At 70.5% G+C, this 57671-nt stretch carries 46 protein-coding genes and 5 pseudogenes (1 of these 51 running past the window's edge); 23 read left to right on the top strand and 28 right to left on the bottom strand.

Translation table 11 applies throughout. From position 1 onward, the window contains the following. The 3 genes from ACFC1X_RS36980 to ACFC1X_RS36970 all read left to right on the top strand — a co-directional run. Nucleotides 1-1012 carry the 3' portion of a cytochrome P450 gene (locus ACFC1X_RS36980; protein WP_376362940.1) on the top strand. The gene continues 200 nt to the left of window position 1, outside the view, so the window shows 1012 of its 1212 coding nt (coding positions 201-1212); its start codon lies off the left edge, out of view; the stop codon is at nucleotides 1010-1012. Between the two features lie 80 nt (nucleotides 1013-1092). Next, the gene (locus ACFC1X_RS36975) at nucleotides 1093-1494 is read left to right on the top strand and encodes a carboxymuconolactone decarboxylase family protein (RefSeq protein ID WP_376362937.1); all 402 of its coding nucleotides are present in this window, start codon (nucleotides 1093-1095) and stop codon (nucleotides 1492-1494) included. Further along, nucleotides 1491-2294, top strand: a complete 804-nt coding sequence (locus tag ACFC1X_RS36970) for an SDR family NAD(P)-dependent oxidoreductase (protein ID WP_376362935.1) — start codon at nucleotides 1491-1493, stop codon at nucleotides 2292-2294. Before ACFC1X_RS36975 ends, ACFC1X_RS36970 begins: the two co-directional genes overlap by 4 nt. A gap of 248 nt (nucleotides 2295-2542) precedes the next feature. On the opposite strand, the pseudogene ACFC1X_RS36965 reads toward ACFC1X_RS36970, so the two are convergent. Next, nucleotides 2543-2910 (bottom strand): annotated as a pseudogene (locus ACFC1X_RS36965) (transposase family protein); the annotation flags it as partial. A gap of 91 nt (nucleotides 2911-3001) precedes the next feature. On the opposite strand from ACFC1X_RS36965, the gene ACFC1X_RS36960 reads away from it, so the two are divergent. Beyond that, nucleotides 3002-3226, top strand: a complete 225-nt coding sequence (locus tag ACFC1X_RS36960; RefSeq protein ID WP_376362932.1) for a hypothetical protein — start codon at nucleotides 3002-3004, stop codon at nucleotides 3224-3226. A 396-nt stretch (nucleotides 3227-3622) separates the two neighbouring features. Here ACFC1X_RS36960 and ACFC1X_RS36955 read toward each other — a convergent pair whose 3' ends face one another. The 5 genes and pseudogenes from ACFC1X_RS36955 to ACFC1X_RS36935 form a co-directional block, all read right to left on the bottom strand. Further along, nucleotides 3623-5032, bottom strand: coding sequence for an extracellular solute-binding protein (locus ACFC1X_RS36955; RefSeq protein WP_376362929.1), 1410 nt, complete (start codon nucleotides 5030-5032; stop codon nucleotides 3623-3625). After that, a complete protein-coding gene (locus ACFC1X_RS36950; protein ID WP_376362926.1) occupies nucleotides 5032-7824 on the bottom strand; it encodes a substrate-binding domain-containing protein in 2793 nt (930 codons plus the stop codon). Before ACFC1X_RS36950 ends, ACFC1X_RS36955 begins: the two co-directional genes overlap by 1 nt. A 7-nt stretch (nucleotides 7825-7831) precedes the next feature. Beyond that, nucleotides 7832-8194 (bottom strand): hypothetical protein, encoded by a 363-nt coding sequence (locus ACFC1X_RS36945; RefSeq protein WP_376362923.1) that lies wholly within the window; start codon nucleotides 8192-8194, stop codon nucleotides 7832-7834. 161 nt (nucleotides 8195-8355) lie between these two features. Continuing rightward, on the bottom strand, nucleotides 8356-9534 hold the full coding sequence (locus tag ACFC1X_RS36940) for an acyl-CoA thioesterase/BAAT N-terminal domain-containing protein (protein WP_376362920.1): 1179 nt from the start codon (nucleotides 9532-9534) through the stop codon (nucleotides 8356-8358). 426 nt (nucleotides 9535-9960) lie between these two features. Next, a pseudogene (locus ACFC1X_RS36935) lies at nucleotides 9961-10658 on the bottom strand (DUF4394 domain-containing protein). A 287-nt stretch (nucleotides 10659-10945) separates the two neighbouring features. On the opposite strand from ACFC1X_RS36935, the gene ACFC1X_RS36930 reads away from it, so the two are divergent. The 4 genes from ACFC1X_RS36930 to ACFC1X_RS36915 all read left to right on the top strand — a co-directional run bounded on the left by ACFC1X_RS36930 (nucleotide 10946) and on the right by ACFC1X_RS36915 (nucleotide 13989). Next, nucleotides 10946-11722, top strand: coding sequence for a hypothetical protein (locus tag ACFC1X_RS36930; protein WP_376362917.1), 777 nt, complete (start codon nucleotides 10946-10948; stop codon nucleotides 11720-11722). A gap of 12 nt (nucleotides 11723-11734) precedes the next feature. After that, entirely contained in the window at nucleotides 11735-12418 is a 684-nt protein-coding gene (locus ACFC1X_RS36925; protein WP_376362914.1) for a class F sortase, read from the top strand. Nucleotides 12419-12508: 90 nt separating this feature from the next. Further along, a complete protein-coding gene (locus tag ACFC1X_RS36920) occupies nucleotides 12509-12952 on the top strand; it encodes a glutaredoxin domain-containing protein (protein WP_376362912.1) in 444 nt (147 codons plus the stop codon). A 311-nt stretch (nucleotides 12953-13263) separates the two neighbouring features. Then, nucleotides 13264-13989, top strand: coding sequence for an MBL fold metallo-hydrolase (locus ACFC1X_RS36915; RefSeq protein WP_376362909.1), 726 nt, complete (start codon nucleotides 13264-13266; stop codon nucleotides 13987-13989). Between the two features lies 1 nt (nucleotide 13990). Here the strand turns inward: ACFC1X_RS36915 and ACFC1X_RS36910 are convergent, their stop codons facing one another. Beyond that, on the bottom strand, nucleotides 13991-14596 hold the full coding sequence (locus ACFC1X_RS36910; RefSeq protein ID WP_376362907.1) for a TetR/AcrR family transcriptional regulator: 606 nt from the start codon (nucleotides 14594-14596) through the stop codon (nucleotides 13991-13993). 298 nt (nucleotides 14597-14894) lie between these two features. Between ACFC1X_RS36910 and ACFC1X_RS36905 the strand changes: the two are divergent. The 4 genes and pseudogenes from ACFC1X_RS36905 to ACFC1X_RS36890 all read left to right on the top strand — a co-directional run. Next, a pseudogene (locus ACFC1X_RS36905) lies at nucleotides 14895-15005 on the top strand (P1 family peptidase); the annotation flags it as partial. 172 nt (nucleotides 15006-15177) lie between these two features. Further along, nucleotides 15178-15393 carry a hypothetical protein gene (locus ACFC1X_RS36900; protein ID WP_376362905.1) on the top strand — a complete coding sequence of 72 codons (216 nt, stop codon included), beginning with the start codon at nucleotides 15178-15180 and terminating at the stop codon, nucleotides 15391-15393. 103 nt (nucleotides 15394-15496) lie between these two features. Further along, a complete protein-coding gene (locus tag ACFC1X_RS36895; protein WP_376362902.1) occupies nucleotides 15497-15724 on the top strand; it encodes a DUF2945 domain-containing protein in 228 nt (75 codons plus the stop codon). A gap of 245 nt (nucleotides 15725-15969) precedes the next feature. After that, entirely contained in the window at nucleotides 15970-17010 is a 1041-nt protein-coding gene (locus ACFC1X_RS36890) for a fatty acid desaturase family protein (RefSeq protein WP_376362899.1), read from the top strand. Between the two features lie 21 nt (nucleotides 17011-17031). Here the strand turns inward: ACFC1X_RS36890 and ACFC1X_RS36885 are convergent, their stop codons facing one another. The 3 genes from ACFC1X_RS36885 to ACFC1X_RS36875 are packed head-to-tail and all read right to left on the bottom strand — an operon-like array spanning nucleotide 17032 to nucleotide 18844. Continuing rightward, nucleotides 17032-17790: a GAF and ANTAR domain-containing protein gene (locus ACFC1X_RS36885; protein ID WP_376362897.1), complete on the bottom strand. Its 759-nt coding sequence runs from the start codon at nucleotides 17788-17790 to the stop codon at nucleotides 17032-17034. 5 nt (nucleotides 17791-17795) lie between these two features. Further along, a complete protein-coding gene (locus ACFC1X_RS36880) occupies nucleotides 17796-18506 on the bottom strand; it encodes a GAF and ANTAR domain-containing protein (protein WP_376362894.1) in 711 nt (236 codons plus the stop codon). 11 nt (nucleotides 18507-18517) lie between these two features. After that, nucleotides 18518-18844: an STAS domain-containing protein gene (locus ACFC1X_RS36875; RefSeq protein WP_376362891.1), complete on the bottom strand. Its 327-nt coding sequence runs from the start codon at nucleotides 18842-18844 to the stop codon at nucleotides 18518-18520. 380 nt (nucleotides 18845-19224) lie between these two features. On the opposite strand from ACFC1X_RS36875, the pseudogene ACFC1X_RS36870 reads away from it, so the two are divergent. The 5 genes and pseudogenes from ACFC1X_RS36870 to ACFC1X_RS36850 form a co-directional block, all read left to right on the top strand. Beyond that, a pseudogene (locus ACFC1X_RS36870) lies at nucleotides 19225-20428 on the top strand (molybdopterin-dependent oxidoreductase); the annotation flags it as partial. A 54-nt stretch (nucleotides 20429-20482) separates the two neighbouring features. Further along, nucleotides 20483-20947, top strand: coding sequence for a hypothetical protein (locus tag ACFC1X_RS36865; RefSeq protein WP_376362982.1), 465 nt, complete (start codon nucleotides 20483-20485; stop codon nucleotides 20945-20947). Continuing rightward, nucleotides 20944-21468 carry a hypothetical protein gene (locus ACFC1X_RS36860; RefSeq protein ID WP_376362889.1) on the top strand — a complete coding sequence of 175 codons (525 nt, stop codon included), beginning with the start codon at nucleotides 20944-20946 and terminating at the stop codon, nucleotides 21466-21468. The genes ACFC1X_RS36865 and ACFC1X_RS36860 overlap by 4 nt, the downstream gene beginning before the upstream one ends. Continuing rightward, entirely contained in the window at nucleotides 21465-22157 is a 693-nt protein-coding gene (locus ACFC1X_RS36855; RefSeq protein ID WP_376362886.1) for a hypothetical protein, read from the top strand. The genes ACFC1X_RS36860 and ACFC1X_RS36855 overlap by 4 nt, the downstream gene beginning before the upstream one ends. Nucleotides 22158-22398: 241 nt before the next feature. Next, on the top strand, nucleotides 22399-24243 hold the full coding sequence (locus tag ACFC1X_RS36850) for a thiamine pyrophosphate-requiring protein (RefSeq protein ID WP_376362884.1): 1845 nt from the start codon (nucleotides 22399-22401) through the stop codon (nucleotides 24241-24243). Nucleotides 24244-24469: 226 nt separating this feature from the next. Here the strand turns inward: ACFC1X_RS36850 and ACFC1X_RS36845 are convergent, their stop codons facing one another. Beyond that, on the bottom strand, nucleotides 24470-24835 hold the full coding sequence (locus ACFC1X_RS36845; protein ID WP_376362881.1) for an FAD-linked oxidase C-terminal domain-containing protein: 366 nt from the start codon (nucleotides 24833-24835) through the stop codon (nucleotides 24470-24472). 223 nt (nucleotides 24836-25058) lie between these two features. Here ACFC1X_RS36845 and ACFC1X_RS36840 point away from each other — a divergent pair, with 223 nt between their 5' ends. After that, complete coding sequence (locus ACFC1X_RS36840; protein WP_376362878.1) at nucleotides 25059-27413, top strand: SpoIIE family protein phosphatase; 2355 nt, start codon at nucleotides 25059-25061, stop codon at nucleotides 27411-27413. Here the strand turns inward: ACFC1X_RS36840 and ACFC1X_RS36835 are convergent. The 8 genes from ACFC1X_RS36835 to ACFC1X_RS36800 all read right to left on the bottom strand — a co-directional run bounded on the left by ACFC1X_RS36835 (nucleotide 27410) and on the right by ACFC1X_RS36800 (nucleotide 42747). Next, nucleotides 27410-28399: an ABC transporter ATP-binding protein gene (locus tag ACFC1X_RS36835; protein WP_376362876.1), complete on the bottom strand. Its 990-nt coding sequence runs from the start codon at nucleotides 28397-28399 to the stop codon at nucleotides 27410-27412. The two genes, ACFC1X_RS36840 and ACFC1X_RS36835, sit on opposite strands and share 4 nt — an antisense overlap. Then, complete coding sequence (locus ACFC1X_RS36830; protein ID WP_376362873.1) at nucleotides 28396-30354, bottom strand: dipeptide/oligopeptide/nickel ABC transporter permease/ATP-binding protein; 1959 nt, start codon at nucleotides 30352-30354, stop codon at nucleotides 28396-28398. The genes ACFC1X_RS36835 and ACFC1X_RS36830 overlap by 4 nt, the downstream gene beginning before the upstream one ends. After that, nucleotides 30354-31397 carry an ABC transporter permease gene (locus tag ACFC1X_RS36825; protein ID WP_376362871.1) on the bottom strand — a complete coding sequence of 348 codons (1044 nt, stop codon included), beginning with the start codon at nucleotides 31395-31397 and terminating at the stop codon, nucleotides 30354-30356. The genes ACFC1X_RS36830 and ACFC1X_RS36825 overlap by 1 nt, the downstream gene beginning before the upstream one ends. Next, nucleotides 31394-32989 (bottom strand): ABC transporter substrate-binding protein, encoded by a 1596-nt coding sequence (locus tag ACFC1X_RS36820; RefSeq protein ID WP_376362869.1) that lies wholly within the window; start codon nucleotides 32987-32989, stop codon nucleotides 31394-31396. Before ACFC1X_RS36820 ends, ACFC1X_RS36825 begins: the two co-directional genes overlap by 4 nt. A 347-nt stretch (nucleotides 32990-33336) precedes the next feature. Continuing rightward, on the bottom strand, nucleotides 33337-34866 hold the full coding sequence (locus ACFC1X_RS36815; protein ID WP_376362866.1) for an alpha/beta hydrolase: 1530 nt from the start codon (nucleotides 34864-34866) through the stop codon (nucleotides 33337-33339). Nucleotides 34867-35159: 293 nt separating this feature from the next. After that, on the bottom strand, nucleotides 35160-37148 hold the full coding sequence (locus ACFC1X_RS36810; RefSeq protein ID WP_376362863.1) for a S9 family peptidase: 1989 nt from the start codon (nucleotides 37146-37148) through the stop codon (nucleotides 35160-35162). Between the two features lie 190 nt (nucleotides 37149-37338). After that, nucleotides 37339-40707 (bottom strand): serine hydrolase, encoded by a 3369-nt coding sequence (locus ACFC1X_RS36805; protein ID WP_376362861.1) that lies wholly within the window; start codon nucleotides 40705-40707, stop codon nucleotides 37339-37341. A gap of 210 nt (nucleotides 40708-40917) precedes the next feature. Continuing rightward, the gene (locus ACFC1X_RS36800) at nucleotides 40918-42747 is read right to left on the bottom strand and encodes a helix-turn-helix domain-containing protein (RefSeq protein WP_376362858.1); all 1830 of its coding nucleotides are present in this window, start codon (nucleotides 42745-42747) and stop codon (nucleotides 40918-40920) included. A gap of 210 nt (nucleotides 42748-42957) precedes the next feature. Between ACFC1X_RS36800 and ACFC1X_RS36795 the strand changes: the two genes are divergently transcribed. From ACFC1X_RS36795 to ACFC1X_RS36780, 4 genes are all read left to right on the top strand, one after another. After that, on the top strand, nucleotides 42958-44190 hold the full coding sequence (locus tag ACFC1X_RS36795) for an amidohydrolase family protein (protein WP_376362856.1): 1233 nt from the start codon (nucleotides 42958-42960) through the stop codon (nucleotides 44188-44190). A gap of 169 nt (nucleotides 44191-44359) precedes the next feature. Next, nucleotides 44360-45514 (top strand): alanine racemase, encoded by a 1155-nt coding sequence (alr, locus tag ACFC1X_RS36790; protein WP_376362853.1) that lies wholly within the window; start codon nucleotides 44360-44362, stop codon nucleotides 45512-45514. 346 nt (nucleotides 45515-45860) lie between these two features. Beyond that, complete coding sequence (locus ACFC1X_RS36785; protein WP_376362850.1) at nucleotides 45861-47249, top strand: FAD-binding oxidoreductase; 1389 nt, start codon at nucleotides 45861-45863, stop codon at nucleotides 47247-47249. A gap of 81 nt (nucleotides 47250-47330) precedes the next feature. Then, nucleotides 47331-48239, top strand: coding sequence for a hypothetical protein (locus ACFC1X_RS36780; RefSeq protein ID WP_376362847.1), 909 nt, complete (start codon nucleotides 47331-47333; stop codon nucleotides 48237-48239). A gap of 223 nt (nucleotides 48240-48462) precedes the next feature. Here ACFC1X_RS36780 and ACFC1X_RS36775 read toward each other — a convergent pair whose 3' ends face one another. The 7 genes and pseudogenes from ACFC1X_RS36775 to ACFC1X_RS36745 form a co-directional block, all read right to left on the bottom strand. Then, nucleotides 48463-48774 (bottom strand): DUF2316 family protein, encoded by a 312-nt coding sequence (locus ACFC1X_RS36775; protein ID WP_376362844.1) that lies wholly within the window; start codon nucleotides 48772-48774, stop codon nucleotides 48463-48465. A gap of 28 nt (nucleotides 48775-48802) precedes the next feature. After that, nucleotides 48803-49399: a TetR family transcriptional regulator gene (locus ACFC1X_RS36770; protein ID WP_376362841.1), complete on the bottom strand. Its 597-nt coding sequence runs from the start codon at nucleotides 49397-49399 to the stop codon at nucleotides 48803-48805. Further along, nucleotides 49399-50397 (bottom strand): aldo/keto reductase, encoded by a 999-nt coding sequence (locus ACFC1X_RS36765; protein ID WP_376362839.1) that lies wholly within the window; start codon nucleotides 50395-50397, stop codon nucleotides 49399-49401. The genes ACFC1X_RS36770 and ACFC1X_RS36765 overlap by 1 nt, the downstream gene beginning before the upstream one ends. Before the next feature lie 22 nt (nucleotides 50398-50419). Next, nucleotides 50420-50702: pseudogene (locus ACFC1X_RS36760) on the bottom strand (3-hydroxyacyl-CoA dehydrogenase family protein). Nucleotides 50703-51111: 409 nt separating this feature from the next. Beyond that, nucleotides 51112-52275 (bottom strand): zinc-binding dehydrogenase, encoded by a 1164-nt coding sequence (locus ACFC1X_RS36755; RefSeq protein WP_376362836.1) that lies wholly within the window; start codon nucleotides 52273-52275, stop codon nucleotides 51112-51114. A 5-nt stretch (nucleotides 52276-52280) separates the two neighbouring features. Next, nucleotides 52281-53813 carry a flavin-containing monooxygenase gene (locus ACFC1X_RS36750; RefSeq protein WP_376362834.1) on the bottom strand — a complete coding sequence of 511 codons (1533 nt, stop codon included), beginning with the start codon at nucleotides 53811-53813 and terminating at the stop codon, nucleotides 52281-52283. A gap of 17 nt (nucleotides 53814-53830) precedes the next feature. Beyond that, on the bottom strand, nucleotides 53831-55171 hold the full coding sequence (locus ACFC1X_RS36745) for a spinster family MFS transporter (RefSeq protein WP_376362832.1): 1341 nt from the start codon (nucleotides 55169-55171) through the stop codon (nucleotides 53831-53833). Nucleotides 55172-55341: 170 nt separating this feature from the next. On the opposite strand from ACFC1X_RS36745, the gene ACFC1X_RS36740 reads away from it, so the two are divergent. After that, nucleotides 55342-56568 (top strand): PucR family transcriptional regulator, encoded by a 1227-nt coding sequence (locus ACFC1X_RS36740; protein WP_376362829.1) that lies wholly within the window; start codon nucleotides 55342-55344, stop codon nucleotides 56566-56568. 19 nt (nucleotides 56569-56587) lie between these two features. On the opposite strand, the gene ACFC1X_RS36735 is transcribed toward ACFC1X_RS36740, so the two are convergent. After that, a complete protein-coding gene (locus ACFC1X_RS36735; RefSeq protein WP_376362979.1) occupies nucleotides 56588-57115 on the bottom strand; it encodes a transposase in 528 nt (175 codons plus the stop codon). Beyond that, a complete protein-coding gene (locus ACFC1X_RS36730) occupies nucleotides 57112-57621 on the bottom strand; it encodes a winged helix-turn-helix domain-containing protein (RefSeq protein ID WP_376362826.1) in 510 nt (169 codons plus the stop codon). The genes ACFC1X_RS36735 and ACFC1X_RS36730 overlap by 4 nt, the downstream gene beginning before the upstream one ends. Nucleotides 57622-57671 lie beyond the last annotated feature (50 nt).

The raw sequence follows: 57671 nt of genomic DNA, 5'->3' as shown, positions 1-57671 counted from the left end.
CGACGTCACCGACCCCGGTTTCCCCAACACCTCCAGCGCCCAGCCCGCCGTCGAAGGCAACGTCTTCTTCCGCAAGGACGGCGACGAGCACCTGCCGATCCGCCGCATCCTCAATCCCGACTTCACGGCCAAGCGTTCCGAGGCGCTGCGCCCGCGCGTCGCCGAGCTGACCGAGCGGCTTCTGGACGAGCTGCCCGCCAAGGGCAAGCCGCTCGACCTCGTCGAGGAATACGCCCTCGCGCTGCCCACCGTCGTCATCTGCGAAATTCTCGGCGTCCCCTACGAGGAACGCCACGCCGTGCACGAATCGTCAAAGACCATGGTGCAGTTGAGCCGCCCGAAGGAGGAGAAGGTCGCTGCGCACCAGGCGTTGCACGAGAACCTCAGTTCCCACATGGCCAAGAAGCGCACCGAGCCCGACGACGGACTGCTCTCCCGGCTGGTCAACACCTGGGTCGACGACAAGGGAGTTCTCTCCTTCGAGGAAGCCGTCGGCCTCGGCACCCTTGTCATCGGCGCGGGGCACGAGACGACCGCCAACATGATCGGCCTGGGCATCCTCGCGCTCCTTCGTGAGCCGGAGCAGCGGAGCATCCTGCTCTCGGATCCGGGTAGGTACGCCGGCACCGCGACGGAGGAGATGATGCGCTACTGGAGCATGGTGCAGACAGAGCCGCGACGTGTCTGCCTGGAGGACACCGAGATCGGCGGTGTCCTGATCAAGGCCGGCGAGGGAGTCATCTGCAATCTGCCAGCCGCCAACCGGGACCCGGCGGTCTTCGTCGCCCCCGAGAAGCTCGACCTCGCCCGCGTCGAGCGCCGGCACATGGGCTTCGGCTTCGGCGTCCACCAGTGCCTGGGCCAGAATCTGTCCCGGGTGGAGATGCAGGAGGCCTGGCCACGCCTCTTCCAGCGCTACCCCACCCTGCGACTCGCGGTGACGGAAGGAGAGTTGCGCTTCCGCGACGACGCCCTCACCTACGGGCTCGAAGAACTGCCAGTGACATGGTGAGCGCCCGGGAGGGCACACGATCGCCAGGCGCCAGCGGCGAGGATACGCGGGCGGAATTGTCCGCGCGCGGACGGTCCGTCATGGCCGAAGTCATGCAGTGCCCGGTGCCGGAGTTCGTCGGCGAGCCGGGCTCGCTCGGTGACCTCGCCGCCCGCTACATCTTCGCCGACCTCTGGGGCCGCCCGGGGCTGTCACGGCGCGAGCGACGGCTGGTAACCCTGGCCGTGCTCGCCGTACTCGGCCAGGACCGCCTGCACGCCCCGCTGCACATCAAGGCCGCGCTGGACAGCGGCGACCTGACCGAGGCCGAACTGCGGGAAACCGCCATCCAGGTCGCCTATTACGCGGGCTGGCCGCTCGCCACATCCTTCGACGCCGCCGTGGACACGGTGACCGGCCGCAGCTCCGGCTACGACCAAGTGTCCGACCCGGCCTCAGGTCCAGGTCGGACGCCGGGTAGAGAAGAGGAGGAGCGGCGGTGACCGCACGTCTGCAGGGGAGGACCGCCGTCGTGGTTGGGGGTGGGCAGACTCCAGGCACGACGATGGGCAACGGTCGTGCCGCGGCGCTCACTTACGCTCGCGAGGGGGCCCGCGTCCTCGTCGTCGACCGGGACGAGAAGTCGGCGGAGGAGACCGCCGTACTGGTGCGGGAGAGCGGCGGCACAGCCGTGGCTCACCGCGCCGACATCACTGACGAGGAGGATTGCACCGGCCTGGCGGAGACAGCCCTCACGCTCTTCGGGCAGATCGACGTGCTCCACAACAACGTCGGTATCGTGCCTGGCGGACGTACCGAGGACCTCTCTTCGGCGGACTGGCGCCGGGGCTTCGAGGTCAACCTCACGGGAATGTGGCTGACGTGCAAATACGTGCTGCCCCACATGCGAACTCGGGGGCGGGGGGCGATCGTCAACGTCTCCTCGATGGCGGGACTGCTCGCGGGCGGTGAGACCATCGCCTACACCACCTCCAAGTCGGCCGTGCACGCGATGACCCGCAGCCTGGCGCTGGAGTACGCACCGCACGGCGTCCGTGTCAACGCCGTCGCTCCCGGGATGATGGACACCCCGATGGGCGTGGACTCCGTCGCCCGGTCGACCGGTGCCCCCCGGGACGATGTCGCCGCCCGGCGAGCAGCCCTCGTTCCCATGGGCCACCAGGGCACCGCACAGGACGTCGCTGACGCGGCCCTCTTCTTCGCCTCGGACGAATCCGCCTTCATCACGGGGATCGTCCTGCCCGTCGACGGCGGCTTCACCCTCAAAGCCGGCACGCACTGACACACCAACCGGCCGGGCAGAGCCGCACCGAGCACACCACGATGCGTCCTCCGCCTGGCCGACCCGGGACAGGTAGGACGCGGCTCCGCCACCCGGCCCTCCGCCAGTCTTCTCCCGCGCTGCCGACGCGCGCCGATCGCGGCCCCTCCCGATTCCTCGCCCGGCCCGCCATTCGTACCCGCCAACACCCAAGACTTCGAGGAGCCGACGAACCGCGCCCTTCAGTGCCCTAGACGTACTGACCTCTTTCAGCGCTGCCGCTCCAGAGTGAGAACGGCCGCGGCGATTGACAACATTCGATTCGGACTGCGACAGGATTTACGGAAGATCCGCCAAGCCTTCAGTCGCGCGACGCCGCGCCCGACTGGCGCCCGCCCTGTGAACAGCGCGCGATTGACGGATACCCGGGCCGGCGTGAGGTCTCGGCTCTGCGGGGTGTCTGGGGGCTGTCGTCACCCAGGGCCGGATCCCGTGTAGCCGCGGTCGGCGAGGACAGGAATGCTCTGGTGTGCGCAGATCCGGATGATCCGGTGGGTGCGGGCCGCACGGATATCGTGCGCACGGCCGACAGCGTCGGCAAGATCCACAGCAGATGCCTGACGGGGTCGGCCACCACTGCACGCTTTCGAGAAACAGCGACCAGGGCGTGGTCGCTGTAGGCGGGAGGGTAGCCGCTGAACTTCAAAGAGCTGCGGAGGAAGGCCGCCTTGATCGCCAGCATGGGTGAGCTGATGCAGGCGAGCGCGCCGCCGGACGTGGCCAAGCACTTCCGTACGGTGCTCAAAGCGATCGATACCTCGGCAAGCAATCTGAAGTCGGGCGCCACGGCGCGGGAAGTCGTGGGTCCCGTGTATGGCGAGCGCAACCGTCCCTCCTTCGACGGCGTGAACGACTACGACTGCGGCGCTGCGTTCTCGCAGGACAAGGCATGAAGACCGCCGGCAGAATCACCACCCAGTGGCTCGCCGGAGTCGGGTGACCTCTCCGGCCTGTCCGATCAGCTCCGGTTCCGGCAAGGCCTTGGGGAGGGATTGCGGAGCGTTTTTGATCTTTTCCCTGCGGTTCGCGGCGCCTTCGGTGGGTCGCGTAGATCGCGCGGCCATACTCACCACTATCTGGCCCGCATGCGCCCTGCCACCCGGACAACGGCTGCCGAGGACACACCTGTCGGGCGGTCAGACACAGGAACTCGGCCCCAAGTCTGCGACATGAGGGGCGGAAGACCGGGGCAGAGCGGCGAGGCCCGGACCTCTCATCCGCCGGCCCGGTGCTGCCGTCGGACCAGTGAGGAGCTCGCCCTTCAGAGGCCCCTCGTCCTGCCGGGGCCTTCAGCCCGGCAGGGCTCGTCTGAGGGCCTCGTCCAGTCGCCGCGCCAGTTCCGCGTCACTCGGCGGGTCGTTGGCGAAGAGGGCGCCCAGTTCGGTGGTGAAGGTCTGGGTGAGGGCGCCGTACAGCGGAGTGCGGGGGCGGTGTACCGCCTTCTGGAGGGCAGGGAGCAGGATGTCGTGGGCGTACTCCGGGCGGCCGGCCGCGTCGCGGGGTACGGTGTCGGCGCTCTCCCCGGTCGGTGCCGCCGAGGGCGTCGCGGCGCCCACCGCGCACGTCACCGCGTCGTCCGTGTAGGCGGAGGTGCGCGTCGCCGCGAAACCGGCGTCCAGCAGGCAGCGTTCGCTCTCCTTGCCCGTCAGGTACCTGATCAGGTCGGTCGCCTTGGCCCTGCGCTGGGACGCCGCGGTCACGGCGAGGTTCTGGCCGCCGAGCACGGCCCGCCCCGGCAACGCGGTCACACCGAGCCGGTCGTCGTCGGGGAACGACTGGTGCAGGGCGGGATACACGTACGGCCAGTGGCGCAGGAAGGTGGTGCGGCCCGCGGCGAAGTCACCGAGGGAAGCCGCCTCGTCGGAGTGGAAGGCGTCCGGGAGCACGTACGAGGCCTCGGTGCGGCGGCGCAGCTCGGTGATGCCCTCGGTCAGCTCCTCGACGGCGGCGTCGTAGTGACCGTCCTCGTCCGTGAGCGTGAGGTCCGGTACGGCCGACGCGAACGCCTCCACGGCGTTGACCGTCCGTCCCTCGTACGCGGCGAGCTGGGTCGTCCAGCCCTTGTCATAGCCGTCGGGCTTGTGGTCGCCGACGGCGTTGATCAGCGTCTTCAGTTCCGGCCAGTCCAGACCGCCCGTCAGGTCGGTCTGCTCGACGTCCGCCTGCCTCAGGTGGTCGCGACGGTAGTAGAGCAGGCCTACGTCGCTGTTGAACGGGGCGGCGTACACGTTGCCGTCCCAGCGGGCGGTGCTCGCGACGGGGGCGATGACGTCGTCGTCGAGCAGCGACTCGGGCAGCGTGCTGATCAGGTCCGCGGCGGCGAACTCCGGGACCCAGGTGACGTCGAGGTTGACCACGTCGTAGGCGGCGCTGCCGGACTGGAGCGCGCCGAGCAGTTGGCTGCGCTGTTCGTCGGCGTTGCCCGGGAGTTCGACCAGTCGGGCCCGGTAGCCGGTGCCGGCCTTCTCCTGCTCGGCGTTCCAGGCGTCGATGAGCCGCTGGCGGACGCCGTTCTTGCCGGTGACGTCCCGGCCGCTGGCGACCACGATGTCGCCGGGCACGTCGGCGGAGGGCGACGCCGCGGGCCCGCTTCCGCCGTCGCCGCCACCACTGCACGCGGTCGGCAGGAGCAGGCACAGCGGTGCCAGCAGCACCGCCAGCCGTCGCCGGGACTGTCGTCGGAGCGGTACTCCGCGCATCAGGTCTCCCCCGTTCCGGTGCGCGCGACCTCGTCGTGCAGGGCGGCGCCGAGATCGTCGTCGGCGTCCAGGCAGCGGCCGCCGCTGGCCTCCGAGATCCGGGCGTCCGGCTTCCCCGCGTCGCAGCCGCCGCCCTTCAGGGAGACCATCGCGACCGGTAGCCCCCTTGCTCGCGCGATGTCCAGGAGGTTGCCGAAGCCGTCGTCGGCGAGCCGGTCCGCGTCCTCGTCGTCGGTGACGAAGACGATCAGGCCGGGGCGTTCGTCGTCGGCGTCCCGCACCTCCATGGCGTCGAGCGCGGCCCGCAACGCCCCGAGCGGGTCCGCCTCGGCGTCCCGGACCTCGGCCTCGCGGTCGATGGCGCGCTCGGCGTCCTTGCGGGTGTGCGGGCCGAAGGGCAGCAGAGTGTCGTACGTGTCCTCACCCGCGTCCGACACGGCCCACACGGCGTACTCGTCCCGGTCGCCGAGCCCGCCCAGCGACTGTTTCAGCAGGCCTGGCCCACCGCTGGGCCCCTCCCACTGGCCGGCCATCGAGCCGGAGCTGTCGAGCAGGAACAGCACGCGGCCGGGCCCGTTCGCGCCCCGGTAGTCCTCCAACGACGCCTCCATCGCGTCCCGTCCGGCGGACTCGGTCAGCGGCGACGGCGCCCTCAGCACCCCTTCGGCGACCTCGGTGGGGTCCAGCAGGGCCCGGTTGCCGGTGGCCGAGCGGAAGCCGTTCCGGGCGAAGGCCACCCGGCCGCCCTCGCCGGTGAGCCACGTCCGGAAGGCCTCCGCCTCACGGTCCCGGTCGGCCTCGTCGCGGTCGGCGCCCTGCCAGCGGACGCGGACGAAGACCGGCTCCAGACCCGGAACGTCACCCGGGTACTGGGCCATGCGCGGGGTGCGGCGCGCGCTGTCGCAGCCGACGCCGCTCTTCAGGAGGAACTCGGGGACCAGGGCCGCGGTGCGGTTGTCGACGGTGTCGTCGTCGGGCAGCGCGCACAGCAGCTCGGCGGCGGTCGGAGCGGGTGGCCCGGGCTGCGCGACCCGGTCCTCGGCGCGGCGGGGGTCACTGGTGCCGGCCGCGTCCGGGGTGCCGTACAGGGCGATCGTGGCCAGGAGTCCGGTGTCGGTGAACTCCGGGTCGGGGCGGCGTACCGCGGCGCCCGCGTGCCGGGCGCGCAGGTTGTCGATCATCCGGGTGAGCGGGGGGCCGGTACGGTCGTCGAGTTCGTCAGCGGCGATGCCCTGCGGGACGGCGAGCACGACTGGCGAGTACGCGAAGGGCTCCTGGTCGGCGTCCAGTTGGGCCACGGCGTCGGTGTCCTGCCCCGCGACGGCCCGGGCGGCGTCAGCGGGGGAACCGGGTATCCAGACGTCGGGCTGCGGGCCGACGTCGCGCTGCGGGTTGGTGTCGGCCTCGCGGGGTTCCTGCCAGGCGCCGGTCTGCTTGCGCAGGGCGGTGACCGCGTCGGCGGCGCCCGCGCTGTAGACGGTGATGCCGCTGCGGCGGCAGCGGTCGCCCGTGGTGTTCGCCTCCGACGTCAGATAAGCGTCGGCAGCGGCCCGGACCGTCGGCTCCAGGTCGGGGTCGGTGAGCACGCGCAGCTCCAGGGGTGGGGCGCAGGAGGAGGGGCCGCCGGTCAGAACGAGGTGACGGTAGACCCCGATACCGAGGGCGGTGACGACCAGGACGAGCATGACGACGCCACCGGCGACCAGCCGCCGCGTCCGCCGCCGGTCCTGCCTCGTTCCGCCCTGGTCCTCCCGGACCCAGGAGTCACGCCTGCGACGGATCAGCGCGCCCCAGGCTGCGCCCACCCCGCCCAGCCATCCGACCAGAACCGCCCCGACCCGGCGGACGAGCCCAGGGGCGGGGTCGGGACTCCGGGGCCCAGGCTCGGGGCCGGGGCCGGGGCCGGGGCCGGGGCCGGGGTCAGGGCCGGGGCCGGGGTCAGGGCCGGGGCCGGGGCCGGGGTCAGGGCCAGGGCCGGGGTCAGGGCCAGGGCCGGGGCCAGGGCCAGGGCCGGGGCCAGGGCCGGGGTCAAGCGCGGGCGGGCCTCCGGTCCCCCCTGCCCCGGCGGCGAGGAGCACGTCCATGCCGGGCTCGGCGCGGCTCTCCGGCTCCCAGGCGTCACCCCGCACCGTCCGGGCACCCGCGGCGGACATCTGATCCCGCAGGTCGTCCACGAGTGCGCGGAACGACACGTCGCCGCCCGCTTCCAACAGCTTCACCAGCTCGGCGGTGAACGGCGTCGGCGTGTCGGGATCGCCCGCGTCGATGCGGTGATTGGGCTGCACGCTCATCAGCAGCAGCCGCCGTTTGTCGGGGGTCTCCGGGCGGACCCAGGCGGCGTTGCCGGCGAAGCAGCAGTCGAGGACGACAACGATCCGTCGGGCCGAACTGGCGGTGAGCATCGCCTGCGCGAGGCTGAACAGCACCGCGCCCGGGAAGACAGCGTGCCCGCCGGCGACCACGCGTGCGTTGCGCATCTGCAGGAACAGCTCGTCGCCCGCGTTCGGTATCGCCCCGTGCCCGGCGAAGTACAGCAGCAGAACGCCTTCGGCCTCGTTGGCTGCCTTCCACAGCTCTTGGTCGAAGGTGCCCTGGTCGGGAGAGCGGCACACCGTGATCTCCCGCTCACCGAACACACCACCGTGCCGCAGCGCCTCCGACAGCCGGTTCAGGTTGTGTCTGACCGCGGGAAGGTCGCCGGGCACGCCGTCCGGCGGCACCGTGTTGTCGTATTCGGACACTCCGACCAACAGCGCCCGGTTCGCCTTCCCCCGCGGGTCGTAACCGGTCACCGGCCGCCTACCTGTCGTCGGGTTGCACCGGCTCGACGCGCACCTGGGGCGGATCGCCTTCCTCCACCGCACGGCGGTTGGCCTGCCATGCCTCCACGGATCGTCTGACCTGGTCCACCACGCCCTGGAACATCGCGCCCGCGGCGCCCCCGAGCACCGCCACGACGATGTCCATGCCGGTGCCCATAGGGGTGCCGGCCTCGTCGGTCCGGCTCTGTTCGGCGATGCGGAGCTGGTCGCTCCGGGCCAGGTCGGCGAGCGGTTTCTCCCGTTCCAACCATTTGTGCAGGGCGACGATGTCAGTCGCCCTCTCGGTCCCGTCCAGCCGGATGCGGATACCGCGCGTCACCACACTGTCCCCCTCAGCCATAACTCACCATCATGACACCGCTGCTGCGCACAGGCGAGGGTCCGTACGCCGCCACCGTGACACGCACGTGGGGAGCGCACGCCGACCTCGTTCAACATCAACGTGGTCACCCGCCCCTCCGCCCAGGGGTCAGCCGTCCACGTGATCTTGGTGGAGCGCGCTCAGCGGTCGAGCAGGTCCAGTACGCGCGGCCAGCTGTCGGCCTTCGCGTGGGCGTCGTCGGCCTGTGTCCCGCCCAGGTCTGTCCATTCCTTTGCCCCGGGGGCTTGGAGGTATCTGCCGGAGGCCAGGTAGGGGACGCCTGCGACGCCATGCCCCGCCCCGTCGTAGATCAGTGCTCGGTGGCGGCTGCCGGTGGCTTTGATGCGCTGGGCGATGCTCTCGGCCGCGTCGGCGGAGAGCCAGAGCCGGTCCTTGCGGCCGGCCACGGCCAACACCGTTCCGCGCACGCGGTCCAGCGGGATCCGCTCGAGCAGGACGAGCCGACCCGCACTCCTCCAACTCGCGGTGTCCGCCTCCGATCCCGCCTGCGGGAAGTGTGTGCGGGTGACGGGTGCCATCGCCACGGCATCCCGCACCAGAGTGGGGTGGTACTGGGCCAGCAGCTGAGCGGCCTCGCTGCCCCGCGAGGCGCCCAGTACGGCGAGCCGGTCCGGTGCCGCGCCGGTCTGGGAGGTGAGCAGGCGCGCGGCCCGCACGAAGTACTCCAGGTCGATGTCGCGCAGTCGATCCGGGCGTCCCGGGCAGCCGAAGTAGCGAACGGAGAGGGCAGGATGGCCGCGGGAGGCCAGCGGTGCGGCCTCGCGGTCGAGACTGCGGCCGCCCTCCGAGCCGCCTATCAGCAGAACCGGTGCCGCGCGGGGTGCGCCGGGCCGCGGGAGGAAGAGGACGGCGTCCAACCCGTCGTAGGCGACGGAGAGTTCGCGGTGGCGCACACCCTCGGCGCGCCACTGACGCACCACCGTCCGGTGGGCGATCTCACGATTCCCGGCGCGCACCGCAATCCGTACCTCGTGTGGGGGCTCGCGCACGGGAGTGTCCGGGAGGAACCAACTCTCGTCCGCCTCACCTTCGTGCGGCCGCATCGACCAGAACAAGCCCATTCCGTCGACCCGGTCGTATGTGCCCGAGACGGGTTTCTGCCGCGTGAGCTCGACCATGCCGTTCCCGTCGGCCGTGAACCGGGCCTGCGCCGACCAGCTCAAGCCCTCACGGTCGACGGCACGCGAGGTCACCGCCACCTGCTCGCCGGGGTGCAGTCCGCCCACCCGGATGCGCAGGGGTTCGTCCGCGAGGGCCGTCGGGCGGCCGACATCAATACTCGCGCTGACGCTCGGCACCGGGTCGGCCTGCGATGTGCACGCCGCACTCGACAACAGCGACACGACCGCGAGGCAGAGTGGCGCCCGCTTCCCCGTCGAGGGCAACGGTCCGGTCCGGCTGTGGCGGATCGGCCGACCAGACAACCGGGCCGACTTGCCTCGCACGACATTGCTCACGCGTGCTGCCCCACCACCCATGCCGTCCGCCGTCCGTCGAACGTTCCTGCCATCCGACGGCCGAGGCTGCCACAGCCGCGCCGGACGCGTAAACGCGGCTTCCGGCAATGGCCCCGGGGCAATCCTGCCGACCTCGTCCGACCCGTCGTGGCCGTCGGGTTCACGCAACGGGCGCAGGCCGGACGCCGCGGGCAGTGGGCGGCGCGCACGAAGGCTCGTCGCTTCGCTTCGCCCGTCCCTGCGGTGTCCGGCAACTCCGCAGTGGAGCTATCGCTGGTCGATGGGCAGCGCCAGGTCGGTCACCTGGTACTTCTTCGGGAAGGCGCCCATGTCGGTGGCCTTGCCGTTCAGGAGGTTCACCCCATACAGGTGGTAGGCCCCGGCGGAACCGATGGCGGCGAAGCCGTGGTTCATGCCGGTGGCCGGCTTGTAGTAGACGTCGAAGCCGGCGTCGAGACCCGCGTTGACGCCGAGTTGCCGGTGGGGGCGAGCGCGCCGGCGTCGGCCGGGGACTGCAGCGAGATCCGGTCGGCCATCGTGTCGAGGTCGAACAGGGTCGTCGATGTTGTGCCGCAGGTTCTGGCCCGTGTCGGAGATGACCCGCAGCCGGTTGGCGGCCGGGTTGAGGTCCACGCCGAACGCCGTGCCGGAGAGCGCGACTGTCAGCTGCGAGACCTTCCTCGCCTTCGTGTTCATCGTGTTGAGGGTATAGACGCCGCCCTTGTCTCCGACGCCGTACAGTCGCTCGTTCTGTACCCGGAAGTCGATGCCGACGAGCTTCTTTTCTCCCGACAGTCCTCCGGCTTGTCGGCGTCGAATTCGACGAGACGCTGCTCCTTGGTCAGACCGAATGCGGTCAGCCCCTTGTCGCCGGAGTCGGCGGGCGCGGTGGGGGCTGCGAGTGCCGGGGCGGCACACACAGCGGCGAGAACCACCCCGGCGACCGCGACCGTACATGTGCGCATCTACTTCTTCCCTTTCAGCAGTCCTCGGTCAGGAATGCCGAGGCTCTGCAACAGATCCGTCCCCGCACACCCGGCGGACTGGCCTCTACGGCAAATACCGCCCGTCCGGCCGAGTGCCAGGTCGTCGCACCGCGGCCGGGGTGGTTCCTTCGAGTGTCGTCCGAAACCAATCCGGCCCCCCTGCTCGCTCCGGATTCCCGTCAACAGCGTGCGCCCGGCGCCCGGTACCGGGCGCCGCTCCACAACCGTCCACCCTCATCGGTGGGCTGTGAGGAAGGAATCACCGTATGAGGAACCGACGGATCGCACGAATAGCCGCACTCACCGCACTGCCCGCGGCCGTAGCCCTCTCGGCCGCCACCCCGGCACTGGCCGCCGACAGCCAGGCGTACCAGATCAACCTCGAGCAGCTGAACGACTCGGGCGCCAGCGGCACCGCCATGGTCAGCCTGGAAGGCACCGAACTCACGGTGAAGATCCAGGCCGAGGGCCTGGTACCCGGAGCTCCGCACGCCCAGCACATCCACGGTTCCACCAAGGGCATGGACTTCCACTGCCCCGACGCGAGCGCCGACAAGAACGGCGACAAGATCGTCTCCACCGTGGAAGGCCTGCCTGCCTACGGCGACATCAACATCTCGCTGACCACCAGCGGGGACACCAGCAAGGACAGCGGCCTCGCGGTCGACCGCATGCCCACCGCGGACAAGGACGGCAAGCTCTCCTACGAGCGCACCCTCACCGTCTCGCAGGCCGTCGCCGACCACTTCAAGGACCTGCACATCGTCCAGCACGGCATCGACGCCAACGACAACGGGAAGTACGACGCGGACGCCGGCAAGAGCGAACTCGACCCGAAGCTCCCCCTGGAAGCCACCGCCCCCGCCAACTGCGGCATGGTGCACGGCGCCTCCATCGGCGAGATGCCCGAGGGCGGCGTCGAGACCGGAACCGCCGCGGCCGACGGTGGCGACAACGGGCAGCTGGTGGCCCTCGGTGGAGCCGGCCTGATGGCGGCCGCCGTGGGAGCGGTGGTCGTGTGGCGCCGCGCCGGTGAGCGCTGACCGGTACCTCCCATGAACCAACGGCTTTCCCGACGGAGCCTGCTGCTCGTCGCCGTCGCCGCGATCGCGGTACTTTCGTCCGCGGTCCTGGCCATCGGCCTCATGCGCGACGGCGACGAGTCCCGCACCACACCTGCGGCCCCGTCGGTCACCGCACCGGCCGGGCCGCGGGCTGGCTCGACCGGCAGCTCCGAGCCGGAACAGCACCGGCACGACCCGGGTCACGACCAGGCGGCCGCCGCCCTGGACCGGTCCACGCCCACGAAGGTGAGCATTCCCGCGATCGGCGTCTCCTCCACGCTGGAGGAGCTGGGCCTCGACCGGGACGGCGTGATGCAGACACCGCGCGATCCCGACCTGGCAGGCTGGTACGAACCGGGGCCCGCACCGGGCCAGCAAGGTCCCGCCGTCATCGCCGGACACGTCACCTGGGACGGCGAACGGTCGGTCTTCTACCGTCTCGCCGACCTCAAGCCCGGCGACACCGTCACCGTCGACCGGCAGGACGGCCGCACCGCGACCTTCACCGTGGACCGCGTCGAGCAGTACCCCAAGGACGAGTTCCCCACCGTCGACGTCTACGGCAACCTCGACCACGCGGGTCTGCGCCTCATCACCTGCGCCGGCGACTACTCCACCGCCGAACGCCGATACGCGGACAACATCGTCGTCTACGCCACCTACACCCGGCAATGAGCACTACCACTGTCAGGCGGACGGCACTTACCTCCTCAAGGTGAGTAGGTGGCTCCTGGACAGTCCGGCACAGCGATAGCCTGCGTCATCATGATGCGCGCTTGGATCCTGCCGATGGTGTTTGTGCTCTGCGGCTCAGCCGTCGCGACCCGACTGGCCGTCAAGGGAGGCCCCGCCCCCGGGACTGCCGCGACATTCCTGCTGGTGTTCTTGGCGCTCGCCGGCGTGCACTCGCCCCTGATCTTCCCGAGGTCGATCGGTGCGCGCGAGGCACAACGCCGCGCCGCGGTCGACGGCCGGCCGGTCGTCTACTGGCGGCCGGGCTGCAAGTACTGCATACGACTGCGCTTTCGGCTGGGCCGCAGCGGCCGCCGGTTGCACTGGGTCAACATCTGGCGCGACCCGGCGGCAGCCGCGGCGGTGCGGGATGCCAACGACGGCAACGAGACCGTGCCGACCGTCGTCGTGGCGGGCCGCCCGCACACCAACCCGGCTCCGGAGTGGGTGCGCGAGCAGCTCCCACCATCCGCGTGATCGGACATCCTGCTCGAGAGCAAGGAGAGCCCATGTGATCGTCATCGTCTTCCGGCGAATCAGCAGTAGGCTTCACCAGGCGTTCGTTCGCCCGGGTTGCCGCGGTCGGTCTGATTGCCGGTGCCGGTGCGCCCGGCGCTGCTTCGGCTGCCGCCACTGCCGAAGGGGGCGGGCAGGTCTACTACGACCGGGCTCGGGCGCTGGCCGGCAGCGACCCGGTCCTCCTCGCCCTCGCCCGGGCCCTGACGCCCGGTGTCGAACTTCCCCGACCGCCCTCACCGGCGCCGGTCAAACTCTTCGACAACCTGGTCATGCTGAGCGCGGGTTGGGTGTCGGCCACGGCCGTGCTCACCGTGGAGGGCATCGTCCTGATCGACGCGCTCACCTCCCCCGCGGAGGCCGAGGCCGTCGTCGTGGGCGGGCTGCGGGAGGTGGGGGCCGTTCCGGAGACCATCAGGTACGTCGTCGTCACCCATGGCCATGACGACCACTTCGGCGGCGCCCAGTACCTCGCCGACCGATACGGCGCACGCGTGCTGATGACGCCGGCCGACTGGGATCTCGTCGCCCGTGCCGACCCGGACCACGCTCCCGCGCGCGACTTGGAGATCGCGGACGGCCAGTGCCTCACACTCGGAGGCACCGGCATCCGGCTGCACCACACGCCGGGCCATACGGCAGGCACCGTCTCGCCGATCATCCCCTTGCGAGCGGGACGCATGCGTCATACGGCGATGCTGTGGGGCGGCACGAATCCGCCCGCGAGCCTCACCGAACTTCGGACCTACCGGTCGTCCATCCGATCCTTCCGGGCACGGATGCGCGCGGCGGGCGTGGACGTAGAACTCTCCAACCACCCCAACGACCACGGGCTCCAGCGTGCCGAGCAGCTGCGGCAGCAGCCGGACGTGGTCAACCCCTTCGTACTCGGCCGGCCGCGCGCCCAGCGCTACATGGCCGTGATGGACCTCATGCTCCGGGGCAGGATCGCCGACGTCGAAGCCATCGAGGCGCAGAATGAGCGGAACGCGCGATGAGTCAGAGCGCCATCGAGGGGTCCGCCACCGACAGCGAGGCGTAGCCGAACAGGTGCTTCTCCGCCTGGTCTCTGGTCATGAACATCTGAGCGATGACGTGATAGCCGTAGGCGTCCTCCAGAGCGACGAGGTTCGCGGCGATCTCGTCGGCCGGCCGTTGGAGGCGAAACCGTCCGGCTTCGGCCCCTGCCGTCAGCACTCGTACGTACAGAGCGACCTGGCGGCCGTAGAGTTCCCTGCGCAGCCGGGCGTCCGAGGGGCGCTGCCGCGCCTGGGGGGAGAACTCGTACAGCAAGCAGCACAACTCGTCCCCCGGTCCGGTCGGCAGCCCGGAGCGCAGTACGGCGGCAAGCTGGTCACGCGGATCGGACCGGGCGTCGGCATCCCGTTCGCGGGCCGTGCAGAATCGCTCGACGGCCTCGGCGAACACGAGGTCGAACAGCACGTCCAGCTCACGGAAGTAGTAAGTCACCGTGCCTGCGGCAACGCCCGCCTGGTCGGCGACGTCCCGTACACGGGTGGCCTGCAGGCCGCGCTGGAGAATCGCGGCACGGGCCGCGTGCAGCAAGTCCTCGCGCCTGGAGTCCTGTTGTTTCGGGCGGGCCACTGATCATCCTCATCCGCGCCACCGGGCTGGAACAGCACGATGCTACCCACCCCGACCCTTCTTGACGTGTACGCGACCCACCTCTACGTCCTTTGTCGTACCATCCGAAGAATCGCGGAACGCGGAACGCGGAACGCGGAACGCGGAACGCGGAACGGAGAGCGGGTGGACCAGTGCACGGTCAGAGCATGGGAGTTGAGCCTCCCGTGCGACGGGACACCGGGCGCTCTCAACGCCCTGCCCGACGTCCCCGGCGTCCTGCTCAGCAACGCCCACACCATCGGCACCTGCCACCGCCCGGCATGCCTTCGACGCCGCCAGGTCAGGTCCCTTCCTGCACGGCTCGACCGGCGGCGGAACCGGCATGTGCTGCTACGGCTTGAAGAGCGGCACGGGCACCGCTTCCCGCCTCGTCGGCATTCGAGGAAGCCGTCGCCGACGCGCTGATCTGCAACGCCTCCATGACCGGCCGGGACGGACAGCACGTACCGGCCCTGCCCCACCAGGAAGTCCTCGACGTACTGCGTCACAGACGCGGCAGGTACGGCTGGCCGAGCCAGCCCCGTCCCGAAGGAGAGCGCATGCCCACCTCCTCGCACCGCAGCCGGCTCACCGCCATCGCCACGGTCGCGGCCGCCGCCGCTCTCGCAGGCGTCCTCGGCGCTCCTGCCTCCGCGTCCGTCGCTCCTGACGGCAGGGCGAACCTGACCGCAAGCGTCAAGTACGACACCGTCACCCTCGGCGGCACCGAGCCCGACCCCATCTACGTCGACGTCCTCACGCCCAACGGCTACTGAAACACCTGCTGGCCTCTTCTTCGCTCGCCACCTCACAGGGTGCAGGCGCACGTCACATGTCGGATGCTGGGATACGGGGTCGCGCCGACGAGTGGAGAACGTTGTGTCGAAGAAGGACGACCTGGACAAGGGCGACAAGGTGTCGTGGAAGAGCCACGGCCACGACATTACCGGCAGGGTCAAGAAGAAGATCGCCAGTCGCACCCGTGCGGCCGGGCGCAGCGTGGACGCCTCCCGGGACGAACCGCAGTACGAAGTGGAAAGCGACAAGTCCGGTCGCTCCGCCGTACACAAGCCCGGCGCCCTGCGCAAGAAGGGCAAGAGCTCCTGACGAGCTCCTGACCTCACCGAAAGAGGATCCGTAGCGTCTGATCAGCCGGCGGGCGCGGCCGGAATTCGACGGTGGATGTGCCGGGGGCCCGATTGCGGGTACCCGATGGCGGCACCAACGTTCCCCGCAACCTTGAAGAGCGTCTTCCGCCGAAGGCGCCTCGGCCGTGACCCCGCCGTACGGCTGCGTGGAGTGAACCCCGGGGCGGAGCGCCCCGGGTGCCATCCACCGAAAGGGTCACATCCGTGACTGTGAAGACCTCTGATCGTCCTGCGCGGAGCACCGGCAGTGACTTCGCCCGATTGTCGAAGAAGATCGCCGACAGCGGCCTGATGCGCCGCCGACCCGGCTACTACACCGCCCGCATCATCGCCGTGGCCGCTCTGTACGCGGGCGCCTGGGTCCTCTTCGTCCTGGTCGGCTCCAGCTGGTGGACGCTGGCGATCGCGGCACTGCTCGCCGTGGCCTTCGGGCAGGTGGCGCTGCTGGCCCACGACATAGCCCACCGCCAGGTGTTCCGGCTGCGCCGGGCGAGCGAGCGGGCCGGGCGCGTGGCCGGGAACGCCGGAGTCGGCATGGGCTACGGCTGGTGGCAGGACAAGCACACCCGGCACCACGCCAATCCCAATCACGAGCAGCTCGATCCGGACATCGCGCCCGACATCCTCGTGTGGACGCAGGACCAGGCCGGCGCTGCCAAGGGGCTACCCCGGTTGATCGGCCGCGCGCAGGCCTACCTGTTCTTCCCCCTCCTCACGCTGGAGGGCTTCAACCTTCACGTGGCGGGCGTCAGGGCGCTGGCGGACCGCTCACTGAGGAACCGGGTCACGGAGGGCACCATGCTCCTCGGGCACTTCGGCGCCTACCTCGCCGCGTTGTTCCTGGTCCTGCCGCCCGGCATGGCGATCGCCTTCCTCGCCGTCCACCAGGGCCTGTTCGGGGTGTACCTGGGGTCGATCTTCGCCCCCAACCACAAGGGCATGCCGATCCTTTCCGGCGAGGACCGCCCCGACTTCCTGCGCCGCCAGGTCCTCACCTCCCGCAACGTACGCGGCGGCTGGTTCACCGACGTCGCGCTGGGCGGCCTGAACCACCAGATCGAGCACCACCTCTTCCCGAGCATGCCGAGCCCCAACCTGCGCAAGGCGCGGGTCATCGTCCGTCGCTACTGCGAGGAACTGGGCGTGGCCTACCTGGAGACCGGCTTGATCGCCTCCTACCGGCAGGCGCTGCGCAGTCTGCATCAGACCGGGGCGCCTCTGCGCCGCCCCGAGACCGCCGCGTAGGCGCGCGGCGCTCGCCAGAGGTCAGGTGCCTGTTCCTCGTGTCCGCGCGGCGAAGTCGCGGAGCGAGTCGGTGTCCTGTGTGCCCTCCGCGATGTCCCGGGCCAGGTCGGACAGCTTGCGGTTGTGAGCGCGTGCGTACGCGCGGAAGATTCCGAACGCCTCGTCGATGGAGATCTGCCAGCGTTCGGCGAGGACGCCCTTGACCTGTTCGATGACGATGCGGCTGTTGAGGGCATACTGCAGCTGGTCGCGCTCGGCTTCACTGTGTGCGAGCGTGCGCTGCTGGAGTATGGCGATGGTGGCCACGTCCGCCAGGGCCTGGGCGAGGGTGAGATCCTCGTCGGCCAGGGGCTCGCCCACGGTCTGGAAGAGGCTCAGCGCGCCGATGACCCGCCCGCGCAGCCGCATGGGCAGGGCATTGGTGACGAGGAACCCGGTGTCCTGGGTGGCGCGGGCGAACTGGGGCCACATGGTGTGGGCGGCCGGGGTGGTGAGGGCGATGTTGATGCGCGGCAGGCCGTCGTTGTAGCAGTCGACGCATGGGCCCTCGTCGTGCTGGAGGGCGAAGAGCTCCAGGAGCCGGGCGTCCTCGTCGGAGGCGGCCAGGACATGGAGTCCGCCGTTGTTGTCCGCGAGCAGGATGCCGACGGCGGCGGCGTCCAGCAACTCCATGCAGCGTACGGAGAGTTTCTGCAGGAAGTCGATGACGTCGAAGTCGTCGGTCAGGGAGTCGGCCACCTCGACGAAGACCTCGGTGAGCTGCGCTTCGCGGGTTGTCATGGAGATCAGTCCTCGTCTGGGTCGTCGCTGCGGTTCGTCGGGGGCGGCTCGGGGTCGAGCCGCAGTCGTCGGTCCACGATGTCCCGGGCTGTTTCGGTAAGGGTGCGACTGTTGCTGTAGGCGTGGGCGCGCAGCCGCAGCAGTGCTTCGGCCAGCGGTACGGCAAGCTGGACGCTGACCATGCCGGTCGCCTGGTGGACGACCGCCTGAGGGAGTACCTGGGCGGCCGATGCCTGGTTCTCCGGCGACGACAGCCGCGGATCGCCGAGTTCCAGAACCCGTTCGGTCAGGACGCCGGTCAGTACGGTGACGTCGTCGCCCTGCACCGGCGACATGCGCCCGGGAGTCGTCCTGACCAGTGTCAGTACACCCAGGGTGATGGCGCCGATGCGCAGGGGAAAGCAGAACACCGCCTTCACGTTCAGGGCGGAGGCCTCCATCAGGAGGGCGGGCCAGCGGTCCTCTCGTACCCGGGCCAGGTCCGGAACCCGCACCGGGATGCCGCCGGCCAGGCAGTCCGGCCCCGGGCCGAGCCCGAGCACGAGTTGCAGATCCTCGAAGCCGCGCGAGGCACCGTCCGAGGACCAGATGACCTCGGTTTCCCCCGACCCGCTGCCCGCGCTGACCGCGATCCCGTCCACGGCGAGCAGCGCGGCCGCACTGGCCGTCGCCTCCGCCCACGGGCCGGTCCGGAGCAGCGGCAGGATCTCAGCCATGCGGTCACTGATCATGCGGCTCCGCTGGAAGGCTGGGAGGAGTCGGGGTCCGGCGGCTCGACGCGCAGACGCCCGTCCGCCAGGAGGAACCCCGTGCCGGTGAGATCCAGGAGCCGCCGTACGGCCGGGGCGGGATGGTGCAGGCGCAGGCACCCCTTCGCCGCGGCCAGGCGCTCGGAGGCGGCGAGGAACGCGTGCAGCCCGCTGGCGTCGCAGAACCCGACCGCCGTGAGATCGACGTCGATGTCCGTCACCTCGCGGTCACGGCACCCGGCCAGCGCGGTGCGGACGGCGGGAGCGGTGGACAGGTCGATGTCTCCCTCCAGGGACACTGTCACCCGGCCATTGCACCGGTACATCCTTATCGTAAGCACATTCGGCACGGCGCCTCGGTTCCCGGACCCGTACCAGTGCGACCTCGAAGGGTGCACGGGTGCGGGCGCGCTCGAAGAAGTGAGCAGTGACCATGTCGAGGGACCGGCGTGGCCTGGCCGAAGATCGCCCTAGCCGCAAGGGAAGAGGCGGTCTGCCACCCGAGGCCGACGCCGCCGGTCGGCATGAGCGCCGGGGTCTGGGACGCGGCACCATCGTACGCGGCATGAACGGCGACGCACCACAGTACGCCGGCGCCGGCGCACCCCACCTTGGCCCCAGCGGCCCCGTTCGGCCGGCGTGGTCCGGCTCCGGACGGGGTACCCGGCGGCCGACACCGAGGCGGGTGGACGCCTTCCTCGCGGACGGGACGGACCCTGCGGCTGTGCGGCGGTGGGTGCAGTCGGCATCGATCCTGCACTCCGACGGCGACGCCATGGACATCGCGGTGGCCGACGGCCGGAGGGTGGGGGTGCGGGGCCGGGAGGTGGACCGGGTCAACCGGGGCCGGCCCGGCCCGAAGGACCTGTTCGGCTGGCAGGCGGGTGCCTTCGGGAACCGGCTGACCCGTCCCCTGGTCCGGCGGGACGAGCGGCTGGTGGAGACGGACTGGGACACCGCGATGGGCCTGGTGGCCACCCGCTCCCGTGAGCTGCTCGACGCACGGGGTCCGGGCTCGATCGGTTTCTACTCCTCGGGGCAGCTGTTCCTCGATGAGTACGACACCCTCGCCGTGCTCGCCCGGTGCGGCGTCGGCAGCAACCATCTCGATGGCAACACACGCATGTGCACGGCCACGGCCGGGGAGGCGCTGAAGGAGACGTTTCGGCTCCGACGGCCGGCCCGGCAGTTACGACGACATCGACCACGCCGACGTGATCGCGCTGTTCGGCCACAACATCGCCGAGACACAGCCCGTACAGTGGATGCGGGTGCTGGACCGTCTGGACGGGCCGATCCGCCGCGCCTGCTGTGCGTGGATCCACGGCCCACCCGGGTCGCCGAGCGCGCCGCCGTGCACCTCGCGCCGCGCGGCGGTACCAACGTCGCCCTGCTCCACGAGACGATCCGGCACGACCGGGTCGATCACGACTTCCTCGCCGCGCGCACCGTCGGCTTCGACGAGCCGGCCGCCCGGGTCGCCGACTGCACGCCCGAGTGGGCCGCGGACATCTGCGATCTTCCGACCACCCGGATCGAGTAGGCGGCCGAACTCGTCGGCCACGCCGACGCGTTGCTGTCCACCGTCCTCCAGGGTGTCTACCAGTCCCACCAGGCCACCGCCGCAGCCGTGCAGGTCAACAACCCGCACCTGCTGGGCTGCCCGGGGGCCGGCGTTCTCCAGATGAACGGCCAGCCCACCGCCCAGAACACGCGCGAGTGCGGCGCCGACGGCGACCTGCCCGGTTTTCGCAACTGCCAGAACGACGCGCATGCATGTCTCCGGCCTCGCGCGAGTGTGGAACGTGGAGCAGAAGACCATCCCGCACTACGCGCCGCCCACCCACACGATGCAGATCTTCCGGTACGCCGAGCAGGGCTTGATCCAGTTCACGCAGGTCTGTCCTGGTTTACGCATCACCGCTCATGGAACCCGGTCCCGCATGATCACAAGCATCGTGCGCGGCTGCGCCGCGGGGGCGGCTGGCACCACCGCGCTCAACGCCGTGACTTACGCGGACATGGCGCTGCGGGGCAGGCCGGCCAGCAGCGTTCCGGAAGCCGTGGTCGACCGGATCGCCACCCGCGTCGGGCACCCGGTTCCCCGGACCAGCGCCAGGGACAGCCGGCTCACCGGGCTGGGAGCGTTGTCGGGTATCGCCGTCGGTACCGGAACGGGCGCCGGCGTGTCGCTGCTGCGCCGGGTGGGCGTCCGGATGCCCGTGTGGCTGGGCGGACTGCTCACCGGGGCGTGGGCGATGGGGCTCACCGATGCGCCCATCGCCGGCCTCGGCGTGAGCGATCCCCGCACCTGGTCGGCTCGCGACTGGGCTTCCGACGCCGTCCCGCACCTCGTCTACGGCCTGGTCACCTACGGCGTCATCACTGCCGCGGAGCAGCGGCGGTGACGGCCTCCACGGGCGCCCTGGCCCGGGTCGGCTTGATCGGCGCGGCCACCGGGTTGCGCAGCACCTGGGGTCTGGCGGCGTTGTCGTGGGCGCCGCACTCACTGTCGGGCACCGCACCCCACCTCGCCCGGCCATGGGTAAGGGTCATCACACTGGCCGGCGCGGCGAGCGAGTTCGTGGCCGACAAGTCACCGAGCACCCCGAGCCGCCTCTCCCCCGCCGGCCTGGCGCCGCGTCTGCTCTTCGGTGCCCTGACGGGAGCGGTCCTGTCCGGAGACCGTGCTCGCAACGGTTTTCCGGTCGCCGACGTCGCGGCGGGTACGGCGGCATCACTGGTGGCGGCACTCGCCGGAGAGCGGTGGCGTACGGCGGGCCGGCGCGGGGTGGGTTCCGACCCGGCAGCTGCCGCGGCGGAGGACGCCGTCGCCGCCGCCCTGGCAGCGACGGCTTGTGCATGGGCGATCAGAGAACGGCGCCGGGCCGGCGAGGAGACAGCCCCTGACGAGGGAGCGGTTCTATGAGTGGAGAGACAGGCGAGGAGGAGGCGTTTGAGGCGGACTGGGAGGATGGGGAGGAAGTCACCGAGCCCCTTGCAGACGCGTCCGTCGACAGGACTGGTGACCCGGACGTGCTCCTCGACGTGACGCAGCTTCACGTCGAGGAACTCAACCTGCACGTCGAGGACCTGCAGGCCAGGGTTTCCCTGCGGGCAGAGGTGCTGGACCTCCTCAAGCTCAACGTCGGTGCCGACGTCTCACTCGGCCGCGTGGAACTCGACATCAAGGGCGTGGAGGCCCAGGCCCTGCTCAAAGTCCGGCTCGACAATGTCGCCGAGATCGTCGGCAGGGTTCTGTCCACCATCGACCACAACCCAGAGATCATGGAGCAGCTGACGTCCGGCCTCGATTCCGCGGCTGGAAGCCTGGGAAGTGGCGCGGCGAAGGCCGCCGGCGCATTGGGGGAAGGCGTCGGAGAAGCGGTCCGGGATGTGGGCGAAGGCACCGGTGAAGTCGTCGAAGAGACCAGGGGAGCCGCCGCCGAGGCCACGAAAGCAGTCTCGGGACGGGACTCGGGCGACGTTACGGAGTCCACCGGACGCGCTGCGAAGAAGGCCTCGTCGGAGCCCGGGCGCCGCAGCAGATCCGGGCGGACCGTGCAGCAGGGCAAAACCGCCCGCAGCCGCGAGCGCCAACAGAACCGGCCACCGTGAAAGGTCCTCGACATCGAGGCGACGTCCACCGTGGAGGCGGACCGCCCGCATGACCTCAGCACCCGGAGTCGGCCTCAGGCTTGAAACCAGCGCCGAACGCATGGTCGCGAGAACAACGTTTCCCGCTCACCCGCTCGGTTACCCATGAAACGGTCTGCCCCCGGGATCCCGGTGCATGGCGCGCACCGGGAGTCGGGGTGCTGTCGCACGTACCAGAGGGATCAGTGAGGGAGCGAGCCGCATGGCCAGCACGAAGGTGTCCGACTACGTCCTCCAGCGGCTGCGCGACTGGGATGTCGACCATGTCTTCGCCTATGCGGGTGACGGCATCAACGGCCTGCTGGCGGCTTGGGGACGGGCGGACAACAAGCCGAAGTTCGTGCAGGCCCGGCACGAGGAGATGGCGGCCTTCCAGGCCGTCGGCTACGCCAAGTTCTCCGGCAGGGTGGGGGTGTGCGCGGCCACCTCCGGTCCGGGCGCGATTCATCTGCTGAACGGGCTCTACGACGCGAAACTCGACCACGTGCCGGTAGTGGCGCTGGTGGGGCAGACCAACCGCAGCGCCATGGGCGGTTCGTATCAGCAGGAAGTGGACCTCGCGAGCCTGTACAAGGACGTCGCCTCCGACTTCTGTGAGACGGCGATGGTGCCCGAGCAGCTGCCGAACCTCATCGACCGGGCCTTTCGCACGGCGTACGCCAAGCGGACCGTCACCGCGATCATCCTTCCGGCCGATGTCCAGGAGCTGGACTACGACCCGCCCACCCACGACTTCAAGATGGTTCCCTCCAGCCTCGGCCTGGGCCGGTACGCCCCGGTCCCGGCCGACGAGGACCTCCGCAGGGCCGCGGACGTGCTGAACGCCGGTGAGAAGGTCGCGGTCCTGATCGGTCAGGGTGCCCGTGGAGCGCGCGCCGAGGTCGAGCAGCTGGCCGACGTGCTCGGCGCGGGGGTCGCCAAGGCGCTGCTGGGCAAGGACGCGCTCCCGGACGACCTGCCCTACGTCACCGGCTCCATCGGTCTACTGGGCACCCGTCCCTCGTACGAGCTGATGCAGGAGTGCGACACGCTGTTGATGATCGGCTCCAGCTTCCCGTACACGCAGTTCATGCCGGAGCTGGACCAGGCCCGGGCGGTGCAGATCGACATCGACCCGCACATGATCGGCCTGCGCTATCCCTTCGAGGTCAATCTCGTCGGCGACGCCCGCGAGACGCTGCAGCGGCTGCTTCCCCGGCTGCACCGCAAGGAGAACCGCGAGTGGCGTGACGGCATCGAGAAGAACGTCTCACGCTGGTGGGAGGTGATGCAGCGGCGGGCCTCCGTCAGCGCCGACCCCCTCAACCCCGAGTACGTCGTCCACGCCCTGGACGGCAAGCTGCCCGAGGACGTGATCCTCAGCGCCGACTCCGGCTCGGCCGCCAACTGGTATGCCCGGCACCTGCGTCTGCGCGGACGGATGCGGGGCTCCCTGTCCGGCACGCTGGCCACCATGGGCCCCGGTGTGCCGTACGCCATCGGCGCGAAGTTCGCTCACCCGGAGCGGCCGGCGATCGCCCTGGTCGGCGACGGGGCCATGCAGATGAACGGCATGATGGAGATGGTCACCGCCGCCAAGTACTACCGCGAGTGGTCCGACCCGAGGCTGATCGTGGCGGTGCTCAACAACGGCGACCTCAACCAGGTCACCTGGGAGATGCGCGCCATGTCCGGCGCTCCGCAGTTCGAGGAGTCCCAGCACCTGCCCGACCTGCCCTACGCGGAATTCGCCCAGCGCATGGGCCTGGACGGGGTCCGGGTGGAGAAGCCGAAGCACGTGGAGGCGGCCTGGGACCGGGCGCTCGCCGCGGACCGGCCCTTCGTCATCGACTTCCGTACCGACCCTGCCGTACCGCCCATCCCGCCGCACGCCTCCCTGGATCAGATCGAGGCCGCCGCCTCGGCGGTCCTGCACGGCGACAGCGACCGGGAGGGCATGATCCGGCAGGGCCTCAAGGCCAAGGTGCAGGAGATGCTGCCGGGCAGCCGGCACCGCGGCGACCGTCCCGGCGCAGGACCTCACGACAGCACCGAAGAGAACAGGTGAGGCGGGAGAGCGACCCCGCGGTCGACGGCGGGCCCGTCGTCGACCGTCTTTCCACTGTCGGTCCACACGGTGCCCACCGATCTGCCCGGCGGCGACGCCACCTTGACCTGGGACTCCACCACCATGGTCCTGGTCGAGGCCGCTGCGGCCGACAGGACCGGTATCGGCTGGACCTACGGATCACCCGCCACGTCACGCGTCGTGACGGACGAACTGGCCCGGCTCGTCACCGGGCACGACGCCTTCGCAGTGCCCGCCGCCACGGTCGCGCAGGTAGTCGGAGGCGGTGCACCGGCACGGCCGAGCCCTTCCAGCCCTCCCAGGTATCGGGCCTGCCGAGCACGTGCGCGGTGGCCCCGAGCTCGGACTCCCGCACCTGCCACAGCTCGCTCACGTGCTTCTGGTCGTCGTACCAGGTGTGGTCCACGCCGTCCGGCTTCGCCTCGATCAGGGCGCGTGCCCTGTCCTCGACCTCTTCCCGGGCGTCGCCGGTCAGCTGGACCATCAGGTAGGCGCGGCCCTCGGGCAGCTCCTTGAGCGCCTTGGCGCTGAGGTGCTTCTCCTGCTGGAAGTGGACCAGTTGACGGTCCACGTCCTCCAATGCGGCCGGTTCGTGTTCCAGGACGGCGCCGGTACGTGGTCGGCTGCCCGGCAGATGTCCCGGCGAGCGCCAGTGCCGCGACAGAATCGTTGCGCTTTCCTCAGGCTCGCGCGGCCCATCCGGACCGCCGAAGGGCCTGGAAAGCGGCGTATGCGTTGATTAAGTAGGCTGTAGCAGGGGTTATGAAATGCCGATCAGGTCGAGAGGACCCGGGATGGCACCCTTCTCCCCGCATCACCGTGCCGGCATCCCGGCAGACGTTTCCGCCGCAGTGATCGATACGGAGGGGACCGTGGTCGGCTGGTCTCAGGCCGCCTCTGAGCTGCTGGACCGCAAAGGAGCCGACGTCCTGGGCCGTCCCTTCGAGTCCCTCTTCGCCGCCCGTCCGACGGGGCAGATCTCGCGGGTTGGCGCCGCACGCATGTGGCACGGCTCGGGAGATCCTGTTGACGTCAGCTTCTCCGCCGTCCCACTACAGGGACTGCCGTACCGGCTCGTCCTCATCACCGCCAGCGAACTTGCGCACGAGGTGGAACTGGGCACTTCCCTCTACCGCGCTCTCCTGGCGCAGGACCAGATCGGATTCGTTGTACGAGACAACGACCTGCTCGTCGTACAGGCCAACGCCAACGCGTGGAATCACTTCCTGTCGGCCGGAAGCAGCCTCAAGGAGGCGATGAACCCGGAGGACGCCACCGCCGCGGAAGCGGCACTGCGGACGGTGCTGCGAACCGGCATACCCCAGGCAGCGCATGAACAGCACGTTCGCTCTCTCACTGAGCCGGACGCGGAGTGGTCACTTTCCGTGTCCGCCGTACGACTCACGGACAGTAAGAGCGATCCACTGGGCGTCGCCGTCCTTCTGACCGACGCGACAGCGCAGTGGCTCGCCAACCGGCGGCTTCGGCTCCACCACGCCGCCGCGGTCAACGTCGGGCATTCCCTGGACGTGACGCAGACCGCCGAGGATGTCGCCGGTCTACTCGTACCCGACTTCGGCGCCATGGCATCCGTCGATCTCGCCGAAGCAGTCCTCGAAGGCGACGAGCCGCCCAAGTCCCACAGCGGAGGAGGTGACCTTCACCTGCGGCGGGCAGCAGTGCGGTCGGCCGACGGCGTGTGGCCTTCCGCCCTCCTCCAGCCTGGAGACAGGATTCCGCGTCTCCCCACGACGCAGGGCATACGCCGGCTTCTGGAAGGGCGGACCGTCATCACCGACCGTGCCGCGCTGGAGCAAGCACTGGCCGACCCGTCCATCATCTCCCTGATCCTCCCGGACAGCGGCCATTCACTCGCCATAGCGCCGATGGTGGGACGCGGCATGGTGCTGGGCGTCATCGCTGTCTGGCGCACCGAAGGCGTGGCTCCCTTCACCGAAGAGGACGCGGGCCTGCTGTCGGAGATCGCCGCGCACGCCGCGCTCAGCGTGGACAACGCCCGACGCTACCTGCGCGAGCACCGCGCCTCAGTGGTACTCCAGCGACGCCTGCTCCCCAAGGGTTCCATCACGACTACCACCGTGGACACCGCCGGCGTCTACCAGCCCGCCGGTGGGGGAGCCGACATCGGCGGCGACTGGTTCGACGCGATTCCCCTGCCTTCCCTGCGGGTCGCGATGGTCGTCGGCGACGTGACGGGTCACGGCCTGCACTCCGCCGCCACGATGGGACGGCTGCGCACCGCAGTGCAGACGCTGGCAGATCTGGAACTGGCACCCGACGAGATTCTGACCCGCCTCGACGAACTCGTCACACGTCTCGCCGCCGAAGCCGACCCGGAGCACGGCGACATGATCGGCGCCACTTGCCTGCTCGCCCTGTACGACCCGATAACCGAGCAGTGCACCCTGGCCAGCGCCGGGCACCCGCCACCTCTCCTCGTGACTCCGAGTGGAGCCGCCTCTCCGATACGGCTGCGGCCCGGACCTCCCCTCGGCGTGGGCGGACTGCCGTTCGAAACGACCACCATCCATGTGGAGCCGGGCTCCATCCTGGCTCTGTACACGGACGGCCTGCTGCGGTACCGGGAGGCCGAGGTCGACGTCGACCAAGCCATCGCGTATCTGGGCGACCGGCTCGCGGAGTACCAGCGTTCGGACGCTCCCCTGGACGAAGCCGCCCGTGGCCTGATCAGCCGACAGAAGGCCGCCGCGGATGACACCGCTCTCTTGCTCACTCGCATCAAGGCCCTCGAACCGGATGCCGTCTCCCACTGGGAATTCCCGGCCGATCCCGCGGCCGTCGCCGAAGCGCGAGCGGCGGTCCAGCGCAAGCTGGAAGACTGGGGGCTGGACGACATCGCGTTCACCACCGAACTCGTCGTCAGCGAGTTGGTGACCAATGCCATGCGCTATGCCGGCGGCCCCGTCGGGCTGCGAATTATCCGTGACGCCGTACTGACCTGCGAGGTCAGCGACCCCAGCAACACCCAGCCGCGACTACGCCGCGCCCGGGACACCGATGAGGGTGGCAGAGGGCTCTTCCTCGTCGCTCAACTCAGCCAACGCTGGGGCAGCCGGTACGGAGCGACCGGCAAGACGATCTGGGCCGAGCAGTCACTCTCCCCTTAAGTCGGACCTCGCTGCCATCGGCGATCAGCGTCGGCCCCCGGAAAGTGACAGGCGACCTGGTGCACCCCTTCGTCGGCGGCGTAACCGGGATCGGTCGTGACGCAGATGGTGCGCCTGGGGTGGACCGCCGGCCCCAGCGGACAACGGGGGTGGTACCGGCAGCCGGCCGGGGGGTCGTGCGGATCGGCCGGCTGCTCGTCGCCCGTGGCCGCGGGGTCGTCAGCGAGCAGGTCACTGCCGTGCAGCGAGGGCGAGGCGGTCAGCAGATCCCGGGTGTACGGGTGCTGGGGATCGCCCAGAACCTGCGCCACCGGTCCGACCTCGACGATCCGGCCGAGGTACATGACCGCGACGACGTCACTTACATAGCGCACCACCGCGAGATTGTGCGAGATGAAGAGCATCGACAGGTTCAGCCGTCGCTGGAGATCTTTAACGAGGTTGAGCACCGTGCCCTGCACGGACACGTCGAGCGCCGACGTGATCTCGTCGGCGATGACCACGTCCGGCCGGCCCGCCAGGGCACGGGCCAGGCCGACCCGTTGACGTTGTCCTCCGGACATCCGGGACGGCCGCAGTCCGCCGAGGGCCGGATCCAGATTCACCAGGTCGAGCAGGCGGGCCACCTCCTCGCGTCGCTCCGACGCGAGCCGGTACGCGTCGCGTGGCATGGCCTCGGCGATCGACTCGCCGACGGTCATGCGCGGGTCGAGTGAGGAATAGGGGTCCTGGAAGACCATCTGCAACGGCGTGCGGCCCTTCGGCAGGCAGCGTACGTCGGCGCCGTCCAGCAGCACCCGGCCGGCGCTGACCGGAGAGAGTCCGACCGCCGCCTTGGCCAGGGACGACTTGCCCGAGCCCGACTCGCCGACCAGCCCGACCACCTGCCCGGGTGGCACGGTCAGGGTGACCCCGTCGACTGCGGTGAGGCCACCGCGGCGGCCGCCGTAGTGGACGCTGAGCTTCTCGAAGCGTAGCTCTTTCACACTTCCTCCGGACCGGTGTGTGCTGGGGTGCGCTCACCGGGGGCTTGAACGTTCGTGGAGACCGCAACTGGGTGCCAGCAGGCCACGTGCCCCGCCTCACCGGTGTCCGCCAGGGCGGGTTCCTCCGCGCGACAGCGGTCGTCCGCGAACGCGCAGCGTGCCGCGAAGGCGCATCCGGCCGGTACGTCGTCGGGCTGCGGTGGCCGGCCGGGGATGACCGCGAGTGGCTGGTCCCGGTCGGCGTCCAGGTCAGGGGTGGCGGCCAGCAACGCTCGTGTGTAGGGGTGCCGGGCCGAGTTCAGCAGCTCGAAGGCCGGCAGGTCCTCGACGACGCGACCGGCGTACATGACCAGGACGCGGTCGCACGTCTGGGCGACGACGGCGATGTCGTGACTGATCAGAAGGATTGCCGCGCCGGTCTCGGTGCGGACCCGCTGGAGCTGCTTCAGCACCTGCCGCTGGACCGTCACGTCGAGCGCCGTCGTCGGCTCGTCGGCCACGATGAGGCGCGGGTCGCCCATCATGCCCGTGGCGATCATGGCCCGTTGCCTCATCCCGCCGGAGAACTCGTGCGGGTACTGCCGGGCGCGACGCCCGGGGGCGGGGACACGGACCGCCCGTAGCCGGTCCACAGCGCGCTGGTGTGCCTGCCGCCGGGACAGGCCCTGGTGCTGCTCGGAGACCTCGGCGAGCTGGCGTCCGATCCGGCGGGTCGGGTTGAACGAGGTGGCGGGGTCCTGGAACACCATCGCCAGTGACGTGCCCAGCAGTTCGCGAAGCGCACGCTCGGGGCGCTCCAGCAGCGGCACTCCGGTGAACTCCAGCCGGTCGGCGGTCACCTCGCCCGGCGCCTCGATGAGCCGGGACACGGCCAGTGCCGTCAGGCTCTTGCCCGAACCCGACTCGCCGACCACACCCACGGCCTCCCCGGCTCCCACGGTGAAGCTGACGCCCCGTACCGGAGTGTTCCAACCTGACTCGGCGGGGAACGCCACCCGCAGGTTCCGCACCAGCAGCACCGGCTGTTCCGGACCGGCGGCCGCGGCCGGTGCCGCCTCGCCGATCGACTTGCCCGCGGTCACCCGGCCTCGCCTCGGGACGCGGTGCGACGTCGCGCGCATGCCGAGCTGGGCCGCGGCGACCTCGCCGAACAGGTTGAAGGCCAGACCGGCGATCACCACGGCCACTCCGGGTGCCAGGGCCGCCGCCGGGTTGAGGTAGATCCGGTCGAGTCCCTCGCCGAGCAGTCGCCCCCAGTCGTAGCTCGGCGCCTGTACGCCGATCCCGAGGAACGACAACCCTGCGAAGGACAGCAGTGCCGTCCCCGCGGCGACGGTCGCGTTGACCACCAGCGGCTCGGCGATGTTCGGCAGCACGTGGCGAACCAGCAGCCGCACGCGCCCGACCCCCGCTACGCGGGCCGCGGCCACGAAGTCCCGTCCCGTCACGGACGCCGACATCGTGTGGACCAGGCGTGCGAACGCCGGCGCGATGGCGAACCCGATCGCCAGGACCGCGCCCATGGTGCCCACTCCGACGACGACCGCGACGAACAGCGCCAGCAGCAGTCCGGGGACGGCGACCGCGATGTTCACGGCGCCGGTGAGCAGCCGCCCGATCCGCCGGGGCAGTACGGAGGGCGCCGCCCCCAGCAGCGTCCCGAGGACCACGCCGATCACGGTGGCCGAGAGCGCGAGCCCGAGCGACAACCGGGTCGCCACGAGTACCCGGTACAGGATGTCCCGCCCGAGCGCGTCGGTACCCAGCGGGTGGCCGGCCGACGCGCTCTGGCTGATCGCGGTGCTGTTCACGGCTTCCGCGTTGTCGCTCCACAGGACCGGCGCCAGGACGGCCAGTACGACCAGCAGGGCCATGAGCGCGCCCGCGGCCGCACCCGCGGGTGTCCGAACGACGGCCACCCATGCGGGCCGCCGGCGTCCCGTTTCCCTGTCCATCAGCTCTCCCGGATCGTCGAACGGGGATCGAGCACCGCGAGCAGTACGTCGACCACCAAGGTCACCAGCAGCACCAGCACCCCGTACAGCAGCACGATGCCCTGGACCACCGGATAGTCCCGTTGGAGGATCGAGGAGACCATCGTCGATCCCAGTCCGGGCCAGGCGAACACGTTCTCCACCAGCACCGTCCCGGCCACCATCGCCGTCAGCAGCAGCCCGCCCAGGGTCAGCGTCGCCGTCAGCGCGTTCGGCAGCGCGTGCCTCAGATGAACGAGCCGAGGCGGCAGGCGCTTCGCGCGTGCGGTACGGATGTAGTCCTGGCCGAGCACCGTGAGCATCTCGACCCGCAGGATGCGCGCGAGGACCGCCGCGGGGCCAACGGCCAGCGCCGCCACGGGAAGTACGTACGAAGCCGCGCCGCTTCTTCCGGCCACCGGGAACCACATCAGCTGGACGGCGAAGACGTACACGAGACCGACCGCCAGGAGGAACTCCGGGATCGCGGCCAGGAACACGCTTGTCGAGGTGAAGGCCAGCTCGCCGCCACGCCGTCTGCCACCACGGGTCAGGATCGCCATACCGGCTCCGACCGGCAGCGCGACGGCCACGGCCACGCCCAGTGCCAGTACGGCGAGCACGGCCGTCGCGGGGAACCGGTCGGTGATCACCTGCGACACCGGCAGGTTGCTGGTGAGCGAGGTTCCGAGATCGCCACCGGCCAGGCCACGCAGGTAGTCCACGTACTGGACAAGTATCGGATCGTTCAGCCCGAGCGCCTCACGGCGCGCACTCACCAGTTCCTCGGGCGCCGTAATGCCCAGCGCCGCCCGTACCGGGTCGCCCGGCACCAGGTGGATCATCACGAACGCGGCCGTGACCAGTACCCACAGGGAGACCCCGAGATGCACCAGGCGCCGCAGCACGAAGGTCCGCCAGGAGCTCCCCCACATCCGGGTGACCCCGGCCCGCCACCTCCCGGGGAGTGCGATCGCCGGCGGGCGGGTTCCTGCGTCGGCCGCCGTCGTCGTCGACTCGCTCACTTGTACATCCGGATGGACGCGGGGTCGAGGCCGTCGTCGACGCGGAACTCGGCTCCGGCGCCGAAGGTCGGTTCGACCGTGTTGTAGTACGGCACCGCGTCGACGTCGTCGATGAGGGCCTTCTCCGCCTCCGCCCATTCCGGACAGCCCTCGGCACCGACCTTGTTGGCCGCCTTCGCGACCGCCGCGCTGTACTTCTGGTTGTCGATGTGCGCGAAGTTCGTCCCGCCGGGGGGCACGGGGCCGGAGACGAACCCGACCACCACGCTCGGGAGGTTGGCCCCCACCGGTGCCATCGAGACGTCCCACTCCCCGGTGTCGAAGAGGGCCGTGTTCAGCCCGGGGCTGTCGACGCCCTTCAGCGTCACGTCGACTCCGAGCTCGGCCCAGGTCTTCTGGATCAGCTCGGCCGCGGCCGCCTCGGTGGGACCGAGTTGTGTGGGGTAGAGGACGGTCAGTTTCAGCTTCCGCCCGTCCTTGGCCCGGACGCCGCCCGAGCCGGCCACCCAGCCGGCGGCCTCCAGGGACTTCGCGGCCGCCGCTGTGTCGTGCTCGGGGAGGTTGCCGCTGACGGTGTCGTCGGTGCAGGGCTTCGGATCCACGGTGACCATGCCGGTCGACTTCTTGCCCGTGCCGCCGGTGAGGACCTGGCCGATCTGGTTGAGGTCCAGCGCCTGGGTCAGCGCCCGGCGCACCTCCGGTTCCTGCCCTGGACGCCCGTCCGCCTGGTTGTACCAGAGCTGACCGACCGAGATCTGGGTGTCGTCGTGGAACACCGTCTGCGCCAGCAGCCGCTCCTTGTCCGGGCCGTTGACCGCCGCGGCGTTGATCTCCCCGGAGAGCAGCAGGTTGGCGGAGGTCGTCTCGTTCGGGATCACCCGGATCACGACCTTGTCCGGGAGCCCTCGCTGGTCGGGGTCCCAGTCGCCGGGACCCCAGTTGATGTCTTTGCGGCGAGTAAGCGTGTAGTGGTCGTTGGGCGCGGCCCCGGACATGACGAACATGCCCGTTCCGTCCTTGCCGGCCGTGAGTCGCTTACGGTCGGTCAGGCCCTTTCCGCAGGCGATCGGCAGCGTGCCGAGGTTGCGCAGCAGGAAGGCGTCCGGTGCACCGCTGGTGACGGTCACCGTGCGGGCCGCGTCGTCCGCGGTGGCCTTGGTCCCGGGCTTGACGAACACGTTGAGCAGCGGCGACTTCTTCGCGGGGTCGCCGACGTGGTTGAAGTTGTCGGCGACCTGGCTGGCGGTGAGCGGGGAACCGTCCGAGCAGGTGAGGTCTTGGCGGAGGGTGAACGTCGCGGTGGTGGTGTCCGCGGTCCACTTCTGCGCCAGGAACGGTATGGCGTCGCCCTTGTCGTTCAGGTTGATCAGCTGCCCGTAGAGGAAGCGGTTGACTCCGCGCGCCGCGCGGAGCACCGTGCTGTGCGGGTCCAGGCTGCCGGGGTCGGTCGCCACGGCGTAGGTGAACGTCTGACCGTCGACGAGTTCCCCCTTGCTTCCGCCCGGTCCGCTCGGTCCCGCCTGCCCGGTGCACGCGGTCAGCCCCAGAGCGGCGGTCACTGCGACCGCCAGAGTGATTCGGTTCCTGGTCATGCCTCTCCTAGATGGTGCGGCGATCGCAGGGGGCGGGCCTGCGGATCGGGATCAGGGGGGACTGTTCGGCTGTGGTACGTCGTGCCGTGCCTGCCGTAGGAGCTACGGCCCACCACGGGCACGCTCTCGGCTTCCTGATCGGCTTTCGCCTGCCGTCCGGTTGTTCACCGTGTGTGCAGGACCCTAGGAAGACGACGTGACGGGGACAACGTGCGTACCGTCCACTTCCCCGGCGGGTTGGCGGTCGTTGCGTCCACCGGGCGGACAGCGTTCCGCGCCGAGGTCACCGCAGCCTGGAGCGCGGTGATCCTCGCCGGAGGGAACGAAGTGCGCCGCTGGCTGCGTTCTCAGAACGGCTCGGCGTTCTGCGCGCAGACGGTCCCGACGGGCGGCAGGGTGGAGTCGACGAGATACTTCCCGATATGGGCGTCGGCGCAGTCGCTCTTGTTGAAAAGTGTCGTGTGTCCGCCACCACTGACCGTCAACAGGCGCGCGTTGGCCAACTGCCCCGCCATCGACCGCGAAGCCTCATACGGGGTGGCGGGATCGTTCTCCACCCCTACGAGCAGAAGGGGCGCGGTGGACCTGTCGAACGGACCCGTATAGCGGTCGGGGTCGGTGGCCGGCCACTGAGCGCATGGCTCGTTCATCCAGGCCCAGCGGGGCCCCACGTGCGGTGCCCGGGCGCCGGCGGTCTGCGCCTGGCTCGGATAGGCCTGCGGGAACCGGGGATTCGGGCTGTCCGAGCAGATGACGCCGTAGAACTGCTCCAGGCCGGCGTACTTGGCGGCAGGTGCCGTGCCGGCCGAGCGCTCCGACTCCTGCGAGGTTGCCGACCACAGTTGTTGCAGCAGGGCGGCAAGGTCATTCCAGCCGGTCGCCAGCCCGGCCACCCCCTGCTGACTGTAGAGTCCGCTCACGGTCTGCGTGACGGTGGCGGCGTGGGTGAACCGGGTGCCGCTCACGGTGACGGGTGCGGCCCGCAGCCTGGAGAGCAGAGTCTCGAACTTGCTGCTGGTGGCCTTCGCGCTACCGGCGGAGAAGGCGCACCGGCTGGTGTCCACCTGTCCGCATTCGCTGAGGAAGAGGTCGAGCGTGGCGGAGGAGCCCAGGTCCGAGCCCTCCCGCAGGAAGCTTCCCAGATAGCCTCCTGCGACGGTGTCGTTCCAGGCCCTCGCGTCGATGTTGCCGTCCAGCGTCATCGCCCGGACGCTGGACGGGAACAGGTTGGCGTAGGTTGCACCGAGGTAACTGCCGTACGACGGACCGTAGTAGGTGAGCTTGGGGTCGCCGACCGCTTGGCGCAGCAGGTTCATGTCCCGCGCCACGTTCGCGCTGGACATGTGGGAGAGTATCGGCCCGCCGTTCCTGGCGCACGCCTGGTTGAAGTGCGTGTAGACGTTGATCCAGGTCTGCTCCTCCCGGACGCCGACCGGGAAGCCGGCCGGGGCCTGGGCGAGGAGGTTCGTCTCGTCCTGCTGGGTGTCGAAGCACTGCAGGGATGTGCTCTGCCCGGTGCCGCGTGGGTCGAAGCTGACGATGTCGAACCTGGCGCGAGCCTGAGTGGGTAGCTGGGGGTAGAACGCCGGCAGGGTGGCCACTCCCGGAGTGCCTGGGCCGCCCGGGTTGAAGAACAACGAGCCGATCCGGTGCGCGGGGTCGGTCGCCGGGCGTTTGATGACGGCGATCTCTATCTGCCGGCCTTCTGGTTGATCGTGGTCCAGGGGCATGTTCGCGGTGGCGCACTGGTAGCCGGGGGCGTTCTGGCAGGCATGCCAGTCCAACTGGGGCACGGCCGCAGGCATCGTCGCGGATGTGGGTTGTGCGTCGGCCGTCGTTCCGGTGGTCCCGCCGGCCACCGCGGTGAGCGCGATCACGGCGGCCAGGTGCCTGAGCCGGGTCGGGCGTCGCGTCATGGCTGTCCCTTCCTCACGCCTGGGTGTGTTCGGCGAAGCAATGTCACTCCCCTGTTTGTGGTGGGTGATTCGTGAATTGCTGGATGGTGCCGAGACCGCTGAGGCGGGGGGCGGGTCGGAGCTGCGCCACGCCCGTTCCAACTCCACGAACGTGAGCTCAGCCCTGTGCAGCCCGCGGGTCCGACGGGCACCTGGGCAGTTTGCCGGGGCTGATCTGCGGCGCCCCTCGCCCCGATTGAGGACGCGGAGGACCGCTACGCCAGGTGGCGGTCCATCCAGTCGAGCAGGGACTCGTTCTGGGCGCGCCGGTGGGTGACCGGCCCCAGGATCGAGCCCGTGTGCGGTGTGCCGGGGAAGCGCAGCATCTCGGTGATGGTTCCGCATGCCCGGAGGACGGCGTGGAACTTCTCGGCTTGCTCGGGCCGGCACCGCAGGTCCTGCTCGTGCACGAGCAGCAGGGTCGGAGTCGTGCACTGGTGCGCGTAGGTGAGAGGGGAACAGCGGTGGTAGACGTCGTCACGCTCCCAGGGAGGGCCGCCCATGAACCTCTCGCCCAGCCAGGCGCCGACGTCCGCGGTTCCGTGGACGCCGACGAGATCGAGCAGAGGCGCTTCCAGAAAGGCCGCGTGGAACCGGTCGGTGTGACCGATGGCCCAGGCGGCGAGCGTGCCGCCGCCCGAGACGCCGAAGACGGCCAGACGATCGGCGTCGGCGAGACCGGCGTCGATCACGTGGTCGACGCCTGCCATGACGTCCTGGTGGTCGAGGTTGCCCCAGTCGGCGTGAATCGCGGTGGCGAAGGCGTCGCCGTAACCGGTGGAGCCCCGGGGGTTGGGAAGGAGGACGCCGTAACCGGCGCCGGCGAGCATCAGGGAGTCGAAGACGAAGGTGTGGCCCCACCCGGCGTAGGGGCCGCCGTGGAGGCTCACCACCGTCGGGTACGGAGCGTGCTCCGCGTCGGGTTCGAGGTACCAGCCCTCCACGGGCGTGCCGTCCTGGCCGGAATAGCTCAGGTGCCGGACGGTCGGCCAGGCGAGCTGGTCGCGCAGGTAGGAGTTGAGCCGGGTCAGACGTTCTTCTTCGCCGGTGGATGTGTCCAGGAGGTGCAGGTCTCCGGGGTCGCACATGCCGAAGGCAGCGAAGAGCAGCCTGTCGCCGCGCAGCCTCACGGGAACGCAGGCCCGCTCGCCGCCCGCCACCTGTTCATGGGCTGCGGGTCCGGACAGGGCGACGCGGTACACACCGACCTCGCCACCGCGCTGAGCGCGTACGTACGCGGTGTCGGAGTCGTCGGAGACGAGCACCGAGCCCGCGCTGAACGCGAACGCGAGCATGTCGGGCTGCAGTTGGCCGCCGACGTCGGCGGGGAGTGCGGTGGTGCGTCGTTCCCGCGTTCCGGACCGTGGGTCGTGGACCCAGAGGTCGGACCGGGTGCCGGAGAGCTTTCCGTCCTCGTTGGTCAGTACGTACAGGATGCGGCCGTCCGGGCAGACGGCGTGCGCGGCGATGACGCCGCCGTCGGCGACATCGGTGACGGTGCCGTCCAGATCGACACGGCGGAGCCGGTTCTGCATGCCCACGGCGTCGGGGCCGAAGGCGGAGGTGAAGACGAGCGCGGTTCCGTCGGGGGTCCACAGCGGGGCCGTGTTCAGTGACCGGTCGGCGGTGAGGCGGGTGGGGTCACCTCCACCGGCGTCGATCACGTAGAGGTCGTGCGCCGCGTCCTCGACCGGGCCGAGCCCGTCGACCCGCCACACCGCGCGGTTCACCCGGTAGGGCAGGGAGGGATCGCGCGGTTCGTCCTGCGGGCCTGCGACGAAGGCGATTCTCGAACCGTCCGGAGACCACACCGCACCACTCGCGACGCCACGGGGCATCGAGGTGATCTGACGCACCTCTCCCCCGTCGACGGGCATGGCGAAGATCTGGGGCAGGCCGGCCCGGCTGGAGCGGAAGGCGATCTCACGGCCGTCCGGGGAGAACGCCGGCGCGGTGTTGACCGCGTCGTCGTCGGTCAGCGGCCGCTCCTTTCCGGTGTCCGCCTCGTGCAGGACCAGGTCGGTGAAGTCGACACCCGCCTGTGAGTCGGTGCGGGTGAGGGCGTAGGCGACCAGATTTCCGTCCGGGGAGAGATCTGCGGCGGTGACGAAGCGGAGGCGGAACAGGTCGTCCGGTTCGATGGGCCGGCGTCGGGCCGTGGCGCCCGCCCCCGGGTCGGGCTGGGCACTGTGGTTCGCTGTCACGACGGTCTCCTGTGGTTCGGTGCGGGAGGGGGCGAAGCGGTGTCGGGGGTCCGGGGCGGGTTCTGCGTCGCGGTGCGGGAGCGCCGGTCAGACCGAGACGGCAGGACTCAGGACCAGGCGAGAGCGCCGTGGACCGCGACGGGCGAAGTGGCGCGCGAATAGGGCCTCATGTCATTCCACCTTCCGTACGTCATTCCACCTTCCGTGTTGCGCGAGCGCCGACGTGCACGTACCGCTCCCCGCTGGGAAGTGCGTAGAAGGCGACCGGGGTCCATGTGTCAACGCCCGGGTCACGGAAGCAGAACAGGTTCCCGCCGGCGTCCGCGGGGACCAGCAGGCGTTCCTTCGTGGCCTCCGGCGCGAGGGCGGCGAGCGGCCCGGTCGCCGTCATGGTCACCGTGGGCCGGCCGCCGGGGTCGGACACTTCGATCCGCATGCCGGCCCGCTCGTAGACGCCGTTGTGCGGGGTGATGTCGACCGTGGGCGGGGCGGACGGCGGGCTCAGGGGCGGTGGGACGTCCAGGGAGGCGAGTTCCGCGAAGATCTCCGCGCAGAGGTCGTGGTGGAGATCGCGCGTGTGGCCGCCGTTGGTCAGCAGGACGACGGCCAGGTTGGCCTCCGGCAGCACCCGCAGGAAGGCGGACTGCCCGATGGTGTTGCCGTCGTGGCCGACGACACGGTGTCCGTGCCAGCCGAAACGGATCCATCCGAGGCCCCAGGAGTCGCCCAGGGTGTACGGCTCGGGCAGGTCGGCCTGGTTGTCGCGCATCGCGGTCGCCGACGCCGCGCTGAGAACCCGGGTGCCGTCAGGAGCGAGTCCCCCCGTCAGGTGGAGGCGGGCGAAGCCGAGCACGTCGGCCGCGGAGGCGGTGACGAGTCCGGCGGGGCCCATCGACCGCGGGATCTGCCACACGGGCACGGGCGCGGGTTCCTCGCCGGGCGGTGCGCTGTGGCCGACGGCGGTCCGGTGCAGCAGGGCCTGCTCGGGCAGGGTCACGGTGTGGGTGAGACCCAGTGGCCGGGCGATGCGGTCGCGCAGCGCCTCGTCCCACGTCCGCCCGGTCAGTTTCTCGACGACCCGGCCGGCCAGGACGAATCCAGCGTTCGAGTAGGACCAGGTGGCGCCCAGGGGGTGGTTCTGTCCGACGTCGTCGAGGAGGGCGACGTAGTCGCGGAGGCAGTCGTCGCCACGCCCGGTGTCGGTGAACACGTCACCATCGATGCCGCCGGTGTGGGCCAGCAGGTGCCGCATCGTCACTGTGGCCGCGACATCCTCGTCACCGAGCCGCAGCTCGGGCAGCACCTCACGGACAGGGACGTCGAGGTCGAGGACCCCCTCGTCCACCAGCTGCATAGCGAGCGTGGCGGTCCACACCTTGGTGATGGAGCCGATCTGGAACAGAGTGTCCGACGTGACGGGAACGCCCGTGTTCCGGTTGGTCGTGCCGTAGGCGGCCTCGACCAACTCGTCGTCGCCCGCGTGCAGTCGCAGGATTCCGAGGGACGCACCCGGGACCCCGTGCCGGGCGGCCAGCTGTTCGAGACGGCGCTGCCAGTGGGCCGCGTCGACCGGCGCGGGCGTACCCTCCCCCGGGTGGCCGGCGTGCCGGTGGACCCAGTCGGCGATCCGCCGGTTGTAGTCGAGCCGGTGCGACGGCCTGCCCTGGAGGGTGAACAGGTGTGAGGCTCCGGGGTAGAGCACCAGTCGGCTGGTCACGCCGCGGTTGCGCAGGGCGGAGTGCCACTGCTTCGCCTGGTCGACCGGGCAGCGCAGGTCGTCCTGCCCGTGCAGGATCAGGGTGGGCGTACGCACCTGGCCGACGCGGGCGTAGGGGGACATGGCCGTGTAGCGGTCCCGCTCGGCCCAGGCGTGTCCGCCCAGCTCGTGGACGGCCACTGCGTGTCCGACGTCGGAGGCTCCCGCCATGCTCGCCGGATCGGCCACCATCCCGCCGGCGACCGCCGCCGCGAATCGCGTGTCGCGGCTGGTCAGGTAGCCGGTCATGTAGCCGCCGTAGCTGTAGCCGCAGATCGCGAGCCGCCGCGGGTCGGCGACGCCCTCGGCCACCAGCTGGTCGAGCGGCTCCAGGAAGTCGGCCCGGTCCCTCTCTCCCCAGCCGCCGGTGAGCGCGGTGAAGAACGCCTCCCCGTACCCGTCGCTGCCACGCGGGTTGAGCAGGAGCACCCGCCATCCCCGGGCGGCAAGTTCCTGCTGGTACAGGTGAGCTTCGTCGGCGGCGCCGCTCCAGGCGTTGTGGGGGCCGCCGTGGATGTCGAGCAGCAGCGGGCCGGGACCGGTCGTGTCCGGGTCGGAGATCATCCAGCCGTGTACCTCGGTGCCGTCGGAGACGGTGAAGGTGCGGGACACCGGTGCGAACGGTGTCACACCGGCCAGCGCGTCACCGTGCGGGGTGCACACCGTCTCGGCGCCCGTCCCCAGGTCCAGCGTGACCACCTCCCCGTAGGAGGTGGGGGTGCCCACGATCGCCGCGAGCACCGGAGAGTCGCTCGCGACCGACATCCCCGTGACGGTGCGGCCCTCGCCGCCCAGCACACGACGCGGTGCGCCCCCTTCGGGGGAGGTGGCGTAGACATGTGTGGAGCCCTGGTCGCGGACGCAGAAGAGCACCGTCCGTCCGTCGGCGGCCGGCTGCGGTGGTGCTCCGGGGTATCCGGGCGCGCCGGCCATGACGTTGCGGTCCAGTTCCGCGGCCGGCTCGGCGGTCCGCCCGTCCAGTGACAGCCGCAGCAGCCGTGCGTGTCCGACCGGGCTGTCCGGACGTTCCACCACCAGCAGTGCCTGCCCGTCCGGGGTCCAGCGGGTGGTGGACACGAACCGGCCGGACTCCCCCACCTGACGTGGCCGCGGATCGGATTCCGCCGCGTCCAGCACGTACGCCGTCGAGTGGAACGTGAGATCCGCGTCCGCTCCGGCACCCGCCGGGAAGGCCAGCCGGGAGCCGTCCGGGGACCACGCCGGGGCCCCGGCGTGCCAGGAGCCGTGGGTCAGCGTGCGGGTCGAGGCCGTGCCGAGGTCGTGGACGTGGAGGTGGCTGCGGATGGTGCCCAGCAGTCCCGGGCCGTCGGCCTGGTAGTCGAGGCGGTCCGTGACCAGGGGGGCGGCCGCACGCCGCGCGCGTGCCTGCTCGGCCGTCTCGTCGGGGTGCGCGGCGTCGTCGACCGGCGCGGTGAACGCGATCCGGGAACCGTCCGGACTCCACACCGGGGCGCCCGCTCCCAGTGGCAACTTGGTCAGCTGTTCGGGTTCGCCTCCGTCGGCTCTCAGGAGCCACAGCTGCGGCGGGCCGTCCTGGCTCCGGAGGAACGCGACACGGTGCCCGTCGGGCGACCACTGCGGGTGGCGGTCGTCGGGTCCGCAGGTGAGGCGGCGCGCCCCCGAACCATCGGCACCGACGCGCCACAGGGCGCGCACGGTGCGGTCCGCGTCGCAGTCGTGGCTGCGCAGCACGTACACCACGTCGGCGCCATCGGGCGAGACGGACGGGGTCTCCGGCACCTCCAGCGCGGCGAGGTCGGTGATGCGAGGGCGTCGAGGCATGTGTGCTCGCTCTCCGTTCTGGTGAGCGGTGTGCCACCGCCCGGTACTGAGAGGCGGCCGGAGTCGGCCGCCGGCGCCGGTTCGCGTGATCCCTCCGACGGCTCGCGCTTCCGACGGAGACTAAAGCCCGCACCTCACGGTGTACACGTACGTACCGCCCGGTGTCAGTCCCGGACGATGTGCGAAACGTCCACCGCGGCGACCGGGCGCCTACGGGTTCGCGTCGAACGCGGTGACGGCGTGCCGCAGCCGCAGGAGCAGCTGGAGTTCGAGCGCCTGCTCCGGCTCACGCCACCGGTCCCCGATCAGCCGGTCGAGGACGGTGAGCCGCTGGTACAAGGTGTTGACGTGGATGCCAAGGGCCCGCGCGGCAGGACGGGGGCGTCTGCCCTCCGCGAGGAAGCACTCGAGGGTTTCCAGGAGAGGGACTCCTCTGGTGTCCTCCTCGGCCCGGACCCGGGCCAGCGCCCGCTCGAACGCCGCCTCGATCTGCCGTCGGCCGGCATGGTTCAGGAGGACCCGGAACAGTCCGAGCTGGTCCGCCGTGCGCACTGCTCCGGTCAGGCCCAGCGCGGTGAGCGCCTCCATGGTCTCGACCGCCTCGCGGTAGCACTCGGCGATTTCGGGGCCGGGAGACGTGGGGCCCGCCAGCCCTGCTGTGGGCAGTTGACGGGACTTCCAGAGGTGGTGGACCACCTCGCCCTGCCCGGCCGGTACAAGAACGACCAGTTGTCCCCTGCAGCCGGCCATGGCCGTCCCGGACGGCCAGCTCAACCGCTGCAGCCGCTGACGTGTCGCGGACAGGCCGTCCTCGGGATCGACCACCACGATGAAGTAGCGGGCCGTCAGGTCGAGACCGGCGCGCCGGGCCAGCTGCCGTCTGCCGGCCGTGTCGGTGGAGGAGGTGGTCAGAAGTTCGGCCAGCAGCGAGTCCCGGGCGTAGCGTCCGGCTTCGGCGACGGCGTCCTCGGCGACGAGGGCCAGAGCCATGGCGGGTGCGGCCTGGTCGACCACGAGGACATCCTCCGGGCTCGGCTCGACGGAGCTGGTCATGGCCAGAACGCCGAAGTCCCGATGGCCGGCCATCACCCTGCGCATGACCAGGTGCCGATCGTCCAGGGTGGTGTGGATCGGTTCGTCGGCAGGACCGCCCGCGGCGGCCGTGGCGATGGCGTGATCGAGCACGTCCGGGGCGCCGCCCCCGTCGTGGCGGACGAGGCGCACGGGTGCCGCGGCGACGGAGGCGATCTCGGTGAGCAGGTCGTCGACGCCACCACCCCGCAGGACGAGCTGCGTCAGCCGCTGGTTCCAGGCGACCGTGCGTTCCAGTTCCGCGGTGCGGCCGGCCAGTTCGTCCCTGGCGGCGGCGAGCCGTTCGAGACCCCGGGCGTTGTCGATGGCGATAGCGGCGTGCGCGGCCAGGCCGGACAGCAGGGCGACCTCGTCCGTGGTGAAGTGCCGTTCGGATCGCTTGCACGCGAAGAGCGCGCCGATGACCCGGCCGCGAACCTCCAAGGGCACACCCAGCAGGCCTCGCATGTTCTCCGAGACCGCGGCGGCGTCTGCCGTCTCGTCGTGCCGGAAGACCGCCGAGGTCCGGTAGTCGCTGACCCAGCGGGGTGACGCGTTGCGTATCACGTCTCCGGCGAGAGAGGCGGACTGAGGCACCCGCAGTCCGATCAGTTCGGTGGTCAGCGCACCACTGGCCACGGCGACCCGCATCGCGGGCTCCGGCTCCTGCTCGGAAAGACCGAGGTAGGCCAGATCCACCCTGAGCAACCGCCTGGCCTGCTCGACGATCGCGGCAAGCACCTCCCCCGGGTCGTGCAACGTCGACAGCCGGCCGGCGATGTCGTTGAGCGCCCTCAGCTCCCCCGCACGCTGTCCTCGCTGCTGCAGCAGGGACTTCAGTTGCAGGGCGGTCGCTGTGGCCTCCGGACCGGAGCGGCCGCGCGCGCTCAGCTCCGCACCCAGGGCGGTGAATTCCTCGGCGGGCGCGTCCCGCACCAGCAGCTCGAGCCAGCCGACGTCTTCTTTCATGCATTCCTCCTCGCCCTACGACATGCGGCAGATGCCGGATGCCGGATCCTAGAGGATGCGCACATCGTTGCGGGGTGTCGATGTACGGTCCATACGTTGCTCCATCGTCTCGGATACTTCTAGCGTCTGCGACAGCATTGGCGTTGCGATCGCACAACCGGACGGGAAGCTTCCGTCCGGTGCGTCGGGGCCTGGGGAACGGAGAGAGCCATGTGGCTGGTGGGCGCTACGGTCGTCGACGGCACCGGACGTGACCCGGTCGCGGTTCAGGCGGTGCTCGTCGAGAACGGCCGCATCACGCAGGTGGGCGGGACACCTCGTCCCGGCGCCGACGTGGTGGACTGCTCGGGCGGCATGACCCTCGTCCCCGGCCTGATCGACGCACATGTGCACCTCGGGCTCTCCAGCGACATCGACGCCAGCTTCGGCAAGCGCCTGTCCGTGGCGGAGTTGGCGGCCGACATGTTCGCCAACTGCAGGCAGACGCTGGAGGCCGGCTTCACCACCGTCCGCGATGTCGGTGGTATCGACGCGGGACTCGTCAACGTGGTCGCCCGCGGCAAGATCCCCGGGCCGCGCATCCTGTCCTGCGGGCCCGTGCTGTGCCAGACCGGCGGACACGGCTACCTCGCTCCGGAGTGGGAACCGACGCACGACTGGTCCCGGCACGACATCCCGGGACTGCGTTCGTTGTCGCTCCTGAGCGATGGCCCAGACGAGATGCGCAGGAACGCCCGGGAGGCCTTCCGCCGGGGAGCGCGGTTCCTGAAACTGTGTGTGACCGGCGGTGTGGTGTCACACCACGACAGTCTCACCGACACCCAGTTCTCGGCCGAGGAGATCGCTGTCGCGGTGCAGGAGGCGAACGCGCGAGGAACGTATGTGACGGTCCACGCGCACAACAACCAGGGAGTCCGGCAGGCCGTCCTGGCCGGGGTGCGCGGTGTCGAACACGGTTCGCAGATCGACGACGACACCGCCGCTCTCATGGCCGAGCACGATGTCGCGCTGGTGCCGACGCTCGCGGTGGTGCGCGCGCTGCTCGACGACGCCACGAAGTCCGGTCTCACCGCCGACGTCGCCGAACGCGTCGGCGTCGCCGAGCTGGGACAGATCGAGGCCATCCACGCCGCCCGTCGGGCCGGCGTCCGGATCGGCCTCGGCTCGGACCTGATCGGCCCGGACCAGAGCGGACGCGGAACCGAGCTGTCCATCCGGGCCCGGATCGAGTCCCCCATGGCGGCGCTCGTCTCGGCCACGAGTGTCAACGCCGACATCCTCGGTATCGGCGCCGACACCGGCACCATCGAGGCCGGCAAACAGGCCGACCTCGTCGGTTTCCTCGGAAACCCGCTGGAGGACCCCGAGATCTTCGCCGACCGCGACAAGGTCGGCCTGGTCATCCAGGACGGCCGGATCGTCAAGAATCTCCGCAGCCTCTGAACAGCGGACTCCACAGCCGGTAAGGACGCGTCCGCCCGACCGGTGCCGAGCGGGCACGAGGGGCACGGCGGGCAGCCGTGCCCTTGGCGAGTGTGCCGCGATGGATTCTGCTCCCCCCTTTCACCGCCCTCCCGCGGTACCCACGAGAGACGAAGGAAGCCGTCGAGCGATGGAGACCGCGCCACGGGCCGAGGCCCTGATCGACCTCGCCGCACTGCGTGACAACCTGTCCGCGCTACGCGAGCGTGCCGGTTCAGCCGAACTCATGTCCGTGCTCAAGGCGGACGCCTACGGACACGGCGCGGTGCCGTGTGCCCGCGCCGCCGTCGCGGCGGGTGTGCGTCGGCTGGGCACCGCCACGCCCGAAGAGGCGCTGGCGCTGCGCGCTGCCGGAATCGGCCGGGAACAGGCCGACGTGCTGTGCTGGCTCTGGACTCCCGGCAGCCCTTGGCACGAAGCCGTGACCGCCGACGTCGAGATCTGTGTCAGCGGCATGTGGGCTCTGCCCCGCGTGCTCGACGCCGTGCGTGCGGCCGGCCACCCGGCGCGTGTGCATCTGAAGGTGGACACCGGACTCGGCCGGGGCGGTGCCTCGGCCCGCGAGTGGCACGGTCTGGTGGCCGCGGCGCGGACCGCGGAGGCGGAAGGGATGATCTCCGTCACCGGAGTCCTGTCCCACCTCGCCCGTGCGGACGAGCCCGGCCACGCCTCGATCGTGGCCCAGCTCGACGCGTTCCGCGAGGCTGTCGCCGTCGCCGCGAAGGCCGGACTGCGACCACGCTCGCGCCACATCGCCAACTCCGCCGCGACGCTGACCCTGCCCGAGTCGCGTTTCGACATGGTCCGAGTCGGGCTCGCCCAGTACGGCCTGTCCCCGGTGCCGGAGCTGTGCTCGCCCGCGGAGCTCGGCCTCCGGCCGGTGATGACACTGCGCGCCCGCGTCGCGCACGTCAAACGCGTGTCGGAGGGCCACGGAATCTCCTACGGCCACACCTACCGCACCACCGGCGAGACCGGACTCGCCCTCGTCCCCCTCGGTTACGCCGACGGCATCCCCCGGCACGCCTCCTCCACCGGCCCCGTCCAGGTGGCCGGCAGACGGCGGACCGTCTCAGGTCGTGTCGCCATGGACCAGTTCGTCGTCGACCTGGGCTCCGACGCGGCCGAGGTAGAGGTCGGGGACCCGGTGGAGCTTTTCGGTTCCGGAGAGCACGGCGGACCGACGGCCGAGGAATGGGCCCAGGCCGCGGGAACGATCTCCTACGAGATCGTGACCCGCATCGGTGCCCGTGTGCCACGCCGGTACCTGCACGGAGTGGGCTGATGTACCCGGACACGCCGCTTCGGTCCTGGCCTCGCCGGCCGCCGGTGGAGGGCGCGCCCGTCAGCAGTCGGACGACGACGGGCCGGAAGCCGGCACCGCGCGTGCGTCACCGGTCCCTCCGAGTCCGGGAGCAGAGCGCTGCGGACCTTTCCGAAGCACGAGTAACGGATGGTCCCAGCCCGAGCCGACGGCCCGCCCGGGACGCCGCCTCACACGGCGGAGGCTCGCGGCCCCGGCGCGCAGCGCGGATTGCCCCGGGGACCCCCGCGCACCACGGAAGACCGCGGCCCCCGCACGCCGACCCGTTCACGTCGTCCACCGCCACCCCCGCCAGGAGCAGACCGTCATGACCGACATCGCCAGTCTGATCGCAGCCCTCAACGCCGAACTTCCTGCCGAACGCGTCCGGACCGACCCCGCACTGCTGGCCGGATACGCGCACGACGAGGCCGAGTGGGCACCGCATGGCAAGCCCGCGCTGCTCGTACGCCCGCGCACCGCTGAGGAGACCGCCACGGTCGTACGGCTCTGTGGCCGGCACCGGATCCCCCTCGTGCCCCGAGGCGCGGGCACCGGGCTGTCCGGAGGCGCCAACGCGGTCGACGGTTGCGTGATGCTCTCCTTCGAGGCGATGACCGACATCGTGTCCATCGATCCCGTGGAGCGTCTCGCCGTCGTAGAGCCGGGCGTGGTCAACGACGTCCTGCGGGCGGCCTGCGCGGAGCACGGCCTGTGGTACCCGCCGGATCCGGCCAGCTCGCCGTGGTCGACCATCGGCGGGAACGTGGCCACCAACGCGGGCGGCGTGTGCTGCGTCAAGTACGGCGTCACCCGCGACTACGTGCTCGGGCTCCAGGCGGTACTCGCGGACGGCCGCGTCGTTCGCCTGGGGCGGAGTACCGCCAAAGGTGTGGCCGGCTACGACCTGTGCGGGCTGCTCGTCGGCTCGGAGGGCACTCTCGCCGTCATCACGGAGATCACGGTCCGGCTGCTGCCCGCCCGCCCGGCGGAACTGACCGTGGTGGGTGCTTTCGACTCGGTGGTCACAGCCGGACACGCCGTCCACGAGGTCACCAAGGCCGGACTCGTGCCGTCGGCACTGGAGCTGGTCGACCGGCACTGTCTCCGGGCAGTTGACGACTGGAAGAACATGGGCCTGTCCGCCGACGCGCAAGTGCTGCTGCTGGGACGGGTCGACGATCCCGGTGCCGCGGGCGAAGCCGCCGCCGACGCGATGGTGGAGTGCTTCCGGCGTGGCGGAGCCGACTGGGCCGCCCGCTCCACGGATCCCGAGGAGGCCGACGCCCTGTTCGCGGCCAGGCGGCTGGCCTACCCCGCGCTGGAGCGCCTCGGCCCGGTACTGACCGAGGACGTGTGTGTGCCCCGCGCCCGCGTGCCCGAGATGCTCGCCCGAATCGAGTCCGCCGCGGCCACCCACGACACTCTCATCGCGAACATCGCGCACGCCGGGGACGGCAACCTGCACCCCCTGATCGTCACCAGGCCCGGCGACGACGACGCCCGCCGCCGGGCCCAGGCGGCCTTCGACGACATCATCGACGCGGCACTGGAGTTCGGGGGCACCGTCACCGGCGAGCACGGTGTCGGTCTGCTCAAACGCCGCGGTCTCGCCCAGGAGGTCGGAGACACGGTCCTCGACATGCACTCCGCCGTGAAGAAGGCGCTCGACCCGCACGCGATTCTCAACCCCGGCAAGGTCTTCTCCCAGGACTGACACCGCCATGAAGGGCGCCGTTCGGCGCAGCGGCCTCGGACGGCGCAAAGGGCGCCCACAGTACGAACCGGAGACCATCACATGGGTGCGGGACGCATTCTGCTCACAGATCTCATCGACGACGGCTCCCTGTTCTCCGCCACCGGACTCCCCCTGGCGGACCGCGGGATGGCGACCGCGCTGACCCGGCACCGGCGCGACCGTGCCGTACGGCACGGTCAGATGACCCACCGCCTCATGTGCCCGGCCGCACGCCTGGACGACCTCCGGCGGGTACTGACGTCCGACGACCTGATCCGCGTCGCTCTGGTGGCCGACGCGGACGTCACCGGACTCGCGCCCGCGATGGCCCGGTGTCAGGCGGACCCGCGCATCGTCCTGACGGCCGTCGAGTATCCGCTCGCCCTTTCCGGCAGGGCCGACACGGCCTCGGGTCTCTCCCATGTCGCGCGCCTGGTCGAGGAGACGGGGGTCCGATTGTTCGCAGAACCCGCGCGGCTCGACGACGTCCCCCGCCTCGTCGACGCGGCGCACGGTCTGCGGCCCGGCTGCAGGGTCGGGCTGCGCCTCCGTTGCGCGGGTCCGGGCCCGCACGCCTTCGCGCCGCCCGACGCCTATGCCCGTGCCCTGGTCCTTGCATCTGCGGGTCGACTGCCGGTGAAGGCCGTGGGCTGTGTGGAACTGGCGACCAGGAACTTCCGGGCCGCACACCCCACTCACTTCGGTGTACTGAACCTGCTCGTCGCCGCCGCACGCGCGGCCTGCGGCGGCGACGCCGAACAGGTGGCGGCCGACCTGGTCCGCTGCGAACCAAGCGGGCTCGTGGAGCTGGTCTGCCGGCTGAGCCCCGAGGCGGCACGGGCGACACGCCGGCTGCTGGTCGGCTGCGCGTCGAGCGACCCGAGGACGACCGTCGCCGACTGCGACCGACTCGGACTGTGGACCCAGGTGTCCACGGGTGCCGGCGCGGAGGCGGTCTCACGGTGCTGACAGGCCGGTTTCACAGCTGAGCAACCATCATGGGGTCGGCGGGGCGATCCTGACGCACTGCGTCAGGCAACCGGATGGACCAGCCGGCACGAAGCCCTCGCACAGGAAGACGCCGCCCAGGCGTCCTTCAACCTACGAAACGAGGAGTAGCGCGGGCGCGGCGGCTACGTACCGCAAAGTTCCGCCCCTTGACGCCCCGTCAAGGGCTCCGACGCATGGTGCTTCAATTCTGCTGCGGTCGGCGGGGAGCTCGCCGCAACCGGAACCAACGGCGGGCAGCCGAGCGGGCCTGCTCGGTGAGGACGGTGTAGGGCTCGGGCGTACCACCCTGGTCTTGGACCAGTTGTTGAAAGTGGTCGCGCAGCAGCCAGACATCCGACGGCTTGGCAGCGTCGCTGCAGTTCAGAGCGGTCTCGAACCGGTCGGGTGTGAGGCTCAGGGCGGCCCGCGCCTCTTCCAGGTCCGTGCCGGAGAGCCGGAGGTTGGCGTGCAGTTCTGCGCTGGTGCGGGCTCGTTCATCGGCGTTCAGGGACATCTCGATCCTTTCCAGGTCATGCGGGGTGTCAGCGGGGGACGGCACGCAGGCCGTCGATGAGGAGGGTGCAGACGTGGTCGAAGGCGGTGTCGATGCCGTCGGTCTGCCAGGAGGGGGCGTGGGCGGGGTGGTGGAAGGCCAACGTGGCGTCGAAGACGGCCTGGGCCACCGCTCCCGGGTCCTTGACGTCGAAGTCACCGGTCGCGGCACCGGCGCTGACGATGGCGCGTACCTGGCCGACGAGTACGGCCACGTGTTCGGCGACCACGCTGTTGTGCTCGGCTGCCAGGACCGCGTAGGTGGCGGTGAGCTCGGGGTCGTCCAGCGCCTTCGCGCGTTTGGCGGTGAACAGTGCGGTCAGCCAGGTCCGCAGCCGCTCTGGCGGAGCCAGTGTCGTGTCGTCGGCGATGGCCGCGAGGCAGTCGTAGGAGCGGTCGATCCAGCGGCGGGTGACCGCCTCACGGAGTGCGGCTTTGGAGGAGAAGTGCCGGTAGACAGCCGCATGACTCACCCCCAGGGCGCGGGCGACGTCGACCACGGTGGCCTTGGCCGGTCCGTGGCGGCGCAGCACGTCCTCGGTGGCCGCGAGTATGGTCTCGGCGTCCAGTACGGCGGTGCGGGGCATCAGCGTTCACTGTCCAGCTGCTGCATCTGCGGCGCGGCGTAGCGGTCGCCGGCGACCGCGGAGGCCGGCACCGCTTCCTCGATCGCGGCCAGATCCTCGCTGGTGAGGTCCAGCTCGGCCGCGGGCAGCGCCTCAGTAACGCGCTGCGGCCTCCTGGCGCCGATCAGGGCCACGATGTCGTTCCTCTCACGGCCCTGGGCGATCACCCAGGCGATGGCAAGCTGCGCCACGGTCACGCCGCGCCCGTCGGCGACCTTGCGCAGGTTGTCGACCAGCGCGAGGTTGGCCTCCACGTTCTCTCCGTTGAAACGAGGCAGGTGGGAGCGCGGGTCGGTGCCGTCGGTGGAGGGCCGGTAGCTGCCCGAGAGCAGGCCGTGGGAGAGCACCCCGTAGGCGGTGATGCCGATGCCCAGCTCCCGGCAGGTGTCCAGGATGCTGTCCTCGATGCCGCGGCTGAAGAGCGAGTACTCGAGCTGGACGTCGGCGATGGGGTGGACGGCGTAGGCCCGGCGGATCGTCTCCGCGCCGACTTCCGACAGGCCGATGTGCCCCACGTATCCGGCCTCGACCAGCTCCGCGATGGCGCCGACCGTCTCCTCGATCGGCACGTCGGGGTCCAGCCGGGCGGGGCGGTACATGTCAAGGTGGTCGGTTCCCAGGCGATGCAGGGAGTAGGCCAGGAAGTTCTTCACCGCGGCGGGGCGGCCGTCGCTGCCGCCGAAGCTGCCGTCCGGGCCACGCAGCTGCCCGAACTTCACGCTCAGCGTGATCTTCTCCCGGTCCCCGGCACGCAGGGCCTGCCGGATCAGCCACTCGTTGTGGCCCATGCCGTAGAAGTCCGCCGTGTCGAGCAGGGTCAGACCGGCGTCGATCGCGGCGTGGACCGTCGCGATGGCCTCCGCCTCGTCCGCCGGGCCGTAGGTGCCCGACATCGCACTGCAGCCCAGCCCCACCGTCGATACGTGGGGGCCGCTGGTTCCCAGGTGTCGCATCTCCATACTGCGACCGTACTGCTGAAAGTTACAATCTACAAATACTGTAAGTAGTAGTTATCCGATCGGAAGTGACGTAGGAGGAGAGGTCCTGGCCGCCTTTGCGGCCGAGGTGTCCGGCCTGCACTATGCGGGACAGCAGCGGAGGCGGGGCGTACGACGGCTCCCTGTATTCGGCGTACAGGGACTCGGCGATGGCCAGAGTGGCGTCGAGGCCGATGTGGCCGGCGGGGGCGGCCCATGGGATACGCACACCCCCGCGTCATGCCGGTGTCGATGTCGTCGGCCGTGGCGAACCCCGACTCGAACATACTGATGGCCGACAACAGATACGGGATGAGGAGGGCGTTGACGACGGATAGCTCGGACGTGATCTCGAAGGAGGACCTGAAGTCCGCCTCGTGACCACCGAGGCGCCAGCGCTTCCGTGCCCTCCTTCAGTTCTGCGGCGGACGCGGCGGGTGCCCGCAAGGTGGCTGTGATCGTAGTCATGGAGTCCTCCGCGTTGGCGGCTCAATTGGCGCACCCCACGTCGTGAAGTGCCGCCAACGGGATTCCACGCCGGCAGCTGGATGCCCGCGGATACCGCCGCAGCGGAGACGCACCGCGCGCCCCGACCGCCTCCGGAAACGCTCACCAGAACCCCTGCCAAGCGCAGGCCGAGCGGCGCAGGCCATCGCCGTTCGGAGGTCGGTGCCGATGTTGACCTGGAGGCAGAGCTCACGATGTCAGGACTTGGTTCGAAGCGAGCCGGGGGTCGATGAGTATCTTGGCGTGGATTTCGGGGTCGGCCAGGGTGGTGAAGGCCTCCCCGACGCCCGCCAGTCCCACTCGTCCGGTGATGAGGTGGGACGCGTCGAGTGTGCCGTCGGCGAGGGCGTGGAGAGTGTCGCGGAACTCGAGCGGCGTGTACCCGACGACGAAGCGGAGGTCGAGTTCCTTGTTGACGGCGAGCGAGGGACGGATCGCGTCGGCGCCCATGCAGACGCCCACGACGACGACGCGCGAGTGCAGCGGGGCCTCGGCGAGGATGCCGTCGAGCATGCCGGGGACGCCTACGCACTCGAACACCACCGGACGCTTCGGGCGGGTCGCGCCGATCTTGTCCAGCGCACGCCAGGCCGTCCACCAGGGCAGTGGCAGTCTGGTCATGCCTGCGATGGCGTCGATGCCGGCGTTGTACTCGTCGGGCATCGTGGTCATGAAGCCGTGCCCGGCAGACGCCTCGCCCCACGGGGAGTCGACCGCGGGGTCGACCACGATGTCGGCGCCGCACTTCGTCGCCAGCGCCCGGCGGCCCGCGGAGTAGTCGCTGGCGATCACGGTTGTGATGCCGCGGCTCTTCAGCACGGCGATCACCGCGAGGCCCACCGGTCCGCAGCCCAGGACGACCGCGACGTCCTTTCGGGTCACCTCGCCGCGGGTAACGGCGTGCCAGGCCACCGCCATGGGTTCGGTGAGCGCGGCGATGTCCGCGGGCAGGCCGTTGGGAACCGGAAGGGTCAGTGCCTCCTGGACGACGACGTGCTCGGCGTAGCCGCCCGGGGCGTGTGCCGAGAGGCCGACGCCGTCGACCTGCCGGCCGCGTCGCACCAGGGGCACGCTGACCACCGGCGTTCCGGGCTTGAGCCGCCTGGTGCTCCAGGGGCCGTGGTCGACGACTTCGCCGTAGATCTCGTGGCCCAGGATCACGCTCTGGTCGGAGCGCAGATAGCGCGGGTAACCGCACAGCTTCAGCACGTCCGCCAGTTCGTCCCCGTGGTGGCGGGCGTGCAGGTCCGAGCCACAGATCCCGCACCGTTCGACCTGGACGAGCAGTTGGCCCGCGCCGGGGCGCGCAGTCGGCAGGTCGATGAGTTCCAGTCGCCCCTTCGTGAGGGCCACGGCCCTCACGAGGCGTCCAGGGTCGCGACAGGCTGCTGGTCGGCGGTGCCCGGCCGGGTAGTCAGGTGGTAGGCCTCTGGTTTCCATCGGACGGCCTGCCGACGGTAGCTGAAGGTCCAGTCGGGGTAGATCGTGGCGTTGCGGCCGTTGGCGTCTTGGTAGAAGGTGCGGCAGCCGCCGCTCTCCCACACCGTGGTCGCCAGCTTCCGGTCGAGCCGGGCGTTGTAGGCGTCGTGCGTCTGCCGGTCCACCTCGATGGACGTGGCGCCGGAGAGGTCGAGCGCGCGGATGGCGTTCTTCACGTGCTCCACCTGGGCTTCGATCATGTAGACCATCGAGCTGTGGCCCAGACCGGAGTTGGGACCGAGGAACATGAAGAAGTTCGGGAACCCCGGGACGGACACACCGAGATAGGCGCGCGGGGAACCGCCCCACACTTCGCTCATCAACCCGGCGTCGCGACCGCGGACCTTGTCGGCGAAGGGGCTGTCGGTGACGTGGAAGCCGGTGCCGAAGACGATGGTGTCGACCTCGCGTTCGACACCGTCCGCGTCGACCGCGCTGTGTTCGCGGATCTCGCGCAGGGCCCTGGGGACGAGCTCGACGTTCGGCTTCTGCAGTGCGGGATACCACCTGTTGGACGGCACGAGGCGTTTGCAGCCGAGGGTGAAGTCCGGGGTGAGGGCCCTGCGCAGCGCAGGGTCGGCCACCTGCCGCTCCAGGTGTTTGCGGGCGACGGCTTCCAGCAGCCGCATGAGCCTCGGCTGCTTGGCGAAGCCGAGCACCAGCAGCTCCTTGGCGGCGTAGACCTTGGCGCGTTCGATCCGCTGCCGCACGGGGCGGGCCCGGAACCGTGCTCGCTCGGCGTCGGTGATCGGCCGGTTGTCGTGGGGGGTGATCCACGGAGCGCTGCGCTGGAAGACGTAGAGCTTGCCGGCCTGGTCGGCGATCTCGGGGACGTACTGGATGGCGGAGGCGCCCGTCCCGATCGAGGCGACCCGCTCACCGGTCAGGTCGTGGTCGTGGTCCCAGCGGGCCGAGTGCATGATCTTGCCGCGGAACCGGTCGATACCGGGTACGTCGGGGAGTTTGGGCTCGGTGAGCGGGCCCACCGCGCTGACCAGTATCCGAGCTGTCCAGGTTCCTTCGTTCGTCGTGACGTGCCAGAGCTGGTCCGTCTCGTCCCAGCGTGCCGCGTCGACACCGATGCCGGTGCGCAGGTGCGGGCGCAACCCGAAGCGGTCGACGCACTGCCGCAGGTAGGCGTGGATCTCCTTCTGCGGCGAATACGTCGAGGACCACTCCGGGTTGGGGGCGAAGGAGAAGGAGTACAGGTGGGACGCCACGTCGCAGCGGCAGCCGGGATAGGTGTTCGCGTGCCACACGCCACCGACATCGGGTGCGCGTTCGAGGATGAGGAAGTCGGTGAACCTCGACTTCAGCAGGACGTGCCCCAGGCCGATCCCGGAGAACCCGGCGCCGACGACGAGGACCTGAACGTGCTGGACCATGGGGTTCTTGCCTGCGGGGTCGGTCATCTGGATGTCCTTTCGTGTCATGCCGCGGTCTCGCGGGCAAGCATCGTGGCGCGGTCGCCCTGGACGAAACGGGAGGTGAGCAGCATGCCGATCGCCGCGACGGCGAAGGCGAGGGGAACGGTGATCATCATGGCGGTCTGCAGTCCGTGGGCGGAGGCCGCGGCGGCGGACCCGGATGCCGCGGCCAGGGAGTCGGACAGGGCGCCGACGAAGACTGGTCCGGCCGCTCCTCCGAGGAGGTAGCCGATGGCGAACATCAGGCCCAGCGCACCGGAGCGCTGCTCGGGGGCGATGACGTCGGACACCACGGGGACCGCTGCCGCGAGGTAGACGATGCCGAGCAAGTAGCCCAGGCTCAGGAACACCAGCAGCTGCCACAGCGCGCCCCGGCCCGCCGCGAGGCCGGCGAGCGAGAGCACCGCTGCTCCGACGAGGCTGACGGCAGCCACTTGGACCCGTGCCGCAGGCGACTTCCTGGCCGCCCGGTCCAGCACTCTGCCGCCCACCAGCAGGCCGATCAGCCCGGTGACGCCTACGACGACGCCCCCCACGGCGCCTGCACTGACGAGGCCGAGACCGTAGTAGCGCTGGAGGACAGGGGTGAGGAAGGTGCCGATGGCGTAGGCCGCGAAGTTGTAGCCGGCGAACGCGAGAAGCATCCCGTACATGGAGCGCACTCTCAGCAGCGAGAGCAGGTTCTTCCGGCGGTTGCCGCGCGTGGCACTCGTAGCGGCACGCGTCGGCTCGGCGGCGCCGCGCTCCGGCTCCCGTATCCGCAGCACGAGGAGTCCGACCACGATGCCGGGCACCGCCGCGATGAGGAATGGCGCCCGCCAGCTGTCGAACGCGACGGCGAGCCCGCCGGCGGTGAAGAACGCCAGGAGCGTGCCGATCGGAAAGCCGAGCATGAACAGGGAATGAGCCCGGGAGCGGCGCTCGCTCGGATAGAGGTCCGACAGCAGCGACCCGGTGGCCGGCGCGTAGCTGGACTCGCCGACGCCCACGCCCACCCGGGAGGCGAAGAAGCCCCAGAAGCTGGTCAGCACTCCCCCGGCCGCCGTGGCCGCGCTCCACACGAGCAGCCCCCAGCCCGCGACCGTCCTGCGGGCGATCCGGTCGGCGAGGCGCCCGAGCGGGACACCCGCGACGGCGGCGACGAGGACGAACGCGGAGGCGAGGACGCCGACCTGGGTGTCGTCGAGACCGTACTCGTCCTTGATGGGCTCCAGTACGACCGAGGGCAGGGCCCGGTCGTAGTAGTTGAGCAGGTTGCCGACGAACAGCAGCCCCAGTACGTAGCCGGCCGACGAGCGCGGCGCCGACCCACTGGTCGGACGTCTCAGGCGAGAACGAGCCATGACAGAGATCCCTTCGCCGTTGAAGAGGGCTCGGGATGGCAGCCGGAACAAGGTCGCCACGAGCTTCGGCACAGTGTGGGCCGCATTGACCCGGCGGGCTACGTGTTCACCGCCAACGTCGACGCGCCGACCTTGTTCCGGAGAACAACTGAGCCGACTAAGGTGCGGCCATGGAGAACGAGACCCCGATGGCCTGGCCCGTGCACCGGCGGATGCCGGACCTCGCCACCCTGGACGAGTCGGCACGCGCCAAGGTCATGGCCGCGACCGAGCGGCTTCGCACACTGCGTGATGCCTACGGGGACCGGTACCTCGCACAGGTACGCGAACACGTTCCGGGCTATATGGTCCTGTCCGACGACGAGATCCGGCTTTCTGCCCGCCGGTTCATGGACATCCTCCTGGCGGAGCTTTCCTCCCTGCGCGTTCCAGACGACGCTCTCCGCGAGGTGCTCAGTGAGTACGCCGCCGAGCGCGTGGCCCGGGGCGTTCCGCTCGACGCCCTGGCCATCGGCTACCAGTTGGGCTCCCGGGAGATGCTCGCTGTGCTGGACGAAGTCGCGGCAGAAGTGGATCTCCCGCTGGAACTCCTGCTCGCCGTGCACGACAGCACCTGGGAATTCTCCAACGAGGCGTCCTCGGTGTTCGCCAGGGTCAAACACGAGCTGGCATTGGAGCAAGCGCACTTCGACGCCGAGCGTCGGTCGGCCTTCGCGGCAGGAGTACTCGGCGGGGTGTACCCGGCCGAACGGCTCAACCGCGACGCGGCCGTCTTCGGACTCGATCCCCAGGCGCACTACGTCGCCCTGGCTGCGAAGGCCGCGACGGCCGCCGACGCCGACGCGGTCCGCCGCATCATCGCCTCCGCCCTGCACCTGCCCGCGGACCGCCTGCTGATCGCGCAGGTCGGAACGAACCTGGGCTGCATCACACCCAAGACGCCTCACAACACCGCCGATCACCTCGTCGCGGTCGGCCCAGCTCTTCCGCTCGACCGGCTCGGTGACGGGTTCGACGAGGCGGTACTTGTGCTGGAGACCGCCGGTCAGTTCGGAATGTCGGGCGTCGTGGGACTACCGGACCTCGGGCCGCGGCCTCTCGTACTGGCCGGCGCACGCACCGCTGCCGGCCTCGACGCACGGCACATGACGGCTCTGGACGAGGCGGGGCGTTCGAGCAAGGAGATCGAGCGGACCGCGCGGGTGTACCTCCAGTGCGACCAGCAGGCACCAGAGGCCGCGCGCAGGCTCGCCGTCCACCCGAACACCGTGCGCTATCGGGTCAACCGCTTCCAGCACCTCACCGACCTGGACCTGCGACGTACGGAAGACCTCGTCACCGCATGGTGGCTGCTGAACCGACGGCGCACCCCACCGCACGCGCACAAGGGTTACTGACCTTGAATGCGTGATGTCGTCATGGTGGCTGGCGTCGGAGACCGGTGCCGGTGAGGCAGCCGTCGAGGACGTCGTGGCGGTACTGGAGCTGGCGCAGGCCGCGCCGGACGGCGGTGATCAGGTCGTCGGGGTTGGCGAAGGCGCGGTTGGCTGTGGTGTTGCGTCGCAGGACGGACCAGATGCCTTCGACCGGGTTGAGGTCGGGTGCGTAGGGCGGTAGTTGGTAGACGGTGAGCCAGTCGCGGTCGGCGATGTAGCGGCGCATTCCGGCCGTCAGGTGGGTGTTGAGATTGTCCCAGACCAGCACGATCGGGCCGCCAAGCTGCTGGTGGGCAGTCTGGATCAGGTCGCGGTAGTCCTTCCAGGAGAAGCTCTTGCGCCCATCGGGCCGGGCGTCTGGGCAGGGCCGGTAGATCAGCCGCGAGGGTTCGCCGGTCTTGTAGCAGGCCAGGGCGGCCACCGATAAGCGGCGGCGGGAACGGCCCCGCACGCGGGTCACCGGGGTGTGACCGCGGCGGGACCAGGTGCGGGTGGTCGGCGGCGTCATCGAGAATCCGGCCTCGTCCTCGAAGACGAGCCAGGCGTCGAGCGCCGCCACGGTCCTTCCACGTTCGGCCAGGTCTCCTTCACCCAGCCGGCCACCAGGTTCTCGTCCCGCTCGATCGCCCGCCGGGCGGGGACCTGGCAGCTCCAGCCGTGCCGCTTGAGCAGGGCGGCCACCCCTTGCACGGTGTAGCTCTTGTGGAAGCGGCGCCCGATCAGCGTCTTGATCCGCGACAGGGTCCAGGTCTGGTCCGGCCAGCCGTGTGCCACCGGCCCCTTGGCCAGCTCCCGCTCGAGCACGGCGAACAGTTCGTCACTGAGCAGCGGCAGCGATGCCGGGCCCTTGGAAGCCAGGGCCCGGGGCCCGTTCTGCGAGCAGGCTCTGCGCCACCGCTGACCCGATCGGACGCTGACCCGCAGGTCGTGAGCAATGACCGGGTTCTCGTCGCCCTGCCGGAACCGCTCCGAGTTTCCGCAGTACCGGATCGACCTGGTTCGTCCCTCGGACATTCCCCCTTTGAGGCGACGCGTCCGGCGGTGCCTTCCTCGCACCGGCGGCA

Origin of the sequence: Streptomyces sp. NPDC056128, assembly GCF_042263835.1 — a bacterium.
Classification (GTDB): Bacteria; Actinomycetota; Actinomycetes; order Streptomycetales; family Streptomycetaceae; genus Streptomyces.
The sequence above is the reverse complement of the archived record's forward strand: the minus strand, read 5'-3'. Positions and strand labels throughout refer to the sequence as shown.

Coding starts and splice junctions, on each gene's coding strand:
- ACFC1X_RS36975 (WP_376362937.1), top strand. CDS start 1,093: ATGGCCGAAGTCATGCAGTGCCCGGTGCCGGAGTTCGTCGGCGAGCCG.
- ACFC1X_RS36955 (WP_376362929.1), bottom strand. CDS start 5,032: ATGCGCGGAGTACCGCTCCGACGACAGTCCCGGCGACGGCTGGCGGTG.
- ACFC1X_RS36945 (WP_376362923.1), bottom strand. CDS start 8,194: ATGGCTGAGGGGGACAGTGTGGTGACGCGCGGTATCCGCATCCGGCTG.
- ACFC1X_RS36930 (WP_376362917.1), top strand. CDS start 10,946: ATGAGGAACCGACGGATCGCACGAATAGCCGCACTCACCGCACTGCCC.
- ACFC1X_RS36925 (WP_376362914.1), top strand. CDS start 11,735: ATGAACCAACGGCTTTCCCGACGGAGCCTGCTGCTCGTCGCCGTCGCC.
- ACFC1X_RS36920 (WP_376362912.1), top strand. CDS start 12,509: ATGATGCGCGCTTGGATCCTGCCGATGGTGTTTGTGCTCTGCGGCTCA.
- ACFC1X_RS36915 (WP_376362909.1), top strand. CDS start 13,264: ATGCTGAGCGCGGGTTGGGTGTCGGCCACGGCCGTGCTCACCGTGGAG.
- ACFC1X_RS36900 (WP_376362905.1), top strand. CDS start 15,178: ATGCCCACCTCCTCGCACCGCAGCCGGCTCACCGCCATCGCCACGGTC.
- ACFC1X_RS36885 (WP_376362897.1), bottom strand. CDS start 17,790: ATGACAACCCGCGAAGCGCAGCTCACCGAGGTCTTCGTCGAGGTGGCC.
- ACFC1X_RS36880 (WP_376362894.1), bottom strand. CDS start 18,506: ATGGCTGAGATCCTGCCGCTGCTCCGGACCGGCCCGTGGGCGGAGGCG.
- ACFC1X_RS36865 (WP_376362982.1), top strand. CDS start 20,483: ATGATCACAAGCATCGTGCGCGGCTGCGCCGCGGGGGCGGCTGGCACC.
- ACFC1X_RS36855 (WP_376362886.1), top strand. CDS start 21,465: ATGAGTGGAGAGACAGGCGAGGAGGAGGCGTTTGAGGCGGACTGGGAG.
- ACFC1X_RS36850 (WP_376362884.1), top strand. CDS start 22,399: ATGGCCAGCACGAAGGTGTCCGACTACGTCCTCCAGCGGCTGCGCGAC.
- ACFC1X_RS36840 (WP_376362878.1), top strand. CDS start 25,059: ATGGCACCCTTCTCCCCGCATCACCGTGCCGGCATCCCGGCAGACGTT.
- ACFC1X_RS36830 (WP_376362873.1), bottom strand. CDS start 30,354: ATGGACAGGGAAACGGGACGCCGGCGGCCCGCATGGGTGGCCGTCGTT.
- ACFC1X_RS36820 (WP_376362869.1), bottom strand. CDS start 32,989: ATGACCAGGAACCGAATCACTCTGGCGGTCGCAGTGACCGCCGCTCTG.
- ACFC1X_RS36805 (WP_376362861.1), bottom strand. CDS start 40,707: ATGCCTCGACGCCCTCGCATCACCGACCTCGCCGCGCTGGAGGTGCCG.
- ACFC1X_RS36800 (WP_376362858.1), bottom strand. CDS start 42,747: ATGAAAGAAGACGTCGGCTGGCTCGAGCTGCTGGTGCGGGACGCGCCC.
- ACFC1X_RS36795 (WP_376362856.1), top strand. CDS start 42,958: ATGTGGCTGGTGGGCGCTACGGTCGTCGACGGCACCGGACGTGACCCG.
- alr (WP_376362853.1), top strand. CDS start 44,360: ATGGAGACCGCGCCACGGGCCGAGGCCCTGATCGACCTCGCCGCACTG.
- ACFC1X_RS36785 (WP_376362850.1), top strand. CDS start 45,861: ATGACCGACATCGCCAGTCTGATCGCAGCCCTCAACGCCGAACTTCCT.
- ACFC1X_RS36780 (WP_376362847.1), top strand. CDS start 47,331: ATGGGTGCGGGACGCATTCTGCTCACAGATCTCATCGACGACGGCTCC.
- ACFC1X_RS36775 (WP_376362844.1), bottom strand. CDS start 48,774: ATGTCCCTGAACGCCGATGAACGAGCCCGCACCAGCGCAGAACTGCAC.
- ACFC1X_RS36770 (WP_376362841.1), bottom strand. CDS start 49,399: ATGCCCCGCACCGCCGTACTGGACGCCGAGACCATACTCGCGGCCACC.
- ACFC1X_RS36765 (WP_376362839.1), bottom strand. CDS start 50,397: ATGGAGATGCGACACCTGGGAACCAGCGGCCCCCACGTATCGACGGTG.
- ACFC1X_RS36750 (WP_376362834.1), bottom strand. CDS start 53,813: ATGACCGACCCCGCAGGCAAGAACCCCATGGTCCAGCACGTTCAGGTC.
- ACFC1X_RS36745 (WP_376362832.1), bottom strand. CDS start 55,171: ATGGCTCGTTCTCGCCTGAGACGTCCGACCAGTGGGTCGGCGCCGCGC.
- ACFC1X_RS36740 (WP_376362829.1), top strand. CDS start 55,342: ATGGAGAACGAGACCCCGATGGCCTGGCCCGTGCACCGGCGGATGCCG.
- ACFC1X_RS36735 (WP_376362979.1), bottom strand. CDS start 57,115: ATGACGCCGCCGACCACCCGCACCTGGTCCCGCCGCGGTCACACCCCG.
- ACFC1X_RS36730 (WP_376362826.1), bottom strand. CDS start 57,621: ATGTCCGAGGGACGAACCAGGTCGATCCGGTACTGCGGAAACTCGGAG.